The organism is Klebsiella sp. GB_Kp056, assembly GCF_040064755.1.
Classification (GTDB): domain Bacteria; phylum Pseudomonadota; class Gammaproteobacteria; order Enterobacterales; family Enterobacteriaceae; genus Klebsiella; species Klebsiella quasipneumoniae.
The window spans coordinates 1-56,029 of record NZ_JBEAJA010000037.1; the positions used below are offsets into that span (position 1 = coordinate 1).

Here is a 56,029-nt window from a genome sequence, read left to right on the forward strand (position 1 = left end):
CTGGCGCCTTACCGGGCCTGGATGCTTACCGGGCCCGGAAGGGTGCAGTTTCACCGCGGTATGATCCCCCCGTAGGCCCGCGCAAGCGCAGCGCCGCCGGGCGGGATAGTCGGCTTCGCAGCAGCTTTACTGCCCGGTGGCGGCTGGCGCCTTACCGGGCCTACTGTCTTACTGAGCCTGGGATGAGCGGTTTCCCACGTGGCGCGATCTCCCTGTAGGCCCGCGCAAGCGCAGCGCCGCCGGGCGGGATACTCGGCTCCGCAGCAGCTTTACTGCCCGGTGGCGGCTGGCGCCTTACCGGGCCTGGATGCTTACCGGGCCCGGAAGGGTGCAGTTTCACCCGCGGTATGATCCCCCGTAGGCCCGCGCAAGCGCAGCGCCGCCGGGCAGGATGGTCGGCGCCGAGGTAGCCCGGACCGGCTGCGGTTAGGCGCTTTCCGCCCGAGCGCGCGCCGCGCCAGGGACGGATTTCATCCGGCTGGCGCAGAATATCGCCAGCAGCGAAATCGCCACCGTAACGCCCAGGTAGATGGCCACCGGTCGCCAGTCACCATCGTATTTCGCCAGCAGACCGGTGGCGATAAGCGGCGCGGTGCCCCCGGCCAGCGCGGCCCCCAGCTGGTAACCCAGGGTGATCCCGGTGTAGCGCACATTGGCGCTGAAAATCTCTGAGCACAGGGTACCCAGCACCGCGGTCACCGGCGCCCACAGGATGCCGAAGGCAACGATCGTCGCCAGCATAATGCCCCAGCTGGTGCCGGTGTCGAGCAGCAGGAACCACGGAACGATAAACAGCCCCAGCAGCACCACGCTCAGGGTGTACATCTTTTGCCGGCCCACCTTGTCGGACAGCAGCCCCATCAGCGGGATCATCACGGTGGCCACCAGCGCGCCGAGGGTGACGGATTCCAGCGCCTGCGACTTCTGATAGCTCAGGGTGGTAGTGGCGTAGCTGACCACAAAGGTAGAGAAGATATAGAAGGGGGCGGTCTCCACCACTTTCAGACCCGCGGCGATCAGCACCTCCCGCCAGTGGTGTTTGAGCGTCACGCGCAGCGGAGCCTTCGCCACCTGGCCAGACTGTTTCACCTGCTTAAAGGCGGGCGTTTCGTCGATATCTTTGCGGATCCACAGGCCGAGGAAAACGAGGACGGAGCTGAGCAGGAACGGAATGCGCCAGCCCCAGGCAAGAAACTGTGCCTCATCGAACAGGGTCATCAGCGAGACGATAAAGGTCGCCATCAGCATGCCGATGGTCACGCCGGCCTGAGGAATACTGCCGAAAAAGCCTTTCCGCTTTTCCGGGGCGTATTCGTAGGCCAGCAGCAGCGCGCCGCCCCATTCGCCGCCGATACCCATGCCCTGAATAATGCGCAGGGTAATCAGCAGGGCGGGCGCCCACAGGCCCACCATTTCGTAGGTGGGCAGCAGGCCAATGGCCACCGTGGCGCTGCCCATCAGCGACAGGGTCAGCACCAGCGTCTTCTTGCGACCGATGCGATCGCCGATGTGGGCGAAAATGACCCCGCCGATGGGGCGGATAAAAAAGGTGAGCGAAAAGGAGAGCCAGGAGAGGATCAGGCCGATGACCGGGTCGACCATCGGAAAGAAGATTTTGTTAAACACCAGCGCGGCGGCGGTGCCATAGAGAAAATAATCAAACCATTCGATGGCGCTGCCGGTCAGGCTCGCGATCAGGACCTTCTTGTTTTTCTGCAGAATGGATGCAGTGTTGCTTTCTGGATTGCTCATTACGAAACGTTCTCCCGCCACGGTAAAAGGTCAGGTGTCACTCTGTGCGTGCAGGGTGCAACCTGATGTGAAAAAGGTTGTGTAATTGTTAAGCAACTTAGAGTTGATGGTTACAATTGGCAAGTTATCCCTCGGCAACGCGGGCGAGAAAACGCGCTTTTGTCTGGTGTAACCGCGAGGTAAATTTTTATTTTCCACCTGTTTTTGCTGTTTTTTGTTATTTTCATGGTCAGTTATTCAGGTGCAACCTGCGTGTTTTTAGATGTTTCTTGTTATTTCAAAATGGTTACAAATCGACGTCGCTTTGCGCCCCGGCAGGCGGCGTTTATGATGGCCGGACTATCCTCTCTGCGCGGCTGAGAGGTGATTAAGGAGATCAGAATGGCAGAACAATTTCCCCCGCTGTCGGCGACGACGCTGGCGGCGGCTAACCTGACTGGCGGCTGGCTGGCGCAGAACGATCTGGCAACGCTGACCGCGCCGCCGGCAGTGGATGTGGTGGTGCTGGCTGGCAATGCCGTGATCCCCACCATCGACGCCGCCTGCCGGCTGGCGAAGGAGCAGGAGGTTCCGCTGCTGATCAGCGGCGGCATAGGACACTCCACCGGTTTTCTGTATGAGGCGGTGCGCGAGGATCCCCGCTACCGTTCGCTCGCGGTGGAGGGCCGCCCGGAAGCGCATATTCTGGCGGATATTGCGCATGACTTCTGGCACATTCCTCGCCCGCGGCTGGTGGTGGAGGATCGGTCGACCAACTGCGGGGAAAACGCGCGCTTTACCCGCACAATGCTGGAGAGTCGGGGGATCCCCCATCGTCGCGGGATCGTCATTCAGGACCCCACCATGCAGCGGCGGACGATGGCCACCTTTGCCCGCGTCTGGCAGGGGGAGACGACGCCGCCGCAGTGGCTGAGCTTTCCCGGCTGCTCGCCGGTGCTGGAGCAGACCGACGGCCAGCTGGGGTTCGCGGGCGGCGGGGCGGGGCTGTGGCCGGTGACCCGCTACCTCGCGCTGCTGCTGGGCGAGCTGCCGCGCCTGCAGGATTCCCCTGAAGGGTACGGTCCGCGGGGGAAAGACTTTATCAGCCACGTGACCTTCCCGCCGGCGATCCTCGACGCCTGGCGACAGCTGCGGGAGGATGACCTGCTTGCCGGGGCGCTGCAGGCCCGCCTCCTCGGCTGAAAAATGCCCGTTTGCGGCAGATTTATCGCAAACGGGCAATTTGTGTTATTGAAATGTAACCTCAACCGGCCATTTTTGGCTCGGTTTTATGAATCAGCTCACAGAAATGCGCCAACGTGCTGCGAAGCCACGGCTTATCCGCCCGATATTTAACAAAAAAATCACTTGTTAAATACAAATGCGCCACAGGAGCAGCCATGACAGCACCCGTTCAACACCCAATGTATATTGATGGCCAGTTCGTTACCGGTCGCGGCGACGGCTGGATCGACGTGCTTAACCCGGCGACTGAAGCGCTGCTGTCGCGGATCCCGGACGGGACCGCGGAAGAGGCGCGACTGGCGATTGACGCCGCAGAGCGCGCCCAGCCGGCCTGGGAGGCGCTGCCGGCCATTGAGCGCGCGGGCTGGCTGCGCAAAATTGCCGCTGGCATTCGTCAGCGTGCCGACGACATCGCCGGGCTGATCGTCGCTGAAGGGGGCAAGATCCAGCAGCTGGCGGCGGTGGAGGTTGCGTTTACCGCCGACTATCTCGACTACATGGCCGAATGGGCGCGGCGGTATGAAGGGGAGATCGTGCAGAGCGACCGTCCCGGGGAGAATATCCTCGTCTTCAAACGCGCGCTGGGGGTGACCACCGGGATCCTGCCGTGGAACTTCCCGTTCTTTCTTATCGCCCGCAAGCTGGCGCCGGCGCTGATCACCGGCAACACTATCGTCATTAAGCCCAGCGAATTCACGCCCAACAACGCCATCGCTTTCGCCGAGATCGTCCACCAGGTTGGGCTGCCGAAAGGGGTCTTTAACCTGGTGCTCGGCCGTGGGGAAACCGTCGGCCAGGAGCTGGCCGGCAATCCGAAGGTGGCGATGGTCAGCATGACCGGCAGCGTAGCGGCGGGGGAGAAAATCATGGCCGCCGCGGCAAAAAATATCACCAAAGTGTGCCTCGAGCTCGGCGGCAAAGCGCCGGCCATCGTCATGGACGATGCGGATCTGGAGCTGGCGGTGAAGGCGGTGGTGGACTCGCGGGTGATCAACACCGGGCAGGTGTGCAACTGCGTCGAGCGGGTCTATGTTCAGCAGGGGATTTACGACCGCTTCGTCAACCGCCTCGGCGAGGCGATGAAGGCCGTGCAGTTTGGCGACCCGGCGGCGCGGGATGACATCGCCATGGGGCCGCTGATTAACGCCGCCGCGCGGGATCAGGTGGCGCGCAAAGTGGCAAAGGCGGTGGCGCAGGGGGCGCGGGTCGCGCTGGGCGGTCAGCCGCAGGAGGGGAAAGGCTATTTTTATCCGCCGACCCTGCTGCTGGATGTGCGTCAGGAGATGGATATTATCCATGAGGAAACCTTCGGGCCGGTGCTGCCGGTGGTGGCGTTTTCGACGCTCGATGAAGCGCTGGCGATGGCCAATGACAGCGATTATGGCCTGACCTCCTCGATCTATACCCGTGATCTTAATGTGGCGATGAAGGCGATTAAGGGGCTGAAATTCGGCGAAACCTATATCAACCGCGAGAACTTTGAGGCGATGCAGGGATTCCACGCCGGCTGGCGTAAATCGGGGATCGGCGGCGCAGATGGCCGCCATGGCCTGAATGAGTACCTGCAGACTCAGGTGGTCTATCTGCAGGCCTGAGGCGCTCAATGCAGAATCGGCGGGCAGCGCAGGCTGTCCGCCGTTCACTTAGCGGGCAAATTTCTCCAGCACGCGGATCAGCTGGGTGACAAAGCCGTATTCGTTATCGTACCAGGCGACGGTTTTCACCAGCTGTACGCCGCCGGCCTCCACAATCTCCAGCTGGGTGGCATCGTAGATTGAACCGAAATGGCTGCCGATGATATCGGAAGAGACAATCTCTTCTTCGGTGTAGCCAAAGGATTCATTGCCCTCTGCCGCCTGCTTCATCGCCTGATTGACCTCATCCGCAGTCACTTTTTTCTCCAGCACCGACACCAGCTCCGTCACTGAGCCGGTTTTGGTCGGTACGCGCTGGGCATGGCCTTTCAGCTTCCCGCTCAGGGCGGGGATCACCAGGCCGATAGCTTTGGCCGCGCCGGTAGTGTGCGGGATGACGTTTTCCGCCGCCGCCCTGGAGGCGCGCAGATCTTTACCGCGCGGCCCGTCCACCAGCGACTGGGTGCCGGTATAGGCGTGGATAGTGGTCATGGTGCCTACGGTGATGCCGAAGGCATCCTGCAGGACTTTGGCCATCGGCGCCAGGCAGTTGGTGGTGCAGGAGGCGACGGAGATGATGGTGTCATCCGGCGTCAGGGTGTCATCGTTGACGTTATAGACGATAGTTTTCATCTCGCCGGCGGGGGCGGAAATCAGCACCTTGCGCGCGCCGGCCTGGAGATGGGCCTGCGATTTCTCTGCCGAGGTGTAGAACCCGGTACACTCCACAATCACTTCCGCGCCCGCCGCCTGCCACGGAATATGCTGCGCCTCTTTTTCGGCATACACGGTGATGGTCTTACCGTTGACGATCAGCGCATCTTCCGTGAAGTCGACGCTCCACGGGAAGGGGCCGTAGTTTGAATCATGCTTTAGCAGGTAGGCCAGTACTTTTGGCGAGGTGAGGTCGTTGATAGCCACCACCTCGAGGCTGCTGTCGACTTCTAATAAACGGCGTAACACCAGACGTCCGATACGACCAAATCCATTAATCCCAAGTTTACTCATGGATATTCTCCGGTTGGTAAAACGACTCGATGTGATAAAACTCCTCCAGGCTTAGTCCTGACTCGCAGCCAGGTCAACTGACAATCTGTGCGGTTCGCTGCCGGGCCCGCAGCATGAGCCAGAAAAGTGGATGTTTTGGCGGGCTTTTTTATCCGTGACGGCAGGGAATAATTTTTGTTACCGGAGATGAGGGGGCCGCCTGCTGGCGAAGCGGTGAAAAGCGTCTATGCTTAACTATTGAATAACTTAGTAAAATATTGCCGTTAGATGAAGGGAGAGCTTATGGGATTCTGGAGAATCGTTTTTACTATCATTCTGCCGCCGCTGGGAGTACTGATGGGGAAAGGTTTCGGCTGGGCGTTTATTCTCAACATTATTCTGACCCTGCTGGGCTATATTCCAGGCCTGATCCACGCCTTCTGGGTGCAGACCCGCGATTAAGGGCTGGCCCCTCAGGCCAGGCTTCCCCCTGGGACCCGCTCAGGGGGGAATCAGGCTCTCTTTGTACAGCAGCCTGTTTTCCTTCGACCAGTAGTGGCGAGTCTCCTCGTCCAGGTCGACGCTCCACTTAAACACCCCGGCGCTGGCGAGATCCCTGCAGTACTGTTCAAAGTTGATGGCGCCGGCAAAATGGCGGATGACCGCGGCCGAGGTCAGCCGATGGCTGGGGGCGCTGCGCACGCGCAGCAGGCCGCGGGCGCTTTTTATCGTGATCACCTCGTCGTTGGCCATCACAAAATTCATATTGCCGGTAGAGACAAAGTAGATATAACACGAGACCTGATGTCGACGCAGTTCACTGGCGAAGGTGGCAAAATCGGCATCTGAACGCACTTGCTCAAAAAAATGACCCAGCCTGGCCAGCAGTTCCATTTCTATCCTTATTGTGTTGCGGTGCGCGGCTTTGGCCGGTAGCGGCAGAAACCATTCACGAAGTCACTTATTCGTATTTTAATAATATAGGCGCGTTATATTAAGGGTTATTGGATAACTGGAACATCGTTTCAAGTGTTACAATGTATTGCAATCGTTTGCCTGCACGGCCCCTCTGGTGGTGAGGAAATGGCGTGACGGGAGACAGGGAAACCCATGCCGGCGATGAAGGTCGCCGGCGGGGAAACGGGGTTACTTCTGGATCAGATAGCGAATAGTCGGGCCATCCTGCTGAATATCCAGCACCGTATAGCCATGGTTCCTGGCATCAAGCGGAATGTTATTGATCGACTGCGGACAGTCGCTAATCACTTCGAGGATCTCGCCTTTTTGCAGGGAGGGCATCGCCTCCAGGGTGGCGACCGCCGGATAGGGGCAGGGCTCGCCGACCATGTCCAGGCGATAATCAGGGATGATGTTCTTCATGCGCTCTCCTTCACGGTCCGGACCGCTGCCGACTGGCGGCGGAAAAAATGTCTCTCCCAGGCGATCACCAGCAGCAGGGCGATCAGCAGCAGCAGATAGGTCGCCAGCAGTCCGCCGAAGGGACCAAAAGCGTTCAGCAGGTTGACCTTTTGCCAGTGGGTGGCGAGCGGGGCGGCGATATCGTCCCAGCACCAGGCGAGCAGCGTGGAGCCGATAACGTTGCCCAGCCCCACCCACCAGTAGTGAACCTGGCCTTCCACCGCCCGGTACATCCAGCCGGTTTCACAGCCGCCGGCCAGCACGATGCCAAAGCCAAACAGCAGCCCGCCAATCGCCGCGTTAGGACCGGCCCACATGATTTTCGGCGCCATCCCCAGTTGCACATAGCTGAAGATGCCGATGGCGCTCGCCGCCATGCCGAAGATTATCGCCTTCGCCATCACCGTCCGGCCGGTGATCCACATATCGCGAAAGGCGGAGGTGAAGCAGATCTGCGCGCGCTCGATAAGCAGACCGAAGCAGATGCCGAACAGCATCGCCAGGCCGAGCGCAGGGTGGTCAGCGGCGGTGAGCAGGCCCCAGCCGATCATGGCGAAAAAGATCACCATGCCCAGGCGGAAACGGCGGCGCGCCTGCTGCGGTTTTTGGGTTAACGGCGAAGCAGCGGATACCTTTTGCATTTTTACCGGTATGCGAAAAAGAGGCAGCAGGGTGAAGCGAGCGCCAAACCAGGAGCCGATGGCGGTGGCGATGGCAAACAGCCAGGCGTGCAGGGAGAACTGCGGAATGCCGGTGAAAAAGGCCGCCAGGTTGCAGCCCATCGCCAGCCGCGCGCCGAACCCGGCGATGATACCCCCGGCTACGGCTTGCACAATGCGGATCCGGCTGCGTGGCAAGCGCAATTTGACGTTATTGGCCCACAGCGCCGCGGCCAGGCAGCCGCCGAACATGCCGATGATCATCCTGCCGTCGATGCGGGTCAGCGGCGTCCCGTCGAGATGGATCAGCTGATAATAGCCCCACTGTTCGCTGTGGACCCCCAGCAGCTGCAGCAGCTGGCCACCCCAGCGGGTAAATTCGCCGGTCACCGCCCAGAAGGTGCCGGTGATGCCAAAATAGTAGGTTGAGAGAATGCCCGCGGCGATGACCGCCGGGACGGGGGACCAGAACCGGATAAGCCAGGCCTGTTTGAAGGATTGCCATGTCATAAAAATGCCTCTGAACTCAGAAGGTATTAAAGGTCGATGACCGACCGAAGGGGGCACATAGTATCCGCCTTACCGCCAGCTTTCTCTGTTTTAGATCAAGGCCCTACCCCTGCGTCAGCACCGCCAGCAGCGCCAGCAGCGCGGGCAGCGCCTGAATATAGAGAATTTTGCGGCTGGCGGTCAGCGCGCCGAATATCCCGGCGGCCAGCACGCAGGCGAGGAAAAAGATCACCACCGGCTCGCCGGACTCCCCCAGCCACAGCCCCCACGCCAGGCCGGCGGCCAGGAAACCGTTATACAACCCCTGGTTGGCCGCCAGCACCCGGGTTTCCCGGGCGAAATCGGCGCTGAGGTTAAAGGCCCGGCGCCCGGCGGGCGCTTCCCAGAAAAACATCTCCAGCACCAGGATGGCGAGATGAATAATAGCGACCAGCGCAACGAGGAGAGTGGCTAACACAGCAGTCCTTAATCGATGAGATGAATGTGTCTGCAGTATAGCCGCTGGCGCTCACCAGGCGAGAGGGCGACTGCTATAGTGCATATAGCGTCATGTTTGCCTGCCGCGACGAGCGCCGGTTTATCTGATTGCCCTTTGGTTTAGCTTAGCGGTGATAGTATGCCGGGTTCTTTTTTTACGGGTGTGGCGTAGGTTACTGAATGTTGAATAAATTATGGGTTGTGTTATCCGGGCTGCTGTTGGTTGCCATGCCGTCGGCGCAGGCCGGGGAATTAAATCTCTATTCGATGAATACCGGTTCCTATGTTTATCACATGACCGGCAACCACGGACAATATAACGAGCATTTCAACAACAACTTTTTCTCGGTGGAGCGCAAGTTTTCAGCGGATTCAAAATACAGCGCGCTGGTCGGCACCATGAAAAACAGCTTCGACGATCGCTGTCTGACCCTCGGCGTGCGCCGCGACTGGCTGAAAAACGACACTGGCTGGCTGCTGAAAGGGGTGTATGCCTATACCGGGGAATTTTTCTTTGACGCTTTCAGCCACTGCGGCGACTCAGGCACCTACCGCACCGCCAAAAAAATCACCGGCGTCGGTTTTTCGCCCTATATCTATCATGGTCTGCAGTATAACTTTACCGATTATTTCGGCGTCGAGGGCGGGATTATTCTCCCGGCGATCTTTGTGATGAGTATTCAGTGGAGCTTTCGCTAAGCGCCTGTATCAGGCCGGTAAAGGAGAGGCCACCCTGGGTGGCCTGCTCATGTTGCCCTGGCGGCAGGGATTAATGGAAACCGAGACGGATCAGATCTAACGGACAGAAGCGGCCCTCGCAGCCGTCGATTTCCACGCAGTCCGCCCGACGCAGCTGCTCGGCGGTTTTCCCCTCGCCATGGATCGCTTTAATCACGCCCGTCGTACCGTTACCGGCGATCATGACCATACTGCCGGTGGCAATAGCGTTACGATTACGGTCATAGGTTTTCATGCTCTCCTCCTCAATAAACCAGTGTAAGCAATGATTAAGCGGCCAAATTAATACCGCTTCCTGCCTAAAAAAGTTTTGAGGAATATCAAAATTATTTTAATAATGCCGACATCAGCCGGGCGCGAGAGTCATTCATGGCTGCTACAGGGTTTGCCTGCGCCAGGGGAAAAGCCTCGATCATCCTGCCAGCCATCTGGCAGGCAGGATAGGGTTTGACGACCAGATAATTCACTTTGCCGGCGCATCAGATAAGGCTGCGCAGGGCGGCTATCAGCCCTGCGACACCGCGCTCCAGCTTCTCGCGTGGACAGCCGACATTGAGGCGCAGAAAGCCATTGCCTTCGGGACCATAGGTATACCCCGGCATAATCGCCACCTTCTGCCCGGCGACCGGCGCGTGGTTCGGTCTGCTGCGCGCCGGAAGGCAGAGCGGGGAAGATGGCGTCGACAGCTACTTCGAGCAGCGGGTGGCGCTGGCGGCGTTCGCCGATGTGCCTGAGGCCGCGCTTGACGACCTGCCGCTCACCTGGGTCACCACCCCGGCGCGCGAGATGGGGAAAACGCTGGCGGAGTCGATGCTGTGGCGGCTGGAGGAGGGCGCGGGCGAGACGCGAAATCAGATCATGCCCCCGCGGCTGGTGACGAGAAAATGACGGAGACGGCGCGCGCTGGCCGTCTCCTGAGCCGATAAATTACGGCTGCGGGGCGGCGTCGTCCTGCTGAGGCGCGGCGTCATCCTGCTGCGGCTGGCCCTCCTGCGGCGCGCTGTCCGGTAACGAAGGCGCTTCGAGACCAAACATCGCGGCAAAATCCTCCAGCGGCATTTTCTGGCCGTTCAGCGTCACCTGGCCGTTCGCGTACTGCAGGCTGCTGCTGATGGCGTTATCTTCCATGGTGGTGATGCGGAACATCTGGCCCATCGCCGCCAGGCCTTTGACCTGCTGATCGGCGAGTTTGGCGGCGTCGGCTGGCTGGTAGCCTTCCAGACCGGCGATCTTAGTCATAAACTCCGTCGCCATATCCACCGGGATCACCACTTTGCCGTCAAGGGACTGCACCACGCGATCCAGGCTGTCCGCCAGGGTCTGCGGCGGGGCGGTCACCAGGGCCGGATCTTTCAGCAGCACCGAGAGGTTGAGGCTGCTTTCGCCTTTGGCATTGCGCCAGCTCAGCGGTGAGATAGTCACCGACGGATTGCCCTTAAGCAGGATCGGCAGCGCATTGAACAGGGTTTCGGTAAGCGCCTGCTGGTACAGCTCCGGGTTCTGCGCCAGCTCTGGTTTCGCCAGCAGCGCCTGAGACTGCGCGCTGTACTGCTGGCTGAACTGGTGCCACGCCTGACCGTCGACGTTATCCACTTTCAGCGTCAGTTTGCCGCTACCCATATCCTGACCCTGCAGCTTCAGGCTGTTGACGGTGTAGTTCACCTGGCTGTTCACGCCTTTGCCGTCCTTGGTCAGTGTGGAGCCGCCGTCCAGCGCCATGCCTTCAACCAGCGCCAGCTCTTTGCCTTCGACGCTGATGGCCAGTTTATCGAGGGTCATTTTTTGCTGGCCGATACGCTCGTTGAAGCTGGCCAGCTCGGTGGCGCCGTCGGTGGTCAGGTTGACGAAGCGCAGCTGCACCTTCTGGTTATATTCGTTGAGAGCATCGATCTGGCCGCTGCCGGCCTGGCCCTTCAGGCTGATGTTTTTGCCGTCGCGGTCGGCGTCGAGCTGGAACTCGCCGCCGCTGAAGGTGACTTTCTCATCCCCTTTGGCGTAGTCGAGGGCATTGAGGACAATCGCCGACTGGCTGTCGCCGCTGTAGGCGATGCGCGTATCGACGGTAAAGGGGGTATTGCCTTTGGCTATTTCGAACAGCGCTTGGCTGGCGTCGTTTTTCACCAGCGTGGTGTGGACCGAGGCCATCGCCGGGGCCAGATTAAAGGTTTTTAACGAGGCCAGCGGGAAGGGGCCGTGATCGACCACCTCGTCAAGCACCACGCTCTGCCCGGCGGCCAGCCAGCCGTTAGCCTGACCGGCGATCGGCTTCACCACCAGCTGCAGATGGCTGCTGAACAGCCCGCGCTGGTAGTCCTGATAGCTCAGCTCCAGACCTGACTCCGGCGCGCTGCTGCGTAACTGCGCGTTAGCCTGCTGCACCATATCGGCAATCCGGCCTTCCAGCTGTTTGCCGGTGTACCAGGCGCCGCCTGTCCATACCACGCCCAGCGCCACGATGATTCCTGCTGCGACCAGCGATTTTTTCATAGCATTTGTCCATAAATGAAGCCAGGCGGAGAGACCGCCTGGCTGAGTTGTCATAATCAGTAAGCGCGACCTGAAAGGTCTGTCGTTTACTGGAGCTTATTGAACACGCGCGCCACGCGGCCATGGCCGCTGACCTGCACCGGCGATTCATTGGCGGCTACAAAGGCCGATTCGCCCGGCTTGAGGGTCAGGCTCTGGTCGCCTTTGCGCAGCAGGGCTTCGCCGTCGACGCAGAAAACGATCGCCGCGCTCGCCTGGGCCAGATCGCTGGCCTCGGCGGAGAGATCGTGCAGCGAGAAGGCAAAATCTTCCACCGGGATCGGGAAGTCCAGCTCCGCGCCGTGCCGCTGCGGCTGGGTCAGCAGCTCACCCGCCGGTTTGGCCTCGAACTTGACGTTGGCCACCAGCTCAGGGATATCAATGTACTTCGGCGTCAGGCCGGCGCGCAGCACGTTATCCGAGTTGGCCATCACCTCCAGCGCCACCCCCTGCAGATACGCGTGCGGCGTTTCGGCAAACAGGAACATCGCTTCGCCCGGATTCAGCTTCACCACGTTCAGCAGCAGCGGGGAGAAAAGGCCGCTGTCGTCGGGATAAAATTCGGCGATCAGGCGGATGGTCTGCCACGGTTCGCCCTGTTCGCGGTCCAGCACCTCGCGCAGCGCCTGCAGCGCCTGCGCTTTTTCCTCGCCCTGCATATTCAGCAGGCTGGCAAACAGCTGGCTCAGGCGAGCCGCGTCCGGCTGCTGCAGGAAGGCGCCGATCGCCGGGTGCGCGTTAGCCACCGGCTGCAGCAGGCTGACAATCTCGCTGAACTCGCGAAACGCGTTCATCGCCAGGAACGGGGTCAGGGCGAAGACCAGCTCCGGCTTGTGGTTCGGATCTTTGTAGTTACGTTCGGCGGCGGAGAGGGGGATGCCGGCGGCGTTCTCGCGGGCGAAACCCTCTTCGGAGGCCTGCTTGTTAGGATGGACCTGAATGGAGAGGGGCTGCGCGGCGCACAGCACTTTAAACAGGAACGGCAGTTCACCGAAGCGTTGCGCCACTTTGTCGCCGAGCAGGGCGGCTTTGTCCGCATCAATCACTTCGCGCAGCGAACGCGGCTGGCCGTCTGCCGCCAGGATCTGCGAGCTGCTCTTCGGATGCGCCCCCATCCACAGCTCTGCCATCGGCAGGTTGTCCGGGTTGGCGATGCCATACAGTTCAGTTAAGGCGGTGTGGCTTCCCCATGCATAGTTCTGCACGGCGTTAATCAGCTTTTGCATTCTCAATCCCTGTTTCAATCAAAGTAAAATTTATCGCCCTATTAAACCAGCAAACGCTGGAGAAGCAACTGCTGAAAGAAAAAGTCGTCCCTGTCTCAGTTTTTGTTAAAAAATTGTGTAAAATTGATCGACTCGCTTTTCTACAGGCACATGGAGTCCCTGCCTGAAACATAATCAGCCAAAGCAGTAAGTGAGAGTACAATGTCGAATAAACCGTTTGTTTACCAGGATCCTTTTCCCCTCAAAAAGGATGACACCGAGTATTATCTCCTCAGCAGTGATTACGTCTCCGTCGCCGAATTTGCCGGCCAGGAAGTGCTAAAAGTTGACCCTCAGGCGCTGACCCTTCTGGCGCAACATGCCTTCCACGACGCCTCCTTTATGCTTCGCCCGGCCCATCAGCAGCAGGTAGCGGATATCCTTAACGACCCGGAAGCCAGCGAAAACGACAAATACGTCGCCCTGCAGTTCCTGCGCAACTCCGATATCGCCGCCAAAGGCATTCTACCTACCTGCCAGGACACCGGCACCGCCATCATCATGGGTAAAAAAGGCCAGCGCGTCTGGACCGGCGGCGGCGACGAAGCCGCGCTGGCGCAGGGGGTATACAACACCTACATCCAGGACAACCTGCGCTATTCGCAGAACGCCCCGCTGGATATGTATAAAGAGGTCAACACCGGCACCAACCTGCCGGCGCAGATCGACCTCTATGCTACCGATGGCGATGAGTACAAATTCCTCTGTATCGCCAAAGGCGGCGGCTCGGCGAACAAAACCTATCTCTACCAGGAAACCAAAGCGCTGATCACCCCGGCGAAGCTGAAAAACTATCTGGTGGAGAAGATGCGTACCCTTGGTACCGCTGCCTGCCCGCCGTACCACATCGCCTTTGTCATCGGCGGTACCTCGGCGGAAGCGACGCTGAAGACCGTCAAGCTGGCGTCCACCAAATATTACGACGGTCTGCCGACCGAAGGTAATGAGCACGGCCAGGCGTTCCGCGACATTCAGCTGGAGCAGGAGCTGCTGGTGGAGGCGCAAAACCTCGGCCTCGGCGCGCAGTTCGGCGGCAAATACTTCGCCCACGATATCCGGGTGATCCGCCTGCCGCGCCACGGCGCCTCCTGTCCGGTAGGGATGGGGGTTTCCTGTTCCGCCGACCGCAACATCAAAGCCAAAATCAACCGCGACGGCATCTGGCTCGAGAAGCTGGAGAGCAATCCGGGGAAATATATCCCTGAGCATTTGCGCCAGGCCGGCGAAGGCGAAGCGGTGAAGGTGAACCTTAACCAGCCGATGAGCGAGATCCTGGCGCTGCTGTCGCAGTACCCGGTCTCCACCCGTCTGTCGCTGAGCGGCACCATTATCGTCGCCCGCGACATCGCCCACGCCAAGCTGAAAGAGCTTATCGATAACGGCGAGGAACTGCCGCAGTACGTGAAAGATCACCCGATCTACTACGCCGGCCCAGCCAAGACGCCGGACGGTTACGCCTCCGGCTCCCTCGGCCCGACCACCGCAGGCCGCATGGACTCTTACGTCGATCTGCTGCAGTCTCACGGCGCGAGTAAGATCATGCTGGCGAAAGGCAACCGCAGCCAGCAGGTCACCGACGCCTGCCACAAGCACGGCGGTTTCTACCTCGGCAGCATCGGCGGCCCGGCGGCGGTACTGGCTCAGCAGAGCATCCGCAGCCTGGAGTGCGTGGCGTATCCGGAGCTGGGGATGGAGGCGATCTGGAAAATCGAAGTGGAAGACTTCCCGGCGTTTATCCTCGTCGATGATAAAGGCAACGACTTCTTCCAGCAGATCCAGACGTCGCAGTGCGCCCGCTGCGTGAAATAAACCTGGCCGCCCTTCGGGGCGGCTCTGACCGATGACAAACCTGTTTTCGTTATCGTGCGCGCCTTCTGCCGGGTGGCGGCTTTCGCCTTACCCGGCCTACGAAAACAGCAATATCAACCGGTTATGCCATTCCCTGTCGGCCCGCGCCAGCGCAGCGCCGCCGGGCAATCGCTGAAGATGGCATGTTGTCAGCCGTCCGGGCCGCCCTTCGGGGCGGCTTTTTTATGCCGCTTTGCGGCACGAACCACCAAAACAACTTATCAATCTGGCCAATACTTACTCTTTTAAGCAGGTGAGCTTTGTCGCTATGACGCACTTTTCATCCAAGGAGAAAGTAATGACAACGCATCGCAGTGAAAAAGACTCGATGGGCGCCATCGACGTCCCGGCCGATAAACTCTGGGGCGCCCAGACCCAGCGTTCGCTGGAGCATTTCCGCATCTCGACCGAAAAAATGCCCGGGGAACTGATATATGCCCTCGCGCTGACCAAGCGGGCGGCGGCGAAGGTCAATCAGGATCTTGGCCTGCTGACGGCGGAGAAAGCCGGGGCGATCGTCGCCGCCGCTGACGAAGTGCTGGCCGGAAAACATCCCCAGGAGTTCCCGCTGGCTATCTGGCAGACCGGTTCCGGCACCCAGAGCAATATGAATATGAACGAGGTGCTGGCTAACCGCGCCAGTGAGCTGCTCGGCGGTGAGCGGGGGATGGCGCGAAAAATCCACCCCAATGACGATGTCAATAAAAGCCAGAGCTCGAACGATGTGTTTCCCACCGCCATGCACGTCGCGGCGCTGGTCGCCCTGCGGGAAAAATTGCTCCCGTCGCTGCAGGCGCTGCGGGCCACGCTCAACGAAAAGGCGGTGGCCTTCAGGGATATCGTGAAGATCGGTCGCACCCATCTGCAGGACGCCACGCCGCTCACCTTAGGCCAGGAAATCTCCGGCTGGGTGGCGATGCTGGACCATAGCCTGAAGCATCTTGAAGCCAGCCAGCCGCACCTTGCCGAGCTGGCGCTGGGCGGGACGGCGGTGGGGACCGGGCTGAATACGCATCCGGAATATGCCGTGCGGGTGGCGGCCGAGCTGGCCTCGCTCAGTGGACAGCCGTTTGTCACCGCGCCGAATAAATTCGAAGCGCTGGCCACTGTCGATGCCCTGGTCCATGCCCACGGCGCGCTGAAAGGTCTGGCGGCCTCGCTGATGAAAATCGCTAACGATGTCCGCTGGCTGGCCTCCGGGCCGCGCTGCGGGATTGGCGAAATCGCCATCCCGGAAAACGAACCTGGGTCATCGATTATGCCCGGTAAGGTCAACCCGACGCAGTGCGAGGCCCTGACCATGGTCTGCTGCCAGGTGATGGGTAACGACGTGGCGGTGAATATCGGCGGCGCCTCGGGTAACTTTGAGCTCAACGTCTATCGGCCGATGGTCATTCACAACTTCCTGCAGTCGGTGCGTCTGCTGGCGGACGGCATGGCGAGCTTTAACGAGCACTGTGCGGTGGGGATTGAGCCGAATCGTGAGCGGATCACCCAGCTGCTCAACGAGTCGCTGATGCTGGTGACCGCGCTGAATACCCATATCGGCTATGATAAAGCGGCGGAGATCGCCAAAAAAGCGCACCATGAGGGGCTGACCCTGAAGGCTTCGGCGCTGGCGCTGGGCTACCTGACGGAAGCCGAATTCGATAGCTGGGTGCGCCCGGAACAGATGGTCGGCAGCCTGGCTACTCGCTAGCCAGCCAGAGGTGCAGACGAGGGATCAGTAATCTCAGCGCCTGCGCCTCCGGTTTGTAGCGGTATTGCACATTGTCGGCATCGTAGTTGAGCAATTCGCCAATATCCGGCACGCTGACCCCCTGGCTACCGGACATCAGGGCGATCAGCGGGCTGGGGCAGGCGTACTGCACCTGTTTCTGCTCGCTGGCATACCAGACGCGGGCAATCGGCTGCACTTTCACCGGCCGTTTGATTTTTAGCCGCGCCCGCTGCGGCAGGGCGGCGATATCCTGATACTCCCTTTCCAGTTTGCTCTGCCACTGCTCGCGGGTCCAGGGCGGCACCGCCCGCGGCGATTGCAGGCTTTTTTCCAGCATCATCAACACCTGGTCGCGGGTCAGATTTTTGATCACGTGTTTATTGGCCCAGCCGAAGCGGATAGTGCTCGGGTCGAGGAGGGGCGTTAGCGTGCGATAGGCGCTGAGGGTGATTAACCCAGGCAGATGGCGATGCACCCACTCAAAGCGGGCGGTGGGGGGCAGGCCAGCGTCGACAGTGACGATTTTCTCGAAGGTGGCCTTCAGGGCGTTAATCTGCTGAATGCGCGCCAGCAGCACCTGCTGTTCCGCGGCGGTGACCTGTAGACAGATAGCGCCCGGCAGGCGGACGGCGGCTTTGCTGCTGCGGGTTTCCGACTGCTGCTGGATAAACAGATGGCCGTAGTGGCGCAGGGCGAGATCCAGCGCCGCCTCGCCAGTGTGCTGGACGACCGTAATGTTCGCCAGCGGGTCGTGCTCGGCATCCTTACTGATCGCCGGCAGCTCAAACACCCGGCCCGCCAGCAGCCGGCAGGTCGCTAACGCCTGGCGTAGCGCCTGCAGCTCCAGCTCGATCTGGCGAAAGGTATCATTCAGACGTTCAACGAGGTCGTAGCTGGCCATCGCCTTCACCTTAGTTACAACATACTATTCGATTTTTCCAGCATAGCCAGCCCGCGGCCTCTGCGCAAGTTTTATTCAGGCAGAGGTAAAATCGGGCAACTGATGATAGACCGGCCAGCTAAAGCAGAAGCGGGCGCCGCCGAGTGGACTGGCCTCGCAGCGAACGTCGCCCCCCATCGCCTGGGCGATACTGTGGACAATGGCCAGGCCGAGGCCGCAGCCTCCGGTCGCCCGATCGCGGCTGGGGTCAAGACGAACAAAAGGTTCGAACACCCGCTCGCGCTCCTCGGGGGCAATGCCCGGGCCGTCATCGTCGACCTGCAACGACGCGCGGGAACCCTGCAGGGTCAGGCTGACCGCCACCCGCTGACCGCTGTAGCGCAGGGCGTTGTTCACCAGATTATCCAGCACCCGCTCCATCAACCGCATATCCAGCGCGCCATAGTTGCCGCGGGTCAGCGTCGCCAGGCCGACTTCGCGCTGCGGGTTGACCATCTGGATATCCTCGACGTGGTCGCTGATCCAGGCGGGGAAATCGGGGGTGGTCAGGCTGAGCTCCGTCTGCGGGCGGTCGAGACGGGCGTAGGTCAGGAGCTCTTCTATGAGCGCCTCCAGCTGGCCGATATCGCGGTTCAGCGCCTGCGATTCCGCCTCGGTGAGGTTTTCGCTCATCTCCAGACGGTAGCGCAGGCGCACCAGCGGCGTCCTGAGCTCATGGGCGATGCCGTCAATCAGCTGCTTTTTACTGGCAATGAGGGCGTTAATGTTGTCGGCCATCTGGTTGAAGGCCACCCCGAGCCGCTCAAAGCTGGACATGCTGTCAAAATGAATACGCTCGCTGAGGTGGCCTTCGCCAAAGCGCTGGGCGGCGGTCTCAATGCGCAGCATGTCCTGCCAGTGCGGACGCATCCAGATAAACACCGGGAAGGCTAGCGAGATAGCGATAAACGCCATCAGCGCTACGTCCAGGAGACGCATTTCATGCAGAAAATAGAGATAGGGCACCGGGCCCACGGATAACACATAGTGGCTGCGGGGGATGCGCTGGATAAAGGTGTACTGGTCGTCGAGCGCGACGATATCCCCGGCGCGCAGGTGCTGCATCGAGCTTTCCGACAATTTGAATTTGCTCATCGGCTCGATGTGCAGGTCGAACGACAGATTAAGATCCAGTTCTTTCAGCGTTTTGCTCCAGTCGCGAGGCGGAATTTCCCGCAGCTCGCTGCGCATCAGATACAGTGAGCTTTTCATCAGATCGTCAAGCGACTGCCGGCCGGCGCGTTCAGCGGTAAATTTATAGACCAGGCCCACCAGCATGGTCATCACCAGAAAGCAGACGAAGAGCAGAAGGTAGAACTGCACGAACAGCTTTTTCATTACATTACCGCATAGTCAAAAAGAGAAACCTGCCGGCGCCTCGGGACCATCTGCCCGGCGAGGCGGAAACGTCTCGGGTTTACCGGGGCGAGCCGAGGCCCGCGCGGGAGTAACCGATACGCTATCAAAGCAGGGTTTATGTCCCCTGACAATAGCCAGCCGGGGGAGCGACGTCGTTGAAAATGTGACAGTGTCACTTATTGCGAGCTTACCTCTGCATTAGGCAAGGATTGTCTCCAGTGTCATCTGCGCGCCGCTGGGCGCTACTCGCGATAGTAGGGGATATCCACCGGATAGAGGGTGGCCAGGCTCAGCAGTCGACAGCGCACCAGCTGTTTTGCTTCGGCATACCAGTAAGCAAATTCGCCGGTGGTCTGGTGGTAAATCATCTGATCAAGGTTAGCAAACGGGATCACCAGCAGCGGCCCCTGGCGCACGTATCCGCCGCCGGTTTCGAAATGGTGATCTCCCCAGGATTGCTGGGTATGTTGATAGCGGTGGAGGAGCACCTTAATTTGCCCGCGCTGTGGACAGAGGAGCCGGATATCGGCGTTGTCGAGGGAAAAAGCCCAGCCAGAGAGTGACGTGAAGAGGGTAAGTGCCAAAAGTACAACGTATTTCATCATGCAAAAGTCCTGTGTTTTCAGGCTTTATGCCATTCTGATAACGGTAAGTCCTTGAGCACAATCATATTGAGGGGTTATGTGATGGGCTTCTGTACGGCGAAACATATTGATTTACTCAATATGACAAACTGGCGGCGGCCAGCCAGCACGAAGGCGGCGGAAACGCGATGCGCATGCCGCCGGGGAACAGGCGGTAAACGGGCCCCTTTCAGGGCCGCAGAAGGACCGCTCAGTTGTCCCAGGCGTGGGGGGCGAAGAGGTAGCCTTTATTGCGTACCGTCTTAATCCGGTAGGGTTCTGTGGCGTTATCGAGCAGTTTTTTGCGCAGGCGCGAGATGGCGACGTCGACGCTGCGATCCATCCCGTCGTAGGTGACGCCGCGTAAATTTTTCAGCAGGGCGTCGCGGTCCATAATCTGCCCGGCGTGGGTAGCCAGCTCCCACAGCAGGTCGAAATCGGCGGTAGACAGGGCGACGCTTTCTCCGCCGAGCAGCACCTGGCGGTTGACCGGGTCAATGGTCAGTGAGCCAAAGGAGATGGTCTTGTGCGGGGTGAGCGTCGCAGGCGCGCCTGCTCCCGCCGGGGCGATATGCTGGCGCAAATGCAGACGCAGTCGCGCCAGCAGCACCGCCGGCGGGGTGGTCTTCAGGATATAATCGCTGGCGCCCATCTCCAGGGAGAGGATATGGTTCATATCGCTGTCGAGCGAGGTCAGCAGGACAATCGGCCCTTGCCATTGCCCACGCAGATCGCGACAGAGCGTCATTCCGTCCTTGCCGGGCAGCATAATGTCCAGGAGCACGAGGTCCGGTTTCTCCCGCGCGATCACTTCCTCTGCGCGGTCGCCGCGAGGCTCGACCACCACATCCATATCATGCTTGCCGAGATAGGCGGCGATCAGCGCCCCTACCTCAGGGTCATCCTCAACAAAAACGATTTTATTCATGTCTATTGCACATCAGTAAAAGAAGTAACATACACCGCGCCTATTTTACCCGCCATTCCTCTTTTATAAACAGCGCTAATTCCGCTATGCTGCGCTAACTTGTTGATTCATTGTTAAGGCATAAGGACATGGGGCTGTTAATCAAAGGGCTGCTGGGCGCGCTGGTGGTGGTGCTGATTGGCGTGCTGGCGAAAACCAAAAACTACGCCATCGCCGGACTTGTTCCGCTGTTTCCCACCTTTGCGCTCATCGCCCACTATATTGTCGCCAGCGAGCGCGGTATTGAAGCCCTGCGCACCACTATCGTGTTCGGTATGTGGTCGATCGTTCCCTATTTTATCTATCTGCTGTCGCTGTGGTACTTCACCGGGATCATGCGCCTGCCGTTGGCGCTGGCAGGCGCAGTGGGGTGCTGGGGGCTGTGCGCGTGGCTGTTGATTGTTGGCTGGAGCCGCTTCCACTAACGCAGAGGGCGACCGCCGTCGACGGCGAATGACCGGCCGGTCACGTAGCGGCTGGTAAACAGATAGTCGATAAGGTCGCTGATCTCTTTCTCGCCCGGGGCGATTTTCATCAGCGACTTATCCAGCGCCTGCTGACGATAAGCCTCGTCGTCACCTTCATTGAACATGATCAGCGACGGCGCAATGGCGTTGACTTTGATCTCCGGGGCCAGCTTGCGGGCAAAGGAGCGGGTCATGTTGTCCAGCGCGGCCTTGCTGGCGGCGTAGGCGATATGTTTATCGCTCCCGCGCTCCACCACGTAATCGGTGATATGGATAATGTCGCTGGCGGCATGGCCGTGGCCGCGCAGGAGCTCCTCCAGCGCGTGGTTGAGCAGATAGGGGGCATGGACGTGGATCTGCATCATGCGGTTGATCACCGTGCTGAGCGGTACGCCCGGCTTCTCCGCCATCCAGTCGCTGGCGTTGTGGATGATGGCCCGCAGGCCGCTGGTATGCGATTTAACCGCTTCGGCAAAGGTCAGAATGCCGTCATCGCTGCTGAAGTCGGCCTGCAGACAGAGGGCGCCCGCTTCGCGCAGGTCTTCGATCGCCGGATAGGGCGTGCGATAGCTGACGATCACCGGCTGGTGTTGCTGCAGAAAATGGTGCGCCAGCGCGAGGCCGATGCGGCGGCCTCCTCCTGTGATCAGAACCGGGCGGGGCTGTTGTTCAGCCATGGGTATCTCCTTTGATTTCTGCGGCAGGGCGACCGCTTACCCCACCAGCATCCACGTTGCCGGCACAGCGGCAACCAGCAATAAACCAATTAGCGCCAATTCGCGGCGTTTGAGCGAACGATCGTGCTGGTGCGTACGTCGGGCGTACAAAAAGACCAGAAGACCCGGAGCGTAAAGTACCACCGACAACAGCAAATGCACAGGTCCCGACGCGTATAATAACCATAAGCCATAAATACAGGCGCCGATACCCACCGCTTTATGCAGCGGACGGGTGGCGATTTTGAGCAAAAAGGCGCCGACCAGCAGATAGGGCACGAGGATCATCTCTGAGGCGATGGTCAGCAGGGTGCCGTAGTCCGAACCGGTCAGCCAGATGAGGACCAGCGACGCCTGAACGCTGATATTGGTCAGCCACAGCGAAGCGGAGGGGGCGTTGTTGCGGTTCTGGCGGGCGAACAGGCGCGGGAAGGCTTTGTGAGTGGCGGCGAGGTAAGGCACTTCGGCAGCCATGATCGTCCAGCTGAGATAGGCGCCACACACCGACACGATAAGCCCGGCGGCAATCACAATTTCACCCCACGAGCCCATCAGTCTGACCATCAGTCCCGCCATCGACGGGTTGCGCATTTCGGCCAGTTCGCTACGCGGCACCACGCCCAGCGACAGCAGGGTGACCAGCAGATACACCGCGAGGGCCGAAAGCACCGCCAGCAGCGTCGCGCGGCCAACGTCCCGCTTGTGTCGCGCGCGGGCGGAGACCACCACCGCGCCCTCGACGCCGATAAACACCCACAGAGTGATCAGCATCGTGTTTTTAACCTGCTCCCACACCGGTACGCCCAGCGCCAGGCCGCTGAAATCGAGGCGGAACGTATCCAGCTGAAAGGCCAGGGCGGCGAGGGCGACAAACGCCCCCAGCGGCAACAGCTTGGCGAGGGTGGCGACCAGGTTAATCCCCGCCGCCGTCTGCACGCCACGCAGGACCAGGAAGTGGACCACCCACAGCAGAACTGAAGCGCCAACGATAGACTGCCAGGTGTTGCCATCGCCAAACAGGCGCAGCTCAGGGGTATCGGTGAAGAAACTGAGCGCCGAAAAGACGATCACCAGATAGGAGACATTGGCGATCACCGCGCACAGCCAGTAGCCCCAGGCGGAACAGAAGCCGATCAGCTCGCCGAACCCTTCGCGGGCGTAGGTGAAGATCCCGCCGTCGAGGTCGGGACGAATACGGGTCAACAGCAGCATCGCGAAGGCGAGGAAAAGGATCCCGACGCCGGTAATCGCCCAGCCGATGAGCAGAGCGGAAGGGCTGGCCACGGCCGCCATATTTTGCGGCAAACTGAATACGCCAGCGCCGAGCATTGAGCTGAGGACCAGGGCGGTCAGGGCGCTCAGGCCCAGTTTCTTTTCCATTGCATTCCCGAGGTGAAAATGGCTGTTCCAGAATATTTATTTTGCGAAATCGCATAAAAATGGAGGATTGCGCTAAGGCGCGGGATTTTACGGAGTGTCCGGGGGCCATGCAATGGCGGGGGATGAAAAAAAATGAAAAGGCGGCAATGCGCCGCCTTTTTAGCCAGTCAGCAGCGATTATTTGTACAAATCGGCGCTGATGGTGATGTTGCCGCCGCGTTCCTGCCACTGGCGGGTAATGTGATAGTACTTCGCCCCTTTCTTCGCCGCGCGCTTTGCCGTCTGATAGGAGATCTCGGTCATGTTGCCGTAGTTGCCGGTGAACTTGATGTTATCGAACGGCACCATTTGCGCCGCAGTCACTTTGTTCACTTCTTCAACTTTGGTGCCGTCCGGCAGCGTGACAGTGTAACGTCCGCCTTTTGACGACTGGGTCTCGAAGAAACGACCTACGCCGGTGCCGGAGCCAACCGCCGCGGTGGTGGCGACGCCCGGGATTTCGACGTTTTTCGCCGCTTCGCCGCCTTTGGCCAGCGCCGCGCGGCCGGCTTCAGAATCAGCCGGGATAGCGTCCGGGCTCTGCAGAACGCGTTTCTCCGCATCTTTTTTGTAGATATAGGCGGTAATACGCTGGTTGCCGCCCTGGTTGGCGTCGACCTGGCGGACGATGAAGAACGCATAGGCGCCTTTCGCTTTCGCCGCTTTGGTGATGGCGTCGTTCACTTCCGGCTGGCTGCGATAGAAGCCCTGGACGGTGACGGTGTCGTAAGGCATCAGCTCAACGGCCTGATCTTTCGGCAGCTCCATCACGCCATTGATGATGCGATTTTTCGGCGCATCCGCTTTCGGCGCGTCGTCTTTATAGAGGTCAGCCGTGACGCGCCAGTTGCCGCCATTGCCGTAATCCGACGTGTCGACAACATAGAATGAGGCCGCGCCGTCTTTGTCAGCTTTGCGCGATACCGCTTGCACCGCGTCGCCAATGGCATTAAAGCGGCCGGTGACGACAACGCGATCGTAGGGCTTCAGCGCAGCCGCCTGCTCCGGGGTCAACTCGGTCGCTGCGTGGGCAGACAACGTGGCGGTTGTCAGGAGAGCAGACGCCAGGAGGGTGTTTTTAAGCTTCATAAAAATAATCCTTTGCCTTGCGCAAACCATATACTGGTGTTGTTGTTGACTGAAAACGTTTGATTATTGCATTTAATCGCCGTGACTGTCTGCGTCATTTTTTGCGTGCCGCCCGAATCGTATACTACGGAAAGATAACATTTTTCGATATGTTGAAAAAACAGCCGCTTGACCAGCAAAAACGATAATCGATACCACTTTTATTAGTTAATGTAATGTTAATACAATGATCTCAATGGCGATAAATGGCGTTTTATACCACTGGATAAGCGGATTATCAGGCCTGAGAGGCAAATTCAGGTAAATATTGCTGCCCGGAACCATCTGTGCTGACAATAAGCAATAAAATCAAAATTTCTGTTTTATCGCTGTAGATCACAATCGCTATTTTCAGTAGGTTATAAAAAGTTTGTTACTGTTTCATTTTGCAGACAGCGAAAGATGGCGAGGATGATTTTGCCGTCCTGTCGCTGTTGGTCAGAAAAGTAAACCATCATCAAAAACCGATGGAAGGGAAAACTATGCGTATTGGTGTACCACAAGAAAGGCTAGCCCAGGAGACCCGGGCCGCCGCCACGCCGAAGACCGTTGAGCAGTTGCTCAAACTCGGCTTTAGCGTCGCGGTAGAAAGCGGCGCCGGGAAGCTGGCCAGCTTTGACGATGAGGCCTTTGTCCAGGCAGGGGCTGAAATCGTGACCGGCGACGAGGTGTGGCAGTCTGATGTCATCCTCAAGGTCAATGCCCCGAATGACGATGAAATTGCCCTGTTAAACCCAGGAACCACGCTGATTAGCTTTATCTGGCCGGCGCAAAACCCGCAGCTGATGGAAAAACTGGCGGCCCGTAATATCAACGTGATGGCGATGGATTCGGTGCCGCGTATCTCACGCGCCCAGTCGCTGGATGCGCTCAGCTCAATGGCCAATATCGCCGGGTACCGCGCTATCGTTGAAGCGGCCCATGAATTCGGTCGTTTCTTTACCGGGCAGATCACGGCGGCAGGCAAAGTTCCGCCCGCCAAGGTGATGGTTATCGGCGCCGGGGTGGCCGGACTGGCGGCGATTGGCGCCGCCAACAGCCTGGGCGCGATTGTCCGCGCCTTCGATACCCGCCCGGAAGTGAAGGAGCAGGTGCAGAGTATGGGCGCCGAGTTCCTCGAGCTGGATTTTAAAGAGGAAGCGGGCAGCGGCGACGGCTATGCCAAGGTGATGTCCGAAGCCTTTATCAAAGCCGAAATGGCGCTGTTCGCCGCCCAGGCGAAAGAGGTCGATATTATCGTCACCACGGCGTTAATACCGGGCAAACCGGCGCCGAAGCTGATCACCCGGGAAATGGTTGACTCAATGAAGTCGGGCAGCGTGGTGGTCGATCTCGCCTCGCAAAACGGCGGCAACTGCGAGTACACCGTGCCGGGCGAAGTGGTGACCACCGCCAACGGCGTGAAAATTATCGGTTATACCGACCTCCCAGGCCGTCTGCCGACCCAGTCCTCCCAGCTCTACGGCACTAACCTGGTGAACCTGCTGAAGCTGCTGTGCAAAGAGAAAGACGGCAATATCGTTATCGATTTCGATGACGTGGTGGTGCGCGGCGTGACCGTGGTGCGCGAAGGCGAAATCACCTGGCCGGCGCCGCCGATTCAGGTCTCCGCTCAGCCGCAGGCCGCGGCGAAAAAAGTGGAAGCGCCGAAAGAAGAGGTCAAACCGGCGTCGCCGTGGCGCAAATATGCGCTGATCGCGCTGGCGATTATTCTCTTCGGCTGGCTGGCCAACGTGGCGCCTAAAGAGTTCCTCGGCCATTTCACCGTCTTCGCGCTGGCCTGCGTGGTGGGTTACTACGTGGTATGGAATGTCTCCCATGCCCTGCATACGCCGCTGATGTCGGTGACGAACGCCATTTCGGGCATTATCGTGGTTGGCGCATTGTTGCAGATAGGCCACGGCGGCTGGGTCAGCTTCCTGAGCTTTATCGCGGTACTGATCGCCAGCATTAATATTTTCGGTGGTTTTACCGTGACTCAGCGCATGCTGAAAATGTTTCGCAAAGGATAAGGGGTAGCACATGTCTGGTGGATTAGTTACAGCTGCATACATTGTTGCTGCAATCCTGTTTATTTTCAGCCTGGCGGGTCTGTCGAAACACGAAACCTCGCAGCAGGGCAACTATTTCGGCATCGCCGGGATGGCCATCGCTCTGATCGCCACCATTCTGGGGCCGGACGCCGGCAACGTCGGCTGGATTATCCTCGCGATGGTGATCGGCGGGGCCATCGGTATTCGTCTGGCGAAGAAGGTCGAAATGACCGAGATGCCGGAGCTGGTGGCCATCCTGCACAGCTTCGTGGGCCTGGCGGCGGTGCTGGTAGGGTTTAACAGCTACCTGCAGCATGAAACCGGTATGGAGCAGATTCTGGTCAATATCCATTTGACCGAAGTGTTCCTCGGCATCTTCATCGGCGCGGTGACCTTCACCGGTTCGGTGGTGGCGTTTGGTAAACTGCGCGGCAAGATCTCCTCCAAACCGCTGATGCTGCCTAATCGCCATAAGCTGAACCTGGCGGCGCTGGTGGTCTCCTTCGTACTGATGGTGATTTTCGTGCGCTCCGATAGCACCGGCACCCAGGTCCTGTGCCTGCTGGTGATGACCGCGATCGCGCTGGCCTTCGGCTGGCACCTGGTGGCCTCTATCGGCGGCGCGGACATGCCGGTGGTGGTCTCTATGCTCAACTCCTACTCGGGCTGGGCGGCGGCGGCGGCGGGCTTTATGCTGAGCAATGACCTGCTGATCGTCACCGGCGCGCTGGTGGGCTCTTCCGGTGCCATCCTCTCTTACATTATGTGTAAGGCGATGAACCGCTCCTTTATCAGCGTGATCGCTGGCGGCTTCGGCACCGATGGTTCCTCCAGCGGCGGCGATGAAGAAGTGGGCGAGCACCGCGAAATTAGCGCCGAAGAGACGGCGGAGATGCTGAAAAATTCGCACTCGGTCATCATCACCCCGGGCTATGGTATGGCGGTGGCCCAGGCGCAGTATCCTGTAGCCGAGATCACCGAGAAGCTGCGGGCGCGCGGCATTAAGGTGCGCTTTGGCATTCACCCGGTCGCCGGCCGTCTGCCGGGGCATATGAACGTCCTGCTGGCGGAGGCCAAGGTGCCTTACGACATCGTGCTGGAGATGGATGAGATCAACGATGATTTCAGCGACACCGACACCGTGCTGGTCATTGGCGCTAACGATACCGTCAACCCGGCGGCGCAGGACGATCCGAAGAGCCCGATTGCTGGTATGCCGGTGCTTGAGGTGTGGAAAGCGCAGAACGTGGTGGTCTTTAAGCGTTCGATGAACACCGGTTACGCCGGCGTACAGAACCCGCTGTTCTTTAAAGAGAACACCCATATGCTGTTTGGCGATGCCAAAGCCAGCGTCGATGCGATCCTGAAAGCGCTGTAATGTAACATTATTGTTTTACAACGTTTGTTTATAAGCCGTCTCCTGTGAGACGGCTTTTTTATATGCAGAAGGATGCCAGGAATTGTTCATAAAATAAGCGGCGAGAGGTGATATAATGTTCCGGTTCTTACATCAGACAGAGGATATTATGGATACCGAGTTAACCCCAACGCAGATGGCCATCGAATTCTTACGCCGCGACACCACCGTCATGACCCCAGCGCAGTATCTGAAAAAACTTAAACTGCTGGAGCTGGAGTTTGCTGACCTGATGGCGCTCTCCTCGCTGGAGCTGAAAGAAGAGATCGATCTGGCCTGGCGTCTGGGTATCCACTGAGTCGTTCATGCTCGCCATGCAATGACGGGGCCGCAAGCGGCCCTTTTTTGTGCCTGAGGGAAAGCGGGCAAAAAAATCCCCCGCGAGGCGGGGGAAGGTGAACGTTCCGGGAGGGAAGGTTAATCGTCGTCGTCGTCGTCCAGTTCCACCGGCGTCTGATAGGCCTCTGGTTTAAGCACCAGCAGATCGCAGCGCAGGTGGTCGACGACCTGCTCCGCGGTATTACCAAGGAACGCCGCGGAGAGGCCGGTGCGTCCGACCGTACCCAGCACCACGATCCCCGCCTGCAGATGCTCGGCGAGATCCGGGATCACCTCCTCAGGCAACCCTTTTTCCACATGGGTGAATTTCTCGTCAATGCCAAACTTCTGCCGCAGCGCTTTCATCGCCAGCAGATGCTGACCGCGAATGGCGTCGTTGTAGACGCTGGGATCGAAATCCGGCAGCTCAATCGCGATATTGATCGGGGTGACCGGATAGGCGCCGATAAGGTGTACTTCAGTATGGTTGACTTCTTCCGCCAGCGACAGCGTCTCGCGAACCAGCTTCTCGTTGAGGGTGTTGTGATAATTCTCTTCACTGGCCAGATTGACGGCGACCAGCGCTTTACCGCCTTCCGGCCACGGCTGATCTTTCACCATCCAGACCGGGCAGGGGCACTTACGCAGCAGATGCCAGTCGGTCGGGGTGAAGATCACCGCTTCCAGCTTGTCGTGCTGGTGGGCCATCTTCAGCAGCAGGTCGTGTTTCTCACTGATCACTTCCTGAATAATGGCTTCGAAGGGGCGGTTGTGCCACACCACTTTCACGTCAATCGGCACACCGGATTCAAGATAGAATTTCGCCTGCTCGCGGATCCAGGCCGTTCGTTGGGCAATGACGCCCTGACGCATCGCCGTCCGTTCGTCCGGCGACAGCAGGGTGGTCATTTCATAAGAAAAATCATAGATCGGCAAAAAGGCTTTGATGCGTCCACCAATCCGTTGGTGCAGGTACACCGCTCGCCTTAGCGCCGGCTGGTCGTCCTGGTTAGGATCGATTACTACCAGCATGCTCTGATACTTCGCCATACAGGGTCTCCTTACAACTGCAGCTACCGTCAGTTATTAAAAAGATAACCTATATGGATGAATTGAAACAGGGGAGGAGCCTGGTCAGATCAACAAATCTGAAAAAAATGCCGATCCTGACCAGGTGTTGCGCGGAGATTAAGCGACGTTACGCGCCTGACCGGCCAGCTGGGCCAGCAGGTCGCCGTTTTCAATGGTGATGTATTTGCCTTTCACCGCCAGCATGCCGCTCTTCTGGAAACGCCCCAGCAGACGGCTGATGGTTTCGACGGTGAGGCCGAGATAGTTGCCAATGTCGCCGCGGGTCATGGTCAGTCGGAACTCGCGGGGAGAGAAACCGCGCTGCGCGAAACGGCGGGACAGGTTATAGATAAACGCGGCCAGGCGTTCTTCGGCGTTCTTTTTTGAAAGCAGCAGGATCATATCCTGGTCGCCTTTGATCTCACCGCTCATCAGGCGCATCATCTGCTGACGCAGATTCGGCATTTTTCCGGAAAGATCGTCGAGGGTTTCAAAGGGGATCTCGCACACCATCGAGGTTTCCAGCGCCTGGGCGAAGCTCGGGTGCAGGCCGGTGCCGATGGCGTCGAAGCCCACCAGATCGCCCGCCAGATGGAAGCCGGTAATCTGCTCATCGCCTTGCTCGGTGATGGTATAGCTTTTGATAGTCCCGGAGCGAATGGCGTACAACGATTTCAGCTCATCACCCGCTTTGAACAAGGTTTGACCTTTCTGGATGGGCTTTTTCCGCTCGATAATATTATCCAGCTGATCAAGCTCATGCTCGTTCAGAGTAAAGGGGATGCAGAGCTGGCTGATACTGCAATCCTGACAATGGATAGCACAACCGCCAGACTGAATGCGTCGAATAATTCGCTTCTCAGGGATCATATGTCTGCTCAGGCCTTAATTGATATTGGTCAATTTTAACATCTTTTTGATGAGCAGGTAAGTCTTCAGGCTCTGAAACACGTAATATCAGCAGGGTAAATCAACACAGGCTGATATCTGCTTGATTAAAAATAGATTATTCAGCCACATTGGATTGTAAAATTACCTGAAAATTCCGAAAACGCATTTTCAGTCAAAGCAACAGATAGCCCTCGTGGCGCAGAAGCCACTCTTTACGCTGCACGCCGCCGGCATAGCCGGTCATTGTGCCGTTACGCCCGATGACCCGATGGCAGGGCACCACAATACTCACCGGGTTGGCGCCATTGGCGGCCCCCACGGCGCGCGCCGCGCCGGGACGACCGAGCGCCTCGGCCAGCTGACCGTAGTGCATCACCTGGCCGCAGGGGATCTCGCGTAACGCCCGCCAGACCTGGCGCTGGAAAGGGGTGCCGGCGGTGGCGGTAGGCAGGGTCTCGATAACGGCCAGGTCGCCGGCAAAATAGTCGTTCAGCTTACTGCTGAGACCGCCTGGATTGCGGCAGTCGACGCGCTGATAGCCTTCCCGGCGATAGTGTACATCGAGCAGGGTTTCCATCCGATCGCGGTGCTCGTCCCACTCGACGGCGCGCAAATTAAACTGTTCGTCGCAGAGCACCCACAGCGCCCCCAGCGGGGTATCCATTTTATCCTGCAGCAAGGTCAACATCGTTTCGGTCATCCACCATCGTACACGAGGGCCACACGATACCACGCGCCGGCGGCGGTCAACTATACTCCCAAAAGATAAACCCGCATCATCGACCGGCAGCCAGCGGCCGTTACGTTGATTTATTTTTGGATCGATCCTGGCGGGTTATCGGGCATGGTTTTTGCTACTTTTAAGCTGACGACGCCGGTCCTCCGCGCAGCTTTGCGCGCCCGGGAAGGTGCCGCCGCGTCGGCGCGGCGCGGTTAATAACTCAGAGGTGGGGCTATGCAATATATACTGACTGGCGTAATCGTATTGATCTTCAGCGGCCTGGTTATCCATGGCCTCACGCTGTTGCTCGAACGCGGGTATCGCGCGCTTTTCGGCATCTTCGCCGGAGCCGCGGATCTCCCCCGCAAGGTCAAAGTGAAGGTTCCGCGTTAAGCGTAAGCCGCCGTCCCTGGCGCTTCAACGGCTTAAGGAAGCCGCGGATAGATGCCAGGGCCGATGGGCAGTCCTGCCAGATACCATCCCACCAGCAACAGCAGCCAGACGGCGAGGAAAATCAGCGGGTAAGGGAGCACCAGCGAATAGTATGTCCCGAGGCGGGCGTCCGGTCGGTAGCGCTGTAAAAAACCGAGAAACAGCGGCACAAACGGTGAAACCGGCGCCAGCGGCAGCACCGATGAATCGGCGATGCGAAACAGGATCTGCGCAAACGCCGGGTGGAAGCCCAGCAGCATAAACATCGGCACGAAGATCGGCGCCAGAATCGACCAGATGGCCGAGCCGCTGGCGATAAACATACACAGAAAAGCCGACAGCAGCGCCAGACCGACAAACGCCGGGACGCCGTTCATGCCGGCGCTCTCCAGCAGGTCCGTCAGGCCAACGGCCATAAACTTGCCCATATTGCTCCAGTTGAACATCGCCACGAACTGCGCCAGTGGGAAGACCATCACGATAAAACCGGCCATCTCTTTCATCGGCTCAATCATCAGCTGCGGCAGATCGGCCTGGCGGCGAATTTTGCCGGTGGCGATGCCGTAAGCCAGCGACACGACAAAGAAGAAAAAGATAATCAGCGGCACGATGCCTTTGATAAACGGCGAGGGCATGACCGTGTGTTGAACCGGGTCGCGAAGAATGCCGTTTTCGGGGACCACCATCAGGGCGATGACCGCCACGAACGCCAGTGTCGCCACGCCGGCGATGCGCAGGCCGAAACGCTCCTCGGCGGTCAGGGTCTGCAGCTTGTCATCACGACTGCCTTGCCATTGGCCCAGCCGCGGCTCCACCAGCTTGTCAGTGATCAAACCGCCGACGAGGGTCAGGAGGATCACTGAGGTCGCCATAAAGTACCAGTTGTCGATCACGCTGACGTGCAGAGAGGCATCGATGGATTTGGCCGCCTCGGTGCTGATCCCGGAGAGCAGCACGTCGGTGGTGACGATCAGTAAATTGGCGGTAAAGCCGCAGCCCACGCCGGCAATGGCCGCCAGCAGGCCGGCGACCGGATGCCGACCGACGGCGAGAAACATCAGCGCACCCAGCGGCGGCATGATCACCAGCGCGGCGTCCGAAGAGATATGGCTGAAAAAGGCGATAAACAGCACCATATAGCTGGCATAACGGGCGCTAACGTGGGAGGCCATCTTCACCATCAGCGCGGGCAACAGGCCCACCCGCTCGGCAAAGCCGGCGCCCAGCACCAGGGCGAGGATCGCCCCCAGCGGCGCGAAACCGCTGAAGTTTTTAATCACGTTCGGTAGAAACCAGTGCAACCCTTCCACGCTGAGCAGGTTTTTGACCACCACCCGCGACCCGTCCGCAGGGTTTTGGACCCCGACGTTGAAGGCGGAGAGTATCGCCGTGGCGGCGATCAGCGCCACGATAAGATAGATAAACAGCAAAAACGGGTGCGGGACCTTATTACCGATCTTCTCTACCCAGCCATAGCGCTTTCCGGCGGGGGAAGGCGACGGTATGGATGACATACTCATGGGCGTTCCTCTGTTGTCGTTGTTGTGTTAGGCAGGCCTGCTCCCGTACTGCCGGCGATTATTATGGTCGGTGCGTGCCGCGATGCCGGTCAGCGTCTGTCAGGAGCGGTCTGGTCTGTATGGTTAGCGTAAAACCAACGGACTCACCTCCGCCGGGATCGGGCAGCGGTAGGGATGTTCTGCCAGCGCTTGCCTGAGCTCTCGCTGGCTGGCCTCCAGCAGCGCGCGGTCGCTGAATAAGCGGATCGCCGTCGCCGCGAGGACTTTCCCCGCCAGCAGCATCCCTTTATGGGCGATGGCGGTGCGTCCCTGGCTCACCAGCTGCCAGCTGTGCAGCGGGGTACCCACCGCGAAGCAGGGGCTGAAGCACTGGGCCACCGGCGCTTTCCAGCTGACGTCGCCGACGTCGGTGGAGCCAGCGAGGAGCGTATCCGTGGCCGCCCACGGCGCCACCTCATCAATCAACAGCGTGTCGCGGTGGCGACGAGCGAAGGTTTTCCCCGCCTCGCCGCCGGTGCCGGCGATATTGTTCAGGCTGTTGTTGATATCGTTGTCGCTGAGCGTGGCGCGGATCGCTGCGGCAAAGGCGCGCTCGTCGTCGCTCCATGCCGGCGTGCCGTAATGGCATACCGCCTGGTACATCGCCGCTTCGAGCGTGCGGTTGGGCAGATAGCCCGAGCAGGCTTTTTCAAAGCGGCAGCTGACGTGGGTCTCGGTCATCAGCGCGGCCCCCTGGGCAATCTTCTCAATGCGGGCGAAAATCTGTTCCACGTCGGCCATCTCCGGCGCGCGGATCAGATACAGCACTTCCGCCTGGGCCTGGACGACGTTGGGCGAGACGCCGCCGGTATCGGTAATGGCGTAATGAACCCGCGCCTTCTCGATAATATGTTCATTCAGGAAGTTGCTGCCGGTGGTCATCAGGGTGACCGCGTCCAGGGCGCTTCGCCCCAGGTGCGGCGAATTGGCGGCGTGGGCGGCGGTGCCGGTAAAGCGCCACGCCGCCTGAATGTTGGCGAGGGTGCGGGTGCTGAACATCCCGGCCCAGGCCTCCGGATGCCAGGTGAGGGCCGCATCGACGTCATCAAACAGCCCTTCGCGCACCATAAAGGTTTTGCCCGAGCCGCCTTCTTCCCCAGGGCAACCGTAGAAGCGCAGGGTGCCTGCGCCGCCGTGCTGCTGCAGCCATTTTTTAGCGGCCACCGCCGCGGCGAAAGCCGCCGTCCCGAGCAGATTGTGCCCGCAGCCGTGACCGTTGCCCCCCGGCGTCGACGATGTCGGCTCCGCGCAGTGGGCCTGCTGGCTAAGACCCGCCAGGGCGTCAAACTCGCCCAGCAGGGCAATAACCGGTTGGCCCTCGCCGACGCTGGCGATAAAAGCATTGGGGATCCCGCCGGCATCCCGGGTAAGCTGAAAACCTTCCGCTTCCAGGGCGTCCGCCAGCCGGCGGGCGGACCAGAACTCCTCAAAGCGCGTCTCCGGGTGATCCCAGATATCATCGGCGATAGCGCAATACGTCTCGCGGCTTGCCTCAATCACCTCGTCCACAAACTGAAAGATGGGTTCCATCACACCCCCCGCTGCCAGGGAAAGTTAAGCGCGACGCGCGCCAGGGTGTCGACCGCGACCGTCATTACGCTCTCGTCGAAGTCAAACTTCTCGTTGTGGTGACCGGAGCTCAGTTCGGTGCCGAATATCATGTACGAGGCGAGGCCGCCGCGCGCCTGGACCCGGGCCATCATCAGGGTGGCGTCTTCCGATCCCGCCGGGGCGGCGATGCGATCCACCGCCTGCTGCACGCCGGGCACAAGGGCGGCCTGTTCGCGCAGGTACGCCACCCACGCCGGCGACGGGGCGCTGGCGGTGGCCGCGCCCATCATGCGTAACTCGTACCCGGCTTGATGCATCGCCGCGGCCCCGGCGATGACGTGCTGCGCCCGGTCAAAAACATACTGATTGATGGCTTCGCTTTCGCCGCGGGTTTCCACTTTTAACAGGGCCGAAGAGGGCACCACGTTGCGTCCGGTGCCAGCCTGCATCACCCCAACGTTGACCCGCGACGCGCCGGCGCTGTGCGGTGGGATGGCGTGCAGAGCAAGGGCGGCCTGGGCGGCGGCGAGCAGCGCGTTGCGCCCATCTTCAGGCTTACCGCCGGCATGGGCGGCCACGCCGCTAAAATGCACATCGAATTTGGTGGTGGCCATAAAGTTGTCCCCCCCGCACACCACGGTGCCGACCGGAACGCCGGTGCCGATATGGATGGCGGTGAAATAGTCCACCTCGTCCACCACGCCGGCGGCCACCATCGCGCGGGCGCCGCGGGTACCCTCTTCAGCAGGCTGGAAAATCAGTTTAATGACCCCGTTGAGCTGGGCGGCATACTGCTTGAGCACATGCGCCAGACCCAGCCCGATGGCGGTATGTCCATCGTGGCCGCAGGCGTGCATCATGCCGGCGTTGCAGGAGGCGAAATGGTCGCGATGGGGGCGGTGGCTGTCATCGTGCTGCTCATTGAGGTCGAGGGCGTCCATGTCGACGCGAAAGGCCAGGGTTGGGCCGGGACGTCCGGTGTCGAGCGTCGCCACCACGCCGGCGAACCCGCCTTCAAACGCCGGCAACCAGCGTTCCGGCGCCCCTTGCTCGCGGGCGCGCTCGAAAGCCTGGGTCAGGGTCTCCTCATCCGGCAGCCCCATCCGGCTGTCGGCATCGATGACGTCACGCCCCAGCGCCAGCTGGTAGCCGAGTCCGTCGAGGATCTCCGCCACCTTGCTGGCGGTGCGAAACTCCAGCCAGCCGGATTCAGCGTGCAGGTGAAAATCGCGGCGCCATTGGGTCATGGCTGGCGCCAGCTGGCGCAGGTATTCATCAAGTTGCGGCATAGCTTATCCTGTCATAAGTAAAAAATGTGACGGCGTTCACGATGTGATAGCTTTTGTTTATCACTGACGCGCTACAGGCCTTAACGCTCTTAACCTGCCACAGCCTGATGGATTACAGTAGATGTCATTTTCTTCCGTCTGATAAACAACGGTTATCACCAAAAGCATGGCATTTCAGATTAAATTTCATCAAATTCGCGCCTTCGTCGAGGTGGCCCGGGAAGGGAGTATTCGCGGCGCCAGCCGCTCGCTGGCGGTCTCGCAGCCGGCCCTGACCAAAGCGATTAAAGAGCTGGAGGAGGGGCTTTCCGCTCAGCTGTTCGTCCGCCGCCGCCAGGGGGTGGCGCTGACTGACGATGGCGAAAGTTTTTATCAACATGCGAGCCTGATCCTCGAGGAGCTGCGGGCGGCGCAGGATGAACTGCTGCAGCGCCAGGGAGAGCAGGCCGGGCAGATCAATATTGGCCTTGGCGCCAGCGTCGCCCGGTCGCTGATGCCTTCGGTGATCTGCCGCTTTCATCAGCAGCATCCGCAGGTGAAGGTGCGGATCATGGAGGGCCAGCTGCTGGCGATGATCAATGAGCTGCGCCAGGGGGAGCTGGATTTCACCATCAACACCTACTATCCCGGGCCGTACGACCATGAGTTCAGCTTTGAAAAACTGTTTGAGAAACCGTTCGCGGTCTTCGCCCGCGCGGGGCATCCGGCGGCGCAGGCCACCTCGCTGGTGGAGCTGATGGATCACCACTGGACCATGCCGACGCCGCGCGGCAGCTACTTTAAACAGCTGCAGGACCGGTTTAATCAGGCCGGGCTGGCGCCAAAGGTGGATATTGTGTGCGAGACCTTCTCGTCGTGCATCAGCCTGGTGGTGAAAAGCGATTTTCTCAGTATCCTGCCGGTGGAGCTCGGCAACGATCCGATGATGGCGGACAAGCTGATGATGATCCCCGTCCGCGAAGCGTTGCCGACGGCGGCCTATTTTCTGATCCAGCGGCGCGACACCCGGCAGACGCCGCTAACGGCGTCATTAATCACCCTGTTTCGCCGCCAGAGTCGACAATTGTTTCCTTAACCGCCCGTCGCGCTCACTTTGCCAGCAGACGGGGCTAAACGCGTTGAGGGGGGAGCGCGAGGCGGCTATAGTAGCTGGCGACAGCCGCTGGAGGAGAGCCCATGAACCTTGATGACAAATCCCTGTTTCTTGACGCCATGGAAGATGTCCAGCCCCTGAAACGTAACAATGACGTGCACTGGCATCCCGGGCGCAACAGTCGCGCCCCGCAGCGCGTCGACACCCTGCAACTGGATAATTTTCTCACTACCGGCTATCTCGATATCGTACCGCTCGCCACGCCGCTGGAGTTTAAGCGCGAAGGGCTGCAGAGCGGTGTGCTGGATAAGCTACGGCGGGGGAAATACAGCCAGCAGGCGAGCCTCTCCCTGCTGCGCCAGCCGGTGGAACAGTGCCGGCAGATGCTCTTCGCCTTTATGGTGCAGGCGCAGAAAGAGGGGTTACGCAATGTGCTGATCGTTCACGGCAAAGGCCGCGACGACCAGTCCCATGCCAATATCATCCGCAGCTATCTGGCGCGCTGGCTGGAAGAGCTGCCGGAGGTGCAGGCCTTCTGCGCCGCGCTACCACATCATGGCGGTAGCGGCGCCTGCTATGTCGCGCTGCGTAAATCGGCCGAAGCGAAGCAGGAGACCTGGGAGCGGCACGCCAAGCGCAGCCGTTAGCGCAGCAGCAGCGTCAGCTCGCGAGCGGCTTTTTGCAGCTCCGGCAGCACGCGGTCGATCATCTCGCGGGCCGACATCTGGCCCGCATGCACCCCGACGTTCAGCGCCGCCTGCGTCTGCCCCTGGGCGTTAAACAGCGGTACCGCGAGGGAGCGCAGGCCCATCTCCAGCTCCTGATCGTTGAGGGCATACCCCTGCTGATGCACCCGTTTCAGCTCGGCGCGCAGCTTCGCCACCGAATCCACCGTCTGCGGGGTATAGCGGATCATGGTTACCCGGGCCAGCATGTCGTTGAGCTTCTCCTCCGGCTGATGGCTGAGCAGCACCCGACCCATCGAGGTCGCCCACGCCGGAAGGCGGCTGCCGATATCGAGGTCGATGGTCATGATCCGCGAACTGGAAGCGCGGGCGATATACAGGATATCGTCCCCGTCGAGGGTGGCGATGGAACAGGATTCATTGAGCATTTCGCTCAGATGCCGCAGCACCGGCTGCGCCGAACGCGCCAGCGGCGTCGAGGCCAGCCAGGCGTGCCCCAGGGCCAGGATCCGCGGCCGCAGCTGAAAATGCTTACCGTCTTCGGCATAAACGAACCCCAGCTTGCTCAGGGTATACAGGCAGCGGCGCACCGCTGCGCGCGGAATGCCGGTCTTCTGACTGATCTGTGAGATAGACAGCAGGGGCCGCTGCGGCGTGAATGCCTGAATCACCTCCAGGCCGCGCGCCAGCGAGGCCATGAAGTTAGGATCGCCCTTAAACGGATCGCCGTCGCCGGTCAGTAAATCGTCTGGATGCTTGTCCATTTCTGTTCCCCATATTTGCCATCGATCACATTCTTTCGCTAAAGATAACCGATGTTCGATTATCGCACCATATTTCGATTATCGCCCTTGACCGACATCGTTAAGCGGGTCACATTTTGTGCGAACAACGATTAAAAGTGCGATTACCGCACATCACTGGAGCGACCTGATGATTGATAAAAGCGTATCGACGCTGAGCGAGGCCATCGCCGGGATCCACGACGGGGCGACTATTATGATCGGCGGCTTTGGTCCCGCCGGCCAGCCGACCTTTCTGATTGACGCCCTGATTGACCAGGGCGCCCGCGACCTGACCATCATTAACAACAACGCCGGCAACGGCGAAGTGGGGCTCGCGGCGCTGCTTAAGGCTGGCCGGGTGCGCAAAATGATCTGCTCCTTCCCGCGCCAGGTCGATTCCCAGATTTTCGATGACCTCTATCGCCGCGGCAAAGTGGAGCTGGAGCTGGTGCCGCAGGGCAACCTCGCGGCGCGGATCCAGGCCGCCGGCGCCGGGCTGGGGGCGGTGTTTACCCCCACCGGCTACGGCACGCCGCTGGCGGAAGGCAAGGAGACACGGGAAATCGACGGCCGCCACTATGTGCTGGAGTATCCGATCAAAGCCGATTTCGCGCTGATTAAAGCCCACCAGGGCGACCGCTGGGGCAACCTGGTGTATCGCAAAGCAGCGCGCAACTTTGGCCCGATTATGGCGACGGCGGCGAAAACCACCATCGTTGAAGTCTCGCAGCTGGTGTCACTGGGCGACCTCGACCCGGAACACATCATCACCCCCGGCATTTTCGTCCAGCGCGTGTTCTCGCTGGAAAACCTGACTGCCGCACAACGCGCCTGAGGAGCCCGAGATGCAAAAACTGACCCGTGACGAAATGGCCCAGCGCGTGGCCCGCGATATCCCCGAAGGCGCTTACGTTAACCTCGGCATTGGCCTGCCGACCCGGATTGCCAACTACCTGCCTGCCGACAAAGAGGTGTTCCTGCACAGCGAGAACGGCCTGCTGGGCATGGGGCCGAAGCCGCAGCCCGGAGAAGAAGATCCCGAGCTGATCAATGCCGGTAAAGAGTACGTTACCCTCCTGCAGGGCGGCTGCTATTTCCACCATGGCGACTCCTTCGCCATGATGCGCGGCGGCCATCTCGATATCTGCGTGCTGGGGGCCTATCAGGTCTCCGCCAGCGGCGATCTCGCCAACTGGAGCACCGGCGCGCCGGACGCCATCCCGGCGGTCGGCGGGGCGATGGATCTGGCCATCGGCGCTCGCCAGGTGTTTGTGATGATGGACCATCTGACCCGCGACGGTGAGTGCAAGCTGGTGGAACAGTGCAGCTACCCGCTGACCGGCGTCGGCTGCGTGAGCCGGATCTATACCGACCTGGCGGTGATCGACATTACCGACCGCGGCCCGGTGGTGCGGGAAATCTTTAACGGTCTCTCTTTTGAAGAGCTGCAGCGCATCACTCCGGTGACGCTGACCTTTGAACAACTGGCGGAAAGCGCGTAAGGAACCTATGATGAATCAGGCATTTATCTGTGATGCGGTGCGTACACCCTTTGGCCGTTTTGGTGGTACCCTGGCGACGATGCGCGCTGACGACCTGGCGGCGCTACCGCTGAAAGCGCTGCTGGAGCGTAACCCGGGACTGGATCCTTCGCGCATTGACGATGTGATCTTTGGCTGCGCCAACCAGGCCGGGGAAGACAACCGCAACGTGGCGCGGATGGCGCTGCTGCTGGCCGGGCTGCCGGAGAGCGTGCCCGGCAGCACCATCAACCGCCTGTGCGGCTCCAGCCTCGATGCGATCGGCGTCGCGGCGCGGGCGATTAAAAGCGGGGAGACGCAGCTGATGATCGCCGGCGGCGTGGAGAGCATGTCCCGGGCGCCGTTTGTGATGGGTAAAGCGGAGAGCGCCTTTAGCCGCAGCATGCAGATGGAGGATACCACCATCGGCTGGCGCTTTATTAACCCGCAGATGAAAGCCCTGTACGGCGTGCATTCCATGCCGGAGACGGCGGAAAATGTCGCCGATGAGTTTGCCATTTCCCGCGCCGATCAGGATGCGTTCGCCTTACGCAGTCAACTGCGCACCGCCGCGGCCCAGGAGGCTGGGCGTTTTGCCGATGAGCTGATCGCCGTCCAGGTGCCGCAGCGTAAAGGCGAGCCGCTGCGGTTTAGCCGCGATGAACACCCGCGCAGCACCTCGCTGGAGGCGCTGGCGAAACTGCGCGGCGTGGTGCGCGCCGACGGCAGTGTCACCGCCGGCAACGCCTCAGGCGTTAACGATGGCGCCTGCGCGCTGCTGCTGGCCAGCGAAACCGCGCTGGCGGCCAACGATCTTCAGCCGCTGGCCCGGGTGGTCGGCGTGGCGACGGCGGGGGTGGCGCCGCGCATTATGGGCTTTGGCCCGGCGCCGGCGGTGCGGAAGGTGCTGGCGCAGACCGGTCTGACGTTAGCCCAGATGGACGTGATCGAGCTGAATGAAGCCTTCGCCGCCCAGGCGCTGGCGGTGACCCGTGATTTGGGCTTACCGGACGATGCCGCCCATGTGAACCCCAACGGCGGGGCGATCGCCCTGGGGCATCCGCTCGGCGCCTCCGGCGGCCGCCTGGCGATGACCGCAGCTTACCAGCTGAAACGGACCGGCGGCCGCTACGCGCTGTGCACCATGTGCATCGGCGTCGGGCAGGGGATCGCCCTGATTATTGAACGTGTTTAAGGAGCCAGAATGAGTTTGTTGACCCCGATGCTGCGCAGCAGTCCGCTCACCGACTGGTTCAGCGACGCGCAGCGGGTGCAGGGCATGCTGGATTTTGAAGCGGCGCTGGCCCAGGCGCAGGCCGCCTGCGGGATGGTGCCGGCGGCGGCGGTCGGGCCGATTGTCGCGGCCTGCCGCCACGAGGCGATCGATTTTACCGCCCTGGGCGAGGCGGCTGTGGGGGCGGGTAATCTGGCGATCCCGCTGGTGAAACAGCTGACGGCCCAGGTAAAAGCGCGGGATCCAAACGCCGCGCGCTACGTTCACTGGGGCGCCACCAGTCAGGATGCTATCGACACCGGGCTGGTGCTCCAGCTGCGCGGGGCGCTGGATGCCGCCGAGCAACTGCTTGAGCGACTGTTGGCGGCCCTCGCCGGGCAGGCCGACCGTCATTGCCACAGCGTGATGCCGGGCCGGACCTGGATGCAGCATGCGCTGCCGGTGACCTTTGGTCTGAAGCTGGCGGGCACTCTCGACGCGCTGCTGCGCTGGCAGCAGCGGCTGCGGGAGATGCGTCCGCGTCTGCTGGTGCTGCAGTTCGGCGGCGCCGCGGGGACCCTGGACGCGCTGAAAGCGCAAGGACCGGCGGTTGGCCAGGCGCTGGCGCAGAACCTCGGTCTGTCGCTGCCGGATACCCCGTGGCACAGCCAGCGCGATCGGCTGCTGGAGGCAGGCGCCTGGTTCGCTGGCGTCTGCGGCACCCTGGGGAAATTCGCTAATGACTTCTCCCTGCTGATGCAGACCGAAGTGGCGGAGGTGGGCGAGCCGGTAGCGGAAGGGCGCGGCGGCTCGTCGACGATGCCGCATAAGCGCAATCCGGTGGCCTGCGCGGCGATCCTGACCGCCGCCCAGCGCACCCCGGGTCTGATGGCCACCCTCTATGCCTGCCAGATTCAGCAGCACGAGCGGGCGCTGGGCGGCTGGCAGGCGGAGTGGGAGACCCTGCCGGAGCTGATTACCCTGGTGGGCGGGGCGCTGGCGCAAAGCGAGGCGCTGGTGCGCGACATGCAGGTCTTCCCGCAAAAGATGCGCGCCGACCTCGATATCACCCACGGGCTGATCATGGCTGAGGCGGTGACCCTGGCGCTGGCGGAATGCATCGGCAAAGCTGAGGCGCACCATCATATTGAGGCGCTGTGCCGTCAGGCGCTGGACCGCCACTGCCCGCTGGTCGATCTGCTCGCGGCGGACCCGCGGGTTAGTCAGTATCTCTCCCGCGAACGCTTAACCACGCTGCTGGACCCGGCAACGGCGACCGGCAGCGCCGAACGCTTTGTGCGCCAGGTGCTGGCGCGTTATCAGGAGCAACATGATGAATCTTGATTATCAACTCGACGGACCGGAAGGTGCGCCGGTTATCGTTCTCTCCAACTCGCTGGGTACCACCCGGGCGATGTGGCAGCCGCAGACAGAGGCGTTAACCGCCCATTTCCGGGTGCTGCGCTACGACACCCACGGCCACGGTAAAACGACGAAAAATGGCAAAGTGACCCTCGCCCAGCTGGGAGAAGATGTGATTGCGCTGCTCGATCATCTGAATATCGACCGCGCCTGGTTCTGCGGGATCTCGATGGGCGGTCTGACCGGTCTGTGGCTGGGCCGCTTTGCGCCAGAGCGTTTTTATGGTTTGGCCGTCGCGAACACCGCGGCGCGCATCGGCGATCAGGCCAGCTGGCTGTCGCGGGCGCGGGCGGTACGCCAGGAGGGAATGGCGGTGGTGGCCGCCGGGGCGGCGGATCGCTGGTTCACCCACGCGTTTCGCCAGAAGGCGCCGGAGGTGGTGGAGGCCCTTTGTCACCAGCTGACCCATACCGACGCCGAAGGCTATGCCGCCTGCTGTGAGGCGCTGGCCGCCGCCGACCTGCGGGGCGAAGTAGGGCAGATCCCGCTGCCGACGTTAATCATTGCCGGGGAAAGTGACCCTGTCACCAAGGTCGGTGACGCTAATTTCCTGCAGCAGCAGATCCCCGCCTCCCAGGTGGTAGTTCTGCCGGCATCGCATCTGTCAAACATTGAGGCGGCGAAAAGCTTTACTTCAGCGCTGCTGAGCTTTTTCCAGGGAGAACGCCATGGAGGATAAACAGCGCTATCAGGACGGGTTGGCGGTGCGGCGCAAAGTACTGGGCGACGCCCACGTCGACCGTACGCTGCAGCATCTGACGCCGTTGAACGAAGAGTTTCAGGACTTTATCACCCGCTACGCCTGGGGTGAGACCTGGACCCGTCCGGGGCTCGACCACCACACCCGCAGTATGATCACCATTGCCATGCTGATTGCCCTCAATCGCGAGGCGGAGCTGAAGATGCATCTGCGCGCGTCGTTTAACAACGGGGTGACCCGCGATGAGCTGAAAGAGTTGATCATGCACTCTGCGCTGTACTGCGGACTGCCGGCGGCCAATGCCACGATGCATCTGGCGCAGCAGGTGTTTGACGACATTGACGCCGCGCAGGGTTGAGTCGTCGTGCCCGGCAGTCGTTGTCGGCCGGGTAAGGAACAGACGCCACCTGGGGAAATAACGGCACAACCGGAAGTGTTCCTGTTCGCACTATGTTGGCAGGGTTACAACGTCTATGTTAACTCCGGGCAGATTGCGCTCCCGGTTGATCTTCTGCGTTATGTCACTCATGGCGCAGGGAGCGCACAGGGGGCGGCCAGTCGCCGCCGCCCCTTGTGCCCCCGTCTTCCGGGAACGTCTCAGCGATGCTGAGGCCGCCAGCACCGGCAGTTTCAGTCGCGCAAGTGGGTTAATTAACGGCTGGCTGCACGGCCCCTGTAGGCCGGGTAAGGCGTACGCCGCCACCCGGCGGAAATGCCGCTACGTTATCCTTATTTGTCACCCTCCTGCGGCGCGACGGCTGGGGCATCGTCCCGGTCGACCCGAGGGTCAGCATCAACCCGGGAAAGGGAATTATTGTTATTTTTCAGCATCCAAGGGACGACTTGTCGTTGAGCATAGCCGGGCAGGAAGTGAATTCAAGCTGGCGCGGCGCGGGCATAAAAAAAGCCGTCACCTGAACGGCGACGGCCTGCTGTTAGCGCCAGAGGGGGGCGTTAGCCGTGCTGTTTACAGCCGGCGCACTGCTTGTTCTGGATCTGCTGGAAGAAATCGTTACCTTTATCATCGACGAGAATAAACGCCGGGAAATCTTCCACTTCGATTTTCCAGATCGCCTCCATCCCCAGTTCCGGATACGCCACGCACTCAAGGCTCTTGATGCTCTGTTGCGCCAGCACCGCCGCCGGGCCGCCGATGCTACCGAGGTAGAAGCCGCCGTGTTTGTGGCAGGCGTCGGTGACCTGCTGGCTGCGGTTGCCTTTCGCCAGCATCACCATGCTCGCGCCATGGGACTGCAGCAGATCGACGTAAGAGTCCATGCGGCCAGCGGTGGTCGGGCCGAGGGAGCCGGAGGCGTAACCGGCAGGCGTTTTGGCCGGGCCGGCGTAGTAGATCGGATGATCTTTCACGTACTGCGGCAGTTCCTCGCCATTATCGATAAGCTCTTTCAGCTTGGCGTGGGCGATATCGCGAGCGACGATAATAGTGCCGTTGAGACTCAGGCGGGTGGAAACCGGATGGGCGGACAGTTGCGCCAGGATCTCGCTCATCGGCTGATTCAGGTTGATGCTGACCACCTTGCCTTCGCCCTGCTGACGCAGATGTTCAGGGATATATTTTCCTGGATTGCTCTCCAGTTTCTCAATCCAGATACCGTCGCGGTTGATTTTGGCTTTGATGTTGCGGTCGGCGGAGCAGGAGACGCCCATGCCGATCGGACAGGAGGCGCCGTGGCGCGGCAGGCGGATCACCCGGATATCGTGGGCGAAGTATTTGCCGCCGAACTGCGCGCCGAGGCCGAGGTTTTGCGCTTCCTGCAGCAGTTCCTGCTCAAGCTGCACATCGCGGAACGCCTGACCGTGCTCGTTGCCTTCGGTTGGCAGACCGTCGTAGTAACGGGTGGAGGCCAGCTTGACGGTTTTCAGCGTCGCTTCCGCCGAGGTACCGCCGATGACAAAGGCGATATGGTACGGCGGGCAGGCCGCGGTACCGAGGGTACGCATCTTCTCGACCAGATAGTTTTTCAGCTTCGCCGGGGTGATCAGCGCTTTGGTTTCCTGATAGAGATAGGTTTTATTAGCGGAACCGCCGCCTTTCGCCATACACAGGAATTTATATTCGTCGCCGTCGACGCTGTAGAGATCGATCTGCGCCGGCAGGTTGGTGCCGGTGTTGACCTCTTTATACATATCCAGCGGGGCGTTCTGCGAGTAACGCAGGTTATCTTCGGTATAGGTGTTGTACACGCCCTGCGCCAGGGCGGCTTCGTCGCCGCCGCCGGTCCAGACGCGCTGGCCTTTTTTACCCATGATGATGGCGGTGCCGGTGTCCTGACAGGTGGGCAGGACGCCTTTGGCGGCGATTTCCGAGTTGCGCAGGAACTGCAGGGCGACATATTTATCGTTATCGCTGGCCTCCGGGTCGAGCAGAATCGACGCGACCTGCTGCTGATGGGAGACGCGCAGCATAAAGGCGGCGTCGTGGAAGGCCTGCTGCGCCAGCAGGGTCAGCGCCTGCGGTTCCACTTTCAGCACTTCCTGGCCGTCAAATTCGGCGACGGAGACGTGCGCTTTGCTGAGCAGATAGTATTCGGTATCGTCGTGCGCCAGCGGGAACGGATCCTGATAAACAAACGGTTTAGTCGACATAATCACTTACTCCATAAAGATAAAACCGCCGGGGTGGTCCCGGCGGTTATGAATCAGAACATCATGGACATCCACGGATAGCCAATCAGCAGCAGGGCGGCCAGGAAGATGGCGCCAAAGATGGTGCCGAGGCGCCAGTAATCTTTGGTCGGCAGATAGCCGCTGCCGTAGTAGATCGGGCTTGGGCCGGTACCGTACGGGGTGATGATCCCCATCACGCCCAGCGAGGTCACCATCAGCAGAACGAACACTTCCATATTCATCCCCGGGATGGTGGCGGCGATGGTCAGCATGGCCGGCAGCAGCGCGGTAGTGTGCGCGGTGGTGCTGGCAAACAGATAGTGCAGCAGGTAGAACGCCAGCAGCAGGACGATGGTCGCCATCCCCGGGGAGATACCGCTCATCAGCGCGCCGCCCTCTTTACCCAGCCAGGCGATAAAGCCGGTAGAGGAGAGGCCGTCGGCCAGCGCCACCAGGGTGGCGAACCAGACAAAGGTGTTCCACGCCGCTTTGTTGTTGGTGATATCGCTCCAGGAGAGCACGCCGGTCCACAGCATCAGCACGATAACCAGCAGGGCGGCCAGAGCCGGTTCAATCCAGTCGGCGGCGAAGATCCACATCATCAGCGCGAAGCAGACGAACACCAGCAGCAGGATCTCATTGCGCGACAGTTTGCCCAGTTTTTCCAGTTCACGAGCGGCCCACAGCGGCACTTCGTTATTGACTTTCACTTCCGGCGGGTAGAACCAGTAGGCCAGCAGCGGCATGGTCAGGATCAGCAGTACGCCAAGCGGCAGGAAGGCGATGAACCAGGTGCCCCAGGAGATGTTGATACCGACGATGCTTTTTACCAGCGCCAGCGCCAGCAGGTTCGGCGCCAGTGCCGACAGGAACATCGAGCTGGTGATACAGGCGGCAGTGATCGCTACCCACATCAGATAGGAACCGATTTTACGCGCGCTCGGATCGTTTGGTTTTGAACCGTACAGCGGCGGCAGGTTGGCGATAATCGGGTAGATGGTGCCCCCGCTGCGCGCGGTATTCGACGGCGTAAACGGCGCCAGCAGCAGATCCGCGAAGGTGATGGCGTAGCCCAGCGTCAGGCTGCGACGGCCGAGATATTTCACCAGAATCAGCGCCAGGCGGCGGCCGAACTGGGTTTTATCGTAGCCGGCGGCGAACATAAAGGCGCCGAAGATAAGCCACACGGTGGAGTTGCCGAAGCCGCTCACCGCCCACTTAAAGGAGGCGCCGGCCATTTTGAAGCCAGGTGCGGCCATCTGTTCCGGACTGAACAGCAGCCACTGACTGCACAGGGCGATGACCACCACGCCGGTGATGCCGATAACGGCGCCAGGCAGTGGTTCAAAAATCAACCCGACGATCACCCCGACGAAGATAGCGAAGTAGTGCCAGGCGTACGGCGGCAGGCCGTCCGGGACCGGGACGAAGAGTAACAGCACGGCAACGATAATCGGCAGCGCCATCATCAGGAGACGTTTTTTATTCGCAGTCGTTGGATTGACTGCACCGGCAGGCGGTATGGTTGTCTTTTTCTCTTTCATAATGAGTATCTGCAAGTTGTTGAAAATAACGTTTACGCCAGCGATGCGCTCAGTGGTTTCTTTAATTACAAAAGTTTCTTTAGTTTTTATTTTGCGTTTCTGAGTATCGTTGGGGCGATTATTTAACGCGATTTGATGGGCGTTAAATTAAATTTATTGGTTATTTATATATTGCGCTTTCAATGGCCGTTGCAATTGATCAAGATCAAGAAAAGCAGGTGATTTCACTATTTTTTTATTATCAGTATAACCCTATGTGATGAGGTGTTATTTTGGCGAAAATATCGGTAAATGTTAAAATAAAAATAAGCAATTAATGCTAATTTTTTCCATGTGTTTCGTAAGTTGCTGAATAATAACTGTAATGCGCGCGAGTTTGGTCGTTGTGAATGTTAACGTAAGTATCTGAAATGTTATCGTGCATTTGTATTATGTAAATGCTATTTATTATTTTAATAATACAATAGAGGTAGCGATGTTATTGCTGGGGTTAAATAGTTTTATAACTAACGTAATTGATTTAGTAACTAAAAAACCCGTTATATTATTGGCATGACAACAGGAATTAAAAAACCACAACCATTAATGATTCCGTCACCCCATTCTGAATTTTTAATATTTTAAAATCTGGAGCGTAACTTATGACCAGTAACGAACGAATTCTGCAGCCATTTACTTTACCAAATGGTACGGAGCTGAAAAACCGTTTGCTCATGGCGCCGATGACCACCTGCACCGGTTATTTCGATGGGACTGTCACCAGCGAGCTGGTGGAGTACTATCGCGCTCGCGCCGGCAGCATCGGCACCATTATTGTCGAGTGCTGCTTTATTGATGACTACGGCCTGGCCTTCCCGGGGGCTATCGGTATCGATAACGATGAAAAAATCGCCGGCCTGGCGAAAATCGCCGAAGCGATTAAAGCGGAAGGTTCGAAAGCGATTCTGCAGATCTATCACGGCGGCCGCATGGTCGACCCGCAGCTGATCGGCGGTCGCCAGCCGGTGGCGCCGAGCGCTATCGCCGCCCCGCGTGAGGGCGCCGCGATGCCGCGGGCGCTGAGCGGAGACGAAGTGGAAGCCATGATCGCCAAGTTTGGCGATGGGGTCCGTCGCGCTATCCTCGCCGGTTTCGACGGGGTCGAAATTCACGGGGCTAACACCTATCTCATTCAGCAGTTCTATTCGCCGAACTCCAACCAGCGCGACGATGAGTGGGGCGGTAGCCGCGACAATCGCGCTCGTTTCCCGCTGGCGGTGCTCGACATCACCCATAAAATGGCCCGCCAGTACGCTGACGATGCCTTTATCATCGGTTACCGCTTCTCGCCGGAAGAGATGGAGGTCCCGGGGATCCGCTTCGACGACACCATGTATCTGCTGGAAAAACTGGCCGCTCGCGGCGTCGATTATCTGCACTTCTCGGTGGGCGCGACTCTGCGTCCCTCTATCGTTGATACCTGCGACCCAACGCCGCTGATTGAGAAATACTGCGCCATGCGCTCTGACACTCTGGCTCAGGTGCCGGTGATGGGCGTCGGCGGGGTGGTTAACGTCGCCGATGCCGAGCTGGGCCTCGATCACGGCTATGACCTGATCGCCGTGGGCCGCGCCTGCATCGCCTATCCGGACTGGGCGGCTCGTATCGCCGCGGGTGAAGAGCTGGAGCTGTTTATCGACAGCACCCAGCGCGAGGCGCTGCATATTCCGGAACCGCTGTGGCGCTTCTCGCTGGTGGAAGCGATGATCCGCGACATGAGCATGGGCGACGCCAAATTTAAGCCGGGGATGTTTGTTGAAACCGTTCAGGATGACGCCAATGAGCTGGTGATCAACGTCAGCCTCGAAAATGACCATATCGCCGATATCGAACTGGCGGCGAGCCCGGTGCAGACCGTGGAGTTCACCACCAGCTTCGAAGAGATCCGCGAACGTATTCTGACCGCCAATACCCCGCACGTGGACGCTATTTCCGGGGCCACCAGCCAGAGCGAGGCGGTGAAAAAAGCGGTCGCCAAAGCGATGCTGAAATCGAGCAAAGCGCTGGCGGCGGAAGAGGGCGGCAATGACGCCGCGCCGAAAAGCTATGATGTGGTGGTGGTCGGCAGCGGCGGCGCCGGTCTGGCGGCCGCCATTCAGGCTCACGACGAAGGCGCCAGCGTGCTGATCGTCGAGAAAATGCCGACCATTGGCGGGAACACCATCAAGGCTTCCGCCGGGATGAACGCGGCGGAGACCCGCTTCCAGCGCGTGAAAGGCATTCAGGACAGCAAAGAGCTGTTCTATCGGGAAACCCTGAAAGGCGGGCACAATAAAAACAACCCGCAGCTGCTGCGCCGCTTCGTGGAGAATGCCCCGCAAGCCATTGAATGGCTGGCTGACCGCGGCATTATGCTCAACGATATCACCACCACCGGCGGGATGAGCATTGACCGCACCCACCGTCCGCGCGACGGGTCAGCGGTCGGCGGCTATCTGATTAGCGGCCTGGTGCGCAACATCACCAAACGCGGCATCGACGTCCTGCTGGATACCTCGGTGGAGGAGATCCTGATGAGCGGCGATGAAGTCAGCGGCGTGCGTCTGATCAACGACGAAAACGAGATCATTGAAGTCCAGAGCAAAAGCATTGTGGTGGCCACCGGCGGCTTCAGCGCCAACAGCGCGATGGTGGTGAAGTATCGTCCTGACCTCGAAGGGTTCGTCACCACCAACCACAAAGGGGCCACCGGGAGCGGTATCGCGCTGCTGGAGCGTATCGGCGCCGACACGGTGGATATGGGCGAAATTCAAATTCACCCGACCGTTGAACAGCAGACCTCCTATCTGATTTCCGAGTCGATTCGCGGCGGTGGGGCGATCCTCGTCAACCAGCAGGGTAACCGCTTCTTCAACGAAATGGAGACCCGCGATAAAGTCTCCGCGGCGATTATCGCCCTGCCGGAACACTATGCGTACATCGTCTTTGACGAACATGTACGGGCGAAAAACAAAGCCGCCGATGAGTACATCGCCAAAGGCTTCGTCACCAGCGCCAGCTCGCCGCGTGAACTGGCGGAGAAACTGGGGATGGATTACCATGCCTTCCTCGCCACCCTCGAGTGCTACAACGGGGCGGTGGAAAAACAGCATGATGAACAGTTTGGCCGTACCACCGCGCTGCGCGCGCCGATTAACGAAGGTCCGTTCCACGCCATTCGTATCGCCCCGGGGGTGCACCACACCATGGGCGGCGTGACCATTAACACCGATGGCGAAGTGCTGAACGTTGCCCGGCAGCCGATCCGCGGCGCCTACGCCGCCGGTGAGGTGGTTGGCGGGATCCACGGCGGCAACCGTATCGGGGGTAACGCGGTGGCGGATATCATCATCTTCGGCACCCTCGCGGGCCACCAGGCGGCGAAACGCGCCAGAGGATAACACGCCATTGTTGATGCCGGGCCGGCGCTGTCGCCGCCCGGCTTACCCCTACTAAGGAGAGCCCGATGTCTGATAACCGCGTCTATAGCTACTCCGCCGTTCTGATGGGTTCTCCCATCCTGCTCAAACTCTGCTCCCATGATGAGGCGCTGGCCTCCCGCGTATTTCAGTTAATCAAGCGCTACGAAGATCTGCTTACCGTTAACCGCGCCGAGTCCCAGGTGATGGATATCAACCACGCCGCCGGACGTCACCCGGTGACCGTCAGCCGCCCGGTCTTTCAGCTCATTCAGTGCGCCAAAGCCGCCAGCATGGTGCGCGACAGCGCCTTTAACCTCGCGATTGGGCCGCTGGTGAAGCTGTGGCGGATTGGCTTTCAGGGACACAGCGTGCCTGACGCCGGCGAAATCAGGGCCCGGCTGGCGCTGACCCGCCCGCAGGAGGTGATCCTTGATGAGGCAACCTGCAGCGTGTTTCTTCAGCAGCCGGGGATGGAGCTGGATCTTGGGGCGATCGCCAAAGGCTATATCGCTGACCGGGTGCGTGATTATCTGCGTCAGCAGCAGGTGGAAAGGGCGCTGATCAACCTCGGCGGCAATGTGCATACCCTCGGCGAATGGGCTATTGGCCTGAAAAAACCGTTTGCCGATGCGCAGGCGCTGATCGGCTCCCTGACGGTCAACGGACAGTCGGTAGTCACCTCGGGCACCTACGAACGTTATTTCGAGCAGGACGGCAAGCGCTGGCACCATATTCTCGACCCGCGCAGCGGTTACCCGCTGGACAACGAACTCGACAGCGTCACGGTGATTTCCAGCGATTCTTTAGACGGCGATATCTGGACCACGCTGCTGTTCGGCCTCGGCGTCGAGAAAGGCTGCGCAGCGTTGCGTCAGCGGCAGGATATCGACGCGATTTTCGTCACCAAAAATCGCGACATTATACTGTCATCGCCGCAGCGCTTGCGCTTTGCGTCGCTGGACAGCGGCTACCGCGTTACTGACTGTACTGCTTAAGCAAACTGTACTGTTCGGCCACCAGGCGGTAGCGATAGACTGGCCGCCCGGTGGCGCCGTAGTGGATAGTGGTATAGAGAATATTGATCTGCGCCAGCCAGATCAGATACTTGCGGCAGGAAACACGGGAGATATTCACCGCCGCCGCCAGCTCATCGGTAGAGAATTCAACGTCCGGGTGAGCGTCAATCCACTGGCACAGGGTGCGCAGGGTTTGCGCGGTGAGCCCCTTGGGCAGCTTGCGCGCGTCGCTGGCCTCCGGCGCGCCGCCGTGCAGCAGGCGGTCAACGTCGGCCTGCTCGTAATAGGGTTGACCGGTTATCAGCTTGCGCTTCTCCCGCCAGGTGGTGAGCGCCTCTTCAAAACGGGGAAACTGGAAAGGTTTAATCAGGTAATCGACCACTCCGTAATGCATGGCGGTCTGCACCGTGGCGGCATCCGCCGCCGAGGTGATCATGATGACGTCGATGGCGCGCCCCGATTTACGGATAGTCGGCAGCAGATCGAGCCCGCTGTCCTGCTGCATATAGACATCCAGCAGCACCAGATCGATCTCCAGCTGCGGATCGTTAATCATCTCCCGGGCTTGACTGAGCGTCGAGGCGCTCCCGCTGCAACGAAAGCCGGGAACCCTTGCCACGTACAGGCGATTCAGTTCGGCCACCATGGCATCATCGTCAACAATCAACACATTTATCACGCACGTTTCCTTTTACTATCCCAGGGGAGATGAACAAAAAATTGGGTAAATACGCCGGGTTCCGACTCGACGGCGAGGGTGCCGCCCAGCTCGCGTAATTGCTGGTTGGCGAGAAACAGCCCGACGCCGCGATTTTCGCCTTTGGTGGAGAAGCCTTTGTTAAAGATAGCGTCGATGTTGTTTTCCGGGATCCCCGGCCCGTCGTCGCTCACTTCACCGCTTAGCCAGCCGTCCTGATAGTGCAGCAGCAGGCCGATTTCGCCCTCCGCCTGACCGCTCATGGCGTCCAGCGCGTTCTCGATAAGGTTGCCCAGCACCGTCACCAGCACGGTGACCTGCTTCTCATTCGGGCAATCCGGCACCAGGCTCTCTTCCGCCAGCTTAAGGGTAAAGCCGCACTCGGTGGCGCGCTGCATTTTACTTATCAGAAAGCCGGCCACCACCGGGGATTTAATGCGGTGCTGAATATCGCCGATGTCCGCCTGGTAGCGGTGGGCGGTCTGCAGCACGTACTCCTCGAGTTTGCCATAGCTTTTCATATTCAGCAGGCCGAGGATCACGTGCAGTTTGTTCATAAACTCATGTGAGGTGGTGCGCAGGGCATCCACATAGCTCATCATGCCGTCCAGCCGCTGCAGCAGCTGGCTGACTTCGGTCTTATCGCGGAAGGTACAGATGGCGCCGACCACCGCCTCCTGGCTGCGGATAGGCACCGTGTTGCTGATGAGCAACAGGCCATTGCACCCCAGCTCGCGGTCGTACATCGGCTCGCCGCTGTGCAAAACCGTCTGCAGGTCGGCGAGCAGCGGGGTATGCGCGAGGGTCTTGTCCGGCCCGGAAAAGAGAATCTCGCGCGCCGCCGGGTTGATCAGGTTAACCTCACCATGGGCATCGACGGCCACCACCCCCTCCTTGAGGGCGTGAAGCATGGCCTGACGCTGCTGAAACTGAGTGGAGATTTCGTGCGGCTCCAGCCCCAGCAGGACGCGCTTCAGGCCGCGCACCAGGCTCCAGGTGCCGATGGCGCAGACCAGCGCGCTGAACAGGATGGTCAGCAGCACGTCCCAGCGGCTGTTGGCGATCTGCTCGTCCACTTTACTCAGCGAAATGCCGACCACCACCACGCCAATCTGCTGATGCTGGTCGTTGAACACCGGGGTAAACACTCGCAGCGCCGGGGCCAGCACCCCGTGGTTAATGGCCACGTTCTCTTTTCCCTGCAGCGTCGGCTGGATATCGTGGCCGATGAAGGGTTTGCCAATAATTGAGCTGTCCGGATGCGAATAGCGAATACCGTGCATATCGGTGACGATAGCGTACAGCAGGTCGTTGCGCCGGGTGATGGCCTGCGCCAGCGGCTGAATAATCTGCTGCTGCGGCGGCGCCGCCAGTCCGCGCTTCACCTGCGGCATATCAGCCATGGTGCGCGCCACCGCCAGCGCGGTCTCTTTCAGGCCGTCGCGGGTGGCATTGCTGATCTGCGTATACCACAGGGCATAGACCAGCAGCAGCACGGCGCCGATTACGCTGCCAATCATCAAGGAGACGGCGGTACTCAGCTTTAGCGGTAAGGCGCGTTGACGAACGCGAGGCGGGTGCTCTGATGCCTTCATGACGATCCCGGATAGATTCAGTGAACGATTATTATCGCTGATAGCGCGGCATTCATAAAGCCGTGTAATCAAAGCAAAAGGCCGCTTTTGCTACGGTAGCCTCGGCCCGTCCACGATAAACTGTCGCTTTTCGCCACAGGCTTAAGGCAGACATGATGGAACTGGCATCTCTGGTCCGGGATATCCTCCGGCAACAGCACGTTGAACGACTGACGCAGCATCGTGAACAGGACCGTGAAGCGGAAGCAGAGTGGGAGATCGCGCGCTGGCGGCATCGCAGCGGGGTGGTGATCCAGCACCGCTATGAGCTCGAGCTTCCGCAACAGGATGCCGCCTCCTGCCCGGAGTGCTGGATCGACTGGCAGGTTATCGATAGCGCCGGCCTGGAGGTGAAGCCAATGCGCAAACAATTTTATAACCTCTGTCAGCAAACCTTCTGGCTGGCCATGCAGGCGGAAGGCGAAGATAAGACCTGATACAGGATTGCTCAGATAATCGGCAATTGCCCGTGAACGGGCGATCGGGACGGTAAACTGTGACCCCGACGGCGGTAAAGCGCGGAAGATTCCCCTTATAGTGGCGACAGAGGTTAAATAGTCCTGATGAATATAAGGATATGCATCAGGCCGCTGATTTCGCCGAGATGCGCTTTTTCTGTCGTAAATGGAGGTTGTTATGAGCAGTTCGCTAACCGCGTCAATGCAGGCACGTCGTCACCCGGATACCACCCACATCGATCGCCTCGCCACCGCCGACATGCTGGCGATGCTGCATCAGGATGATAAGCAGATATCGGAGGCGGTCGGCGCCTGTCTGCCGGATATCGCCCGGTTGATTGATATCGCCACCGCGACAATGAGCCGGGGAGGGCGTCTGGTCATTATCGGCGCCGGGGAATCAGGCCGCACGGCAGTCCAGGCGGTCAGCGACTACTCTCCGGAAGGCAAACACGCGCTGGTGGGGCTGATTGCCGGTGGCCAGACGGCGGCGATGGCCGAGCGGGAGACCGCGGCGAATAATTACGATCTTGGCGCCTTCGAGCTGCAGTCGCTGGACTTTTCCAGCCACGATATGCTGCTGGCGCTGACCGTTAGCGGCAAGACCCCGTGGGTCTGGGGGGCGATGCGCCACGCCTGGTCGCTGGGGGCCCCGATCGCGGTGGTGACCCAGCAGGCGGCCAGCGAGGCGGCGCAGCTGGCGGATATTGTTATTGCTCCGCAGACCGGGCCGGAAGCGGTGGCGGGTTTGACCAATCCGAAGGCCCGGCTGGCCCAGCGGCAGATCCTTAACATGGTGTCGACGGGCCTCGCTATCCGTGACGGCCGGGTGTACAGCAACCTGCGGGTGGATCTGCAGGCTGACACTCCGCACTGGGCGGAGCGGCAGGTGGCGATTGTCATGGCGGCCACCGACTGCACGCGCAGCGAAGCAAAAGCCGCGCTGACCAGCTGCCACCACCATTGCCGCACCGCGATCCTGATGCTGCTCAGCGGGCTGGACGCCTGGCACGCGCGGGAGCTGCTGACCAAACATCACGATCATCTGCGTCTTGCCCTGCGCGAAGCCCAGCGCAGCGCTGTCACTCCCGCCCATTAAGCCTGTCGCCAGGCGCGCGCCAACGGTGTGCGCGTCTGGACTTTATTAACTAAAGAAACCCCTCTTTTCTATTTTTCCCGGCAATTGCGCTGAATTTTCAGCCATAATTTTACGGCGGCTCTTATTTTTTTCACCGCTCTGATTTTTTAAGTTAAATAATTATTTGATTAAAAATGCGAGAGTGTAAATGATATTTTAAAATAAAGTAAAAGTGCGTTAATATGCTGCCTCTTATTACCGTGTGCTACGTGATAATTCTATTATGCCTGCAATGAAAAAAACGATTATTTCCTTTACCGCATTAGCGATGTTCGTCAGCGCGGCGACGCATGCTGAAGCGGATACCTCTAAAAAAACTGACTTCCTGCTGATTGGCGGCGGGATCATGAGCGCCTCGCTTGGCACCTGGTTGCAGGCGCTGCAGCCGGACTGGG

52 protein-coding genes and 2 pseudogenes (1 of these 54 cut by a window edge) are annotated in these 56,029 nt (G+C 59.9%); 25 read left to right on the forward strand and 29 right to left on the reverse strand.

Features of this window, described 5'->3' with window-relative positions:
• Positions 1-426 precede the first annotated feature (426 nt).
• Positions 427-1,752, reverse strand: coding sequence for an MFS transporter (locus tag ABLV52_RS04520; RefSeq protein ID WP_065813080.1), 1,326 nt, complete (start codon positions 1,750-1,752; stop codon positions 427-429).
• 381 nt (positions 1,753-2,133) lie between these two features.
• Between ABLV52_RS04520 and ABLV52_RS04525 the strand changes: the two genes are divergently transcribed.
• Positions 2,134-2,934: a YdcF family protein gene (locus ABLV52_RS04525; RefSeq protein ID WP_348890066.1), complete on the forward strand. Its 801-nt coding sequence runs from the start codon at positions 2,134-2,136 to the stop codon at positions 2,932-2,934.
• A gap of 61 nt (positions 2,935-2,995) precedes the next feature.
• On the opposite strand, the gene ABLV52_RS04530 is transcribed toward ABLV52_RS04525, so the two are convergent.
• Positions 2,996-3,133, reverse strand: coding sequence for a hypothetical protein (locus ABLV52_RS04530; protein WP_348890067.1), 138 nt, complete (start codon positions 3,131-3,133; stop codon positions 2,996-2,998).
• Between ABLV52_RS04530 and aldA the strand changes: the two genes are divergently transcribed.
• Positions 3,132-4,571, forward strand: coding sequence for an aldehyde dehydrogenase (aldA, locus tag ABLV52_RS04535; protein ID WP_023289487.1), 1,440 nt, complete (start codon positions 3,132-3,134; stop codon positions 4,569-4,571). The two genes, ABLV52_RS04530 and aldA, sit on opposite strands and share 2 nt — an antisense overlap.
• 48 nt (positions 4,572-4,619) lie before the next feature.
• On the opposite strand, the gene gap is transcribed toward aldA, so the two are convergent.
• The gene (gap, locus tag ABLV52_RS04540) at positions 4,620-5,618 is read right to left on the reverse strand and encodes a type I glyceraldehyde-3-phosphate dehydrogenase (RefSeq protein ID WP_016160929.1); all 999 of its coding nucleotides are present in this window, start codon (positions 5,616-5,618) and stop codon (positions 4,620-4,622) included.
• 282 nt (positions 5,619-5,900) lie between these two features.
• On the opposite strand from gap, the gene ABLV52_RS04545 reads away from it, so the two are divergent.
• A complete protein-coding gene (locus ABLV52_RS04545; protein ID WP_348890068.1) occupies positions 5,901-6,059 on the forward strand; it encodes a YqaE/Pmp3 family membrane protein in 159 nt (52 codons plus the stop codon).
• A gap of 39 nt (positions 6,060-6,098) precedes the next feature.
• Here the strand turns inward: ABLV52_RS04545 and ABLV52_RS04550 are convergent, their stop codons facing one another.
• The 4 genes from ABLV52_RS04550 to ABLV52_RS04565 all read right to left on the reverse strand — a co-directional run bounded on the left by ABLV52_RS04550 (position 6,099) and on the right by ABLV52_RS04565 (position 8,642).
• A complete protein-coding gene (locus tag ABLV52_RS04550; RefSeq protein ID WP_023289488.1) occupies positions 6,099-6,491 on the reverse strand; it encodes a DUF1398 domain-containing protein in 393 nt (130 codons plus the stop codon).
• A 252-nt stretch (positions 6,492-6,743) separates the two neighbouring features.
• Positions 6,744-6,977, reverse strand: a complete 234-nt coding sequence (gene yedF, locus ABLV52_RS04555) for a sulfurtransferase-like selenium metabolism protein YedF (protein WP_004204092.1) — start codon at positions 6,975-6,977, stop codon at positions 6,744-6,746.
• On the reverse strand, positions 6,974-8,185 hold the full coding sequence (gene yedE / locus ABLV52_RS04560; RefSeq protein ID WP_348890070.1) for a selenium metabolism membrane protein YedE/FdhT: 1,212 nt from the start codon (positions 8,183-8,185) through the stop codon (positions 6,974-6,976). The genes yedF and yedE overlap by 4 nt, the downstream gene beginning before the upstream one ends.
• A gap of 103 nt (positions 8,186-8,288) precedes the next feature.
• Entirely contained in the window at positions 8,289-8,642 is a 354-nt protein-coding gene (locus ABLV52_RS04565; RefSeq protein ID WP_048297423.1) for a DUF1304 domain-containing protein, read from the reverse strand.
• Positions 8,643-8,881: 239 nt separating this feature from the next.
• On the opposite strand from ABLV52_RS04565, the gene ABLV52_RS04570 reads away from it, so the two are divergent.
• A complete protein-coding gene (locus tag ABLV52_RS04570) occupies positions 8,882-9,361 on the forward strand; it encodes a hypothetical protein (RefSeq protein ID WP_162823501.1) in 480 nt (159 codons plus the stop codon).
• A 70-nt stretch (positions 9,362-9,431) separates the two neighbouring features.
• On the opposite strand, the gene ydfZ is transcribed toward ABLV52_RS04570, so the two are convergent.
• Entirely contained in the window at positions 9,432-9,635 is a 204-nt protein-coding gene (gene ydfZ, locus ABLV52_RS04575) for a putative selenium delivery protein YdfZ (protein WP_004151566.1), read from the reverse strand.
• Between the two features lie 244 nt (positions 9,636-9,879).
• Positions 9,880-10,032, reverse strand: a pseudogene (locus tag ABLV52_RS04580) (transcriptional regulator); the annotation flags it as partial.
• Here ABLV52_RS04580 and ABLV52_RS04585 point away from each other — a divergent pair.
• A pseudogene (locus ABLV52_RS04585) lies at positions 10,022-10,288 on the forward strand (substrate-binding domain-containing protein); the annotation flags it as partial. The pseudogenes ABLV52_RS04580 and ABLV52_RS04585 sit on opposite strands and share 11 nt — an antisense overlap.
• A 39-nt stretch (positions 10,289-10,327) precedes the next feature.
• Here the strand turns inward: ABLV52_RS04585 and ABLV52_RS04590 are convergent.
• Entirely contained in the window at positions 10,328-11,887 is a 1,560-nt protein-coding gene (locus ABLV52_RS04590) for a YdgA family protein (RefSeq protein WP_023289493.1), read from the reverse strand.
• Between the two features lie 86 nt (positions 11,888-11,973).
• Positions 11,974-13,152 carry a mannose-6-phosphate isomerase gene (gene manA, locus ABLV52_RS04595; protein WP_023289494.1) on the reverse strand — a complete coding sequence of 393 codons (1,179 nt, stop codon included), beginning with the start codon at positions 13,150-13,152 and terminating at the stop codon, positions 11,974-11,976.
• 201 nt (positions 13,153-13,353) lie between these two features.
• Between manA and fumA (ABLV52_RS04600) the strand changes: the two genes are divergently transcribed.
• On the forward strand, positions 13,354-15,000 hold the full coding sequence (gene fumA, locus ABLV52_RS04600; RefSeq protein WP_172740459.1) for a class I fumarate hydratase FumA: 1,647 nt from the start codon (positions 13,354-13,356) through the stop codon (positions 14,998-15,000).
• Between the two features lie 337 nt (positions 15,001-15,337).
• Positions 15,338-16,738: a class II fumarate hydratase gene (fumC, locus tag ABLV52_RS04605; RefSeq protein WP_023289496.1), complete on the forward strand. Its 1,401-nt coding sequence runs from the start codon at positions 15,338-15,340 to the stop codon at positions 16,736-16,738.
• Here the strand turns inward: fumC and tus are convergent.
• From tus to rstA, 4 genes are all read right to left on the reverse strand, one after another.
• Complete coding sequence (gene tus / locus ABLV52_RS04610; RefSeq protein ID WP_032452693.1) at positions 16,728-17,660, reverse strand: DNA replication terminus site-binding protein; 933 nt, start codon at positions 17,658-17,660, stop codon at positions 16,728-16,730. The genes fumC and tus overlap by 11 nt on opposite strands.
• A gap of 75 nt (positions 17,661-17,735) precedes the next feature.
• The gene (gene rstB, locus ABLV52_RS04615; RefSeq protein ID WP_032452694.1) at positions 17,736-19,037 is read right to left on the reverse strand and encodes a two-component system sensor histidine kinase RstB; all 1,302 of its coding nucleotides are present in this window, start codon (positions 19,035-19,037) and stop codon (positions 17,736-17,738) included.
• A 263-nt stretch (positions 19,038-19,300) separates the two neighbouring features.
• Positions 19,301-19,663 carry a hypothetical protein gene (locus ABLV52_RS04620; RefSeq protein ID WP_023289499.1) on the reverse strand — a complete coding sequence of 121 codons (363 nt, stop codon included), beginning with the start codon at positions 19,661-19,663 and terminating at the stop codon, positions 19,301-19,303.
• Positions 19,664-19,892: 229 nt separating this feature from the next.
• Complete coding sequence (rstA, locus tag ABLV52_RS04625) at positions 19,893-20,609, reverse strand: two-component system response regulator RstA (RefSeq protein ID WP_023289500.1); 717 nt, start codon at positions 20,607-20,609, stop codon at positions 19,893-19,895.
• A 128-nt stretch (positions 20,610-20,737) separates the two neighbouring features.
• Here rstA and ABLV52_RS04630 point away from each other — a divergent pair, with 128 nt between their 5' ends.
• Positions 20,738-21,073: a GlpM family protein gene (locus tag ABLV52_RS04630; RefSeq protein ID WP_023289501.1), complete on the forward strand. Its 336-nt coding sequence runs from the start codon at positions 20,738-20,740 to the stop codon at positions 21,071-21,073.
• On the opposite strand, the gene folM is transcribed toward ABLV52_RS04630, so the two are convergent.
• The 3 genes from folM to ydgH form a co-directional block, all read right to left on the reverse strand.
• Positions 21,070-21,792, reverse strand: a complete 723-nt coding sequence (folM, locus tag ABLV52_RS04635; RefSeq protein ID WP_032452696.1) for a dihydromonapterin reductase — start codon at positions 21,790-21,792, stop codon at positions 21,070-21,072. The genes ABLV52_RS04630 and folM overlap by 4 nt on opposite strands.
• A gap of 36 nt (positions 21,793-21,828) precedes the next feature.
• Positions 21,829-23,211, reverse strand: coding sequence for an amino acid permease (locus ABLV52_RS04640; RefSeq protein ID WP_044522700.1), 1,383 nt, complete (start codon positions 23,209-23,211; stop codon positions 21,829-21,831).
• Between the two features lie 177 nt (positions 23,212-23,388).
• Positions 23,389-24,339, reverse strand: coding sequence for a DUF1471 family protein YdgH (ydgH, locus tag ABLV52_RS04645; RefSeq protein WP_004887044.1), 951 nt, complete (start codon positions 24,337-24,339; stop codon positions 23,389-23,391).
• A gap of 521 nt (positions 24,340-24,860) precedes the next feature.
• On the opposite strand from ydgH, the gene pntA reads away from it, so the two are divergent.
• From pntA to ABLV52_RS04660, 3 genes are all read left to right on the forward strand, one after another.
• Complete coding sequence (gene pntA / locus ABLV52_RS04650; RefSeq protein ID WP_064157569.1) at positions 24,861-26,390, forward strand: Re/Si-specific NAD(P)(+) transhydrogenase subunit alpha; 1,530 nt, start codon at positions 24,861-24,863, stop codon at positions 26,388-26,390.
• Between the two features lie 10 nt (positions 26,391-26,400).
• Positions 26,401-27,789: a Re/Si-specific NAD(P)(+) transhydrogenase subunit beta gene (gene pntB / locus ABLV52_RS04655; RefSeq protein ID WP_023289505.1), complete on the forward strand. Its 1,389-nt coding sequence runs from the start codon at positions 26,401-26,403 to the stop codon at positions 27,787-27,789.
• 148 nt (positions 27,790-27,937) lie between these two features.
• Positions 27,938-28,126: a YdiH family protein gene (locus ABLV52_RS04660; protein ID WP_004887037.1), complete on the forward strand. Its 189-nt coding sequence runs from the start codon at positions 27,938-27,940 to the stop codon at positions 28,124-28,126.
• A 119-nt stretch (positions 28,127-28,245) separates the two neighbouring features.
• Here ABLV52_RS04660 and uspE read toward each other — a convergent pair whose 3' ends face one another.
• The 3 genes from uspE to ogt all read right to left on the reverse strand — a co-directional run bounded on the left by uspE (position 28,246) and on the right by ogt (position 30,796).
• Positions 28,246-29,196, reverse strand: a complete 951-nt coding sequence (gene uspE, locus ABLV52_RS04665; protein ID WP_004887033.1) for a universal stress protein UspE — start codon at positions 29,194-29,196, stop codon at positions 28,246-28,248.
• Positions 29,197-29,334: 138 nt separating this feature from the next.
• Positions 29,335-30,087 (reverse strand): fumarate/nitrate reduction transcriptional regulator Fnr, encoded by a 753-nt coding sequence (gene fnr, locus ABLV52_RS04670; protein ID WP_004887031.1) that lies wholly within the window; start codon positions 30,085-30,087, stop codon positions 29,335-29,337.
• Positions 30,088-30,280: 193 nt separating this feature from the next.
• Entirely contained in the window at positions 30,281-30,796 is a 516-nt protein-coding gene (ogt, locus tag ABLV52_RS04675) for a methylated-DNA--[protein]-cysteine S-methyltransferase (RefSeq protein ID WP_023289506.1), read from the reverse strand.
• Positions 30,797-31,063: 267 nt separating this feature from the next.
• Here ogt and ABLV52_RS04680 point away from each other — a divergent pair, with 267 nt between their 5' ends.
• Positions 31,064-31,222: a hypothetical protein gene (locus ABLV52_RS04680; protein ID WP_023289507.1), complete on the forward strand. Its 159-nt coding sequence runs from the start codon at positions 31,064-31,066 to the stop codon at positions 31,220-31,222.
• A gap of 32 nt (positions 31,223-31,254) precedes the next feature.
• Here the strand turns inward: ABLV52_RS04680 and abgT are convergent, their stop codons facing one another.
• From abgT to ABLV52_RS04695, 3 genes are all read right to left on the reverse strand, one after another.
• Complete coding sequence (gene abgT / locus ABLV52_RS04685; RefSeq protein WP_044522707.1) at positions 31,255-32,781, reverse strand: p-aminobenzoyl-glutamate transporter; 1,527 nt, start codon at positions 32,779-32,781, stop codon at positions 31,255-31,257.
• A 123-nt stretch (positions 32,782-32,904) separates the two neighbouring features.
• The gene (locus tag ABLV52_RS04690) at positions 32,905-34,350 is read right to left on the reverse strand and encodes a M20 family metallopeptidase (RefSeq protein WP_348890072.1); all 1,446 of its coding nucleotides are present in this window, start codon (positions 34,348-34,350) and stop codon (positions 32,905-32,907) included.
• A complete protein-coding gene (locus tag ABLV52_RS04695; RefSeq protein WP_348890073.1) occupies positions 34,350-35,660 on the reverse strand; it encodes a M20 family metallo-hydrolase in 1,311 nt (436 codons plus the stop codon). Before ABLV52_RS04695 ends, ABLV52_RS04690 begins: the two co-directional genes overlap by 1 nt.
• Positions 35,661-35,826: 166 nt before the next feature.
• Here ABLV52_RS04695 and ABLV52_RS04700 point away from each other — a divergent pair, with 166 nt between their 5' ends.
• Together ABLV52_RS04700 and smrA are read left to right on the forward strand one after the other, a co-directional pair.
• Positions 35,827-36,735 (forward strand): LysR family transcriptional regulator, encoded by a 909-nt coding sequence (locus tag ABLV52_RS04700; protein WP_044522727.1) that lies wholly within the window; start codon positions 35,827-35,829, stop codon positions 36,733-36,735.
• Positions 36,736-36,836: 101 nt separating this feature from the next.
• On the forward strand, positions 36,837-37,400 hold the full coding sequence (gene smrA / locus ABLV52_RS04705) for a DNA endonuclease SmrA (RefSeq protein WP_032452707.1): 564 nt from the start codon (positions 36,837-36,839) through the stop codon (positions 37,398-37,400).
• Here the strand turns inward: smrA and ABLV52_RS04710 are convergent.
• The gene (locus tag ABLV52_RS04710; RefSeq protein ID WP_131096238.1) at positions 37,397-38,203 is read right to left on the reverse strand and encodes an IclR family transcriptional regulator C-terminal domain-containing protein; all 807 of its coding nucleotides are present in this window, start codon (positions 38,201-38,203) and stop codon (positions 37,397-37,399) included. The genes smrA and ABLV52_RS04710 overlap by 4 nt on opposite strands.
• A gap of 169 nt (positions 38,204-38,372) precedes the next feature.
• Between ABLV52_RS04710 and ABLV52_RS04715 the strand changes: the two genes are divergently transcribed.
• The 6 genes from ABLV52_RS04715 to pcaC are packed head-to-tail and all read left to right on the forward strand — an operon-like array spanning position 38,373 to position 43,437.
• Entirely contained in the window at positions 38,373-39,059 is a 687-nt protein-coding gene (locus ABLV52_RS04715; RefSeq protein ID WP_023289514.1) for a 3-oxoacid CoA-transferase subunit A, read from the forward strand.
• A 10-nt stretch (positions 39,060-39,069) separates the two neighbouring features.
• Complete coding sequence (locus tag ABLV52_RS04720) at positions 39,070-39,726, forward strand: 3-oxoacid CoA-transferase subunit B (protein ID WP_023289515.1); 657 nt, start codon at positions 39,070-39,072, stop codon at positions 39,724-39,726.
• A gap of 10 nt (positions 39,727-39,736) precedes the next feature.
• Positions 39,737-40,939 (forward strand): 3-oxoadipyl-CoA thiolase, encoded by a 1,203-nt coding sequence (gene pcaF / locus ABLV52_RS04725; protein ID WP_048297434.1) that lies wholly within the window; start codon positions 39,737-39,739, stop codon positions 40,937-40,939.
• Positions 40,940-40,948: 9 nt separating this feature from the next.
• Positions 40,949-42,301: a 3-carboxy-cis,cis-muconate cycloisomerase gene (locus ABLV52_RS04730; protein ID WP_110243817.1), complete on the forward strand. Its 1,353-nt coding sequence runs from the start codon at positions 40,949-40,951 to the stop codon at positions 42,299-42,301.
• On the forward strand, positions 42,291-43,058 hold the full coding sequence (pcaD, locus tag ABLV52_RS04735) for a 3-oxoadipate enol-lactonase (protein ID WP_348890122.1): 768 nt from the start codon (positions 42,291-42,293) through the stop codon (positions 43,056-43,058). Before ABLV52_RS04730 ends, pcaD begins: the two co-directional genes overlap by 11 nt.
• Positions 43,048-43,437, forward strand: a complete 390-nt coding sequence (gene pcaC, locus ABLV52_RS04740; protein ID WP_023289519.1) for a 4-carboxymuconolactone decarboxylase — start codon at positions 43,048-43,050, stop codon at positions 43,435-43,437. The genes pcaD and pcaC overlap by 11 nt, the downstream gene beginning before the upstream one ends.
• Before the next feature lie 596 nt (positions 43,438-44,033).
• Here pcaC and fumA (ABLV52_RS04745) read toward each other — a convergent pair.
• Together fumA (ABLV52_RS04745) and ABLV52_RS04750 are read right to left on the reverse strand one after the other, a co-directional pair.
• The gene (gene fumA, locus ABLV52_RS04745) at positions 44,034-45,686 is read right to left on the reverse strand and encodes a class I fumarate hydratase FumA (protein WP_023289520.1); all 1,653 of its coding nucleotides are present in this window, start codon (positions 45,684-45,686) and stop codon (positions 44,034-44,036) included.
• Positions 45,687-45,739: 53 nt separating this feature from the next.
• The gene (locus tag ABLV52_RS04750; RefSeq protein WP_049092623.1) at positions 45,740-47,251 is read right to left on the reverse strand and encodes an anion permease; all 1,512 of its coding nucleotides are present in this window, start codon (positions 47,249-47,251) and stop codon (positions 45,740-45,742) included.
• Positions 47,252-47,892: 641 nt separating this feature from the next.
• On the opposite strand from ABLV52_RS04750, the gene ABLV52_RS04755 reads away from it, so the two are divergent.
• Positions 47,893-50,670: a flavocytochrome c gene (locus ABLV52_RS04755; RefSeq protein ID WP_348890074.1), complete on the forward strand. Its 2,778-nt coding sequence runs from the start codon at positions 47,893-47,895 to the stop codon at positions 50,668-50,670.
• Between the two features lie 65 nt (positions 50,671-50,735).
• The gene (locus ABLV52_RS04760) at positions 50,736-51,686 is read left to right on the forward strand and encodes an FAD:protein FMN transferase (protein ID WP_023289523.1); all 951 of its coding nucleotides are present in this window, start codon (positions 50,736-50,738) and stop codon (positions 51,684-51,686) included.
• On the opposite strand, the gene dcuR is transcribed toward ABLV52_RS04760, so the two are convergent.
• Together dcuR and ABLV52_RS04770 are read right to left on the reverse strand one after the other, a co-directional pair.
• Positions 51,667-52,386, reverse strand: a complete 720-nt coding sequence (gene dcuR, locus ABLV52_RS04765; protein ID WP_023289524.1) for a two-component system response regulator DcuR — start codon at positions 52,384-52,386, stop codon at positions 51,667-51,669. The two genes, ABLV52_RS04760 and dcuR, sit on opposite strands and share 20 nt — an antisense overlap.
• Positions 52,383-53,999, reverse strand: a complete 1,617-nt coding sequence (locus ABLV52_RS04770) for a sensor histidine kinase (protein ID WP_348890075.1) — start codon at positions 53,997-53,999, stop codon at positions 52,383-52,385. The genes dcuR and ABLV52_RS04770 overlap by 4 nt, the downstream gene beginning before the upstream one ends.
• A gap of 155 nt (positions 54,000-54,154) precedes the next feature.
• Between ABLV52_RS04770 and ABLV52_RS04775 the strand changes: the two genes are divergently transcribed.
• From ABLV52_RS04775 to mqo, 3 genes are all read left to right on the forward strand, one after another.
• A complete protein-coding gene (locus ABLV52_RS04775) occupies positions 54,155-54,475 on the forward strand; it encodes a hypothetical protein (RefSeq protein ID WP_032452722.1) in 321 nt (106 codons plus the stop codon).
• A gap of 199 nt (positions 54,476-54,674) precedes the next feature.
• Positions 54,675-55,595, forward strand: coding sequence for an N-acetylmuramic acid 6-phosphate etherase (locus ABLV52_RS04780; RefSeq protein ID WP_023289527.1), 921 nt, complete (start codon positions 54,675-54,677; stop codon positions 55,593-55,595).
• A gap of 307 nt (positions 55,596-55,902) precedes the next feature.
• A protein-coding gene (gene mqo / locus ABLV52_RS04785) for a malate dehydrogenase (quinone) (RefSeq protein WP_135734263.1) crosses the window boundary here: on the forward strand, positions 55,903-56,029 show its start. 1,484 nt of this gene lie beyond the right edge of the window; only the first 127 of its 1,611 coding nucleotides appear in the window; its start codon is at positions 55,903-55,905; the stop codon falls past the right edge of the window.

Excerpts from the sequence above, each read along its gene's own strand:
- ABLV52_RS04520 (WP_065813080.1), bottom strand. The coding sequence starts at position 1,752 with ATGAGCAATCCAGAAAGCAACACTGCATCCATTCTGCAGAAAAACAAG.
- ABLV52_RS04525 (WP_348890066.1), top strand. The coding sequence starts at position 2,134 with ATGGCAGAACAATTTCCCCCGCTGTCGGCGACGACGCTGGCGGCGGCT.
- aldA (WP_023289487.1), top strand. The coding sequence starts at position 3,132 with ATGACAGCACCCGTTCAACACCCAATGTATATTGATGGCCAGTTCGTT.
- ABLV52_RS04530 (WP_348890067.1), bottom strand. The coding sequence starts at position 3,133 with ATGGCTGCTCCTGTGGCGCATTTGTATTTAACAAGTGATTTTTTTGTT.
- gap (WP_016160929.1), bottom strand. The coding sequence starts at position 5,618 with ATGAGTAAACTTGGGATTAATGGATTTGGTCGTATCGGACGTCTGGTG.
- ABLV52_RS04545 (WP_348890068.1), top strand. The coding sequence starts at position 5,901 with ATGGGATTCTGGAGAATCGTTTTTACTATCATTCTGCCGCCGCTGGGA.
- ABLV52_RS04550 (WP_023289488.1), bottom strand. The coding sequence starts at position 6,491 with ATGGAACTGCTGGCCAGGCTGGGTCATTTTTTTGAGCAAGTGCGTTCA.
- yedF (WP_004204092.1), bottom strand. The coding sequence starts at position 6,977 with ATGAAGAACATCATCCCTGATTATCGCCTGGACATGGTCGGCGAGCCC.
- yedE (WP_348890070.1), bottom strand. The coding sequence starts at position 8,185 with ATGACATGGCAATCCTTCAAACAGGCCTGGCTTATCCGGTTCTGGTCC.
- ydfZ (WP_004151566.1), bottom strand. The coding sequence starts at position 9,635 with ATGAAAACCTATGACCGTAATCGTAACGCTATTGCCACCGGCAGTATG.
- ABLV52_RS04590 (WP_023289493.1), bottom strand. The coding sequence starts at position 11,887 with ATGAAAAAATCGCTGGTCGCAGCAGGAATCATCGTGGCGCTGGGCGTG.
- manA (WP_023289494.1), bottom strand. The coding sequence starts at position 13,152 with ATGCAAAAGCTGATTAACGCCGTGCAGAACTATGCATGGGGAAGCCAC.
- fumA (WP_172740459.1), top strand. The coding sequence starts at position 13,354 with ATGTCGAATAAACCGTTTGTTTACCAGGATCCTTTTCCCCTCAAAAAG.
- fumC (WP_023289496.1), top strand. The coding sequence starts at position 15,338 with ATGACAACGCATCGCAGTGAAAAAGACTCGATGGGCGCCATCGACGTC.
- tus (WP_032452693.1), bottom strand. The coding sequence starts at position 17,660 with ATGGCCAGCTACGACCTCGTTGAACGTCTGAATGATACCTTTCGCCAG.
- rstB (WP_032452694.1), bottom strand. The coding sequence starts at position 19,037 with ATGAAAAAGCTGTTCGTGCAGTTCTACCTTCTGCTCTTCGTCTGCTTT.
- ABLV52_RS04620 (WP_023289499.1), bottom strand. The coding sequence starts at position 19,663 with ATGATGAAATACGTTGTACTTTTGGCACTTACCCTCTTCACGTCACTC.
- rstA (WP_023289500.1), bottom strand. The coding sequence starts at position 20,609 with ATGAATAAAATCGTTTTTGTTGAGGATGACCCTGAGGTAGGGGCGCTG.
- ABLV52_RS04630 (WP_023289501.1), top strand. The coding sequence starts at position 20,738 with ATGGGGCTGTTAATCAAAGGGCTGCTGGGCGCGCTGGTGGTGGTGCTG.
- folM (WP_032452696.1), bottom strand. The coding sequence starts at position 21,792 with ATGGCTGAACAACAGCCCCGCCCGGTTCTGATCACAGGAGGAGGCCGC.
- ABLV52_RS04640 (WP_044522700.1), bottom strand. The coding sequence starts at position 23,211 with ATGGAAAAGAAACTGGGCCTGAGCGCCCTGACCGCCCTGGTCCTCAGC.
- ydgH (WP_004887044.1), bottom strand. The coding sequence starts at position 24,339 with ATGAAGCTTAAAAACACCCTCCTGGCGTCTGCTCTCCTGACAACCGCC.
- pntA (WP_064157569.1), top strand. The coding sequence starts at position 24,861 with ATGCGTATTGGTGTACCACAAGAAAGGCTAGCCCAGGAGACCCGGGCC.
- pntB (WP_023289505.1), top strand. The coding sequence starts at position 26,401 with ATGTCTGGTGGATTAGTTACAGCTGCATACATTGTTGCTGCAATCCTG.
- ABLV52_RS04660 (WP_004887037.1), top strand. The coding sequence starts at position 27,938 with ATGGATACCGAGTTAACCCCAACGCAGATGGCCATCGAATTCTTACGC.
- uspE (WP_004887033.1), bottom strand. The coding sequence starts at position 29,196 with ATGGCGAAGTATCAGAGCATGCTGGTAGTAATCGATCCTAACCAGGAC.
- fnr (WP_004887031.1), bottom strand. The coding sequence starts at position 30,087 with ATGATCCCTGAGAAGCGAATTATTCGACGCATTCAGTCTGGCGGTTGT.
- ogt (WP_023289506.1), bottom strand. The coding sequence starts at position 30,796 with ATGTTGACCTTGCTGCAGGATAAAATGGATACCCCGCTGGGGGCGCTG.
- ABLV52_RS04680 (WP_023289507.1), top strand. The coding sequence starts at position 31,064 with ATGCAATATATACTGACTGGCGTAATCGTATTGATCTTCAGCGGCCTG.
- abgT (WP_044522707.1), bottom strand. The coding sequence starts at position 32,781 with ATGAGTATGTCATCCATACCGTCGCCTTCCCCCGCCGGAAAGCGCTAT.
- ABLV52_RS04690 (WP_348890072.1), bottom strand. The coding sequence starts at position 34,350 with ATGGAACCCATCTTTCAGTTTGTGGACGAGGTGATTGAGGCAAGCCGC.
- ABLV52_RS04695 (WP_348890073.1), bottom strand. The coding sequence starts at position 35,660 with ATGCCGCAACTTGATGAATACCTGCGCCAGCTGGCGCCAGCCATGACC.
- ABLV52_RS04700 (WP_044522727.1), top strand. The coding sequence starts at position 35,827 with ATGGCATTTCAGATTAAATTTCATCAAATTCGCGCCTTCGTCGAGGTG.
- smrA (WP_032452707.1), top strand. The coding sequence starts at position 36,837 with ATGAACCTTGATGACAAATCCCTGTTTCTTGACGCCATGGAAGATGTC.
- ABLV52_RS04710 (WP_131096238.1), bottom strand. The coding sequence starts at position 38,203 with ATGGACAAGCATCCAGACGATTTACTGACCGGCGACGGCGATCCGTTT.
- ABLV52_RS04715 (WP_023289514.1), top strand. The coding sequence starts at position 38,373 with ATGATTGATAAAAGCGTATCGACGCTGAGCGAGGCCATCGCCGGGATC.
- ABLV52_RS04720 (WP_023289515.1), top strand. The coding sequence starts at position 39,070 with ATGCAAAAACTGACCCGTGACGAAATGGCCCAGCGCGTGGCCCGCGAT.
- pcaF (WP_048297434.1), top strand. The coding sequence starts at position 39,737 with ATGAATCAGGCATTTATCTGTGATGCGGTGCGTACACCCTTTGGCCGT.
- ABLV52_RS04730 (WP_110243817.1), top strand. The coding sequence starts at position 40,949 with ATGAGTTTGTTGACCCCGATGCTGCGCAGCAGTCCGCTCACCGACTGG.
- pcaD (WP_348890122.1), top strand. The coding sequence starts at position 42,291 with ATGAATCTTGATTATCAACTCGACGGACCGGAAGGTGCGCCGGTTATC.
- pcaC (WP_023289519.1), top strand. The coding sequence starts at position 43,048 with ATGGAGGATAAACAGCGCTATCAGGACGGGTTGGCGGTGCGGCGCAAA.
- fumA (WP_023289520.1), bottom strand. The coding sequence starts at position 45,686 with ATGTCGACTAAACCGTTTGTTTATCAGGATCCGTTCCCGCTGGCGCAC.
- ABLV52_RS04750 (WP_049092623.1), bottom strand. The coding sequence starts at position 47,251 with ATGAAAGAGAAAAAGACAACCATACCGCCTGCCGGTGCAGTCAATCCA.
- ABLV52_RS04755 (WP_348890074.1), top strand. The coding sequence starts at position 47,893 with ATGACCAGTAACGAACGAATTCTGCAGCCATTTACTTTACCAAATGGT.
- ABLV52_RS04760 (WP_023289523.1), top strand. The coding sequence starts at position 50,736 with ATGTCTGATAACCGCGTCTATAGCTACTCCGCCGTTCTGATGGGTTCT.
- ABLV52_RS04770 (WP_348890075.1), bottom strand. The coding sequence starts at position 53,999 with ATGAAGGCATCAGAGCACCCGCCTCGCGTTCGTCAACGCGCCTTACCG.
- ABLV52_RS04775 (WP_032452722.1), top strand. The coding sequence starts at position 54,155 with ATGGAACTGGCATCTCTGGTCCGGGATATCCTCCGGCAACAGCACGTT.
- ABLV52_RS04780 (WP_023289527.1), top strand. The coding sequence starts at position 54,675 with ATGAGCAGTTCGCTAACCGCGTCAATGCAGGCACGTCGTCACCCGGAT.